Source organism: Deinococcus aerius (assembly GCF_002897375.1).
Classification (GTDB): Bacteria; Deinococcota; Deinococci; order Deinococcales; family Deinococcaceae; genus Deinococcus; species Deinococcus aerius.
Genome location: NZ_BFAG01000001.1, coordinates 1 through 56,934 on the forward strand (window position 1 = coordinate 1; position 56,934 = coordinate 56,934).

Sequence of the window (56,934 nt, forward strand, 5' to 3'; positions counted from 1 at the left end):
CTCCCAGGGGGTGCCGTGTGGCTCGCCCCTTCACACCCTCCGGGACACCGCAAGCCCCTGAGCTCAGCCCCGCCGAGCCGGTCTCTGTTCGGCACGATCCACTCACCCCAAAAAAGCCCGCGCGGGAAGGGCTTCCTGTGATGGAGCCGAGGGGGACCGAACCCCTGACCTCGTCATTGCCAGGAGAGCTACCCCCTGCTCGACCCCGCTGGAATGCGTCTCGGCTGGGTGCCGGAGAGGTCCGGGGCGGAATCCGCTCTCGATCAGTTGGAAATTCGCGGCCTGATCGGGAACCACCCGGCGCCCGTTCCTGCATCAGGAGCGGTGGCAGCGGTGAGGGCCGTGTCCGGTCACGGCCATGCCCCAACCACCCTCCAACCATGTCGGTCCCCGTACGGTGGCCTCGCCAATACGGCAAGGAGGCACCACCGATGAACCGACCCCTGACCGCCAGCACCCTGCTGCTCACCGCCCTGCTCAGCGCCTGCACCACCGGCGGCTCCACCCCTGGACCCACGGTCAAGACCATCGACCTCAGCCCGGCGACCGCGTCCGTGGCCGTCGGCCAGAGCACCACCCTCACCGCCACCGCCAGGGACGAACAGGGCAAGCCCATTCAGGGCGTCGCCTTCACCTGGAAGTCCAGCCGCGAGACTGTCGCCTCCGTGACCGGAGGCGTGGTGAAGGGCCTTTCGACAGGCGACACGGGGATCACCGCCAGCACGAGCGGCGTGACGAGCAACCCGGCCACCGTCACCGTCACCCAGGCCCAGCCTCAGCCCGGCGGAGCGTTCGACCTCACGCTCTCGGGCGACAGGCTGCCCGTGGTCACCGGGACGAGCGCGAGCCTGACCGTGAACGTGGCGCGCAAGAACGGCTTTACCGGCGCGGTGAGCCTCACGCTCTCCGGGCTGCCCAGTGGGGCGTCCAGTTCCGCCGTGACGATTCCCGAGGGGCAGACGAGTGCGGCGGTGACCGTCAGTGCGGCGGCGAACGCCCCGCACTCCCTCCCGACCGCCGTGACGCTGACGGGCACGGGGACCGGGGCGGCGAACGTGACCCGGGCGATCACCGTGACGGTGCGCGGCCCGGCGGGGAGCCTCGACACCACCTTCGGCGCGGGGGGGCGGAGCGTCACCGACTTCGCGGGCCGGGACGACTACGCCCAGGCCATCGCCATGCAGGCGGACGGGCGGCTGGTCCTCGCGGGGTATGCGCCGGGAACGAGCGGGCAGGGGCAGACCTTTGCCCTGACCCGGCTGACCCGTGACGGCGCCCCCGACCCGACCTTCGGCGCGGGCGGCAAGGTGCAGGTGAACTTTGGCAGCGGCAACGACCAGGCCTACGCCACGCTCGTGCAACCGGACGGCAAGATCCTGGCGGCGGGCTTTGCGGACGTGTCAGGTAACCGCGACTTCGCGCTGCTGCGCCTCAACGCCGACGGCAGCCCTGACTCGACCTTCGGCGCGGGAGGCCGGGTCACGGTGGCGGTGGGCGCCGCAGAGGACCGGGCCTATGCGCTCGCGCTGCAACCGGACGGCAAGATCGTGGTGGGCGGCACCAGCCAGAGCGGGGCGGCCACCGGGCTCGACTTCGCCCTCGCGCGCCTGAACGCGAACGGCACCCTGGACCCGTCGTTCGGATCGGGCGGCAAGGTGGTCACGCCGGTCGCGGCGGGCGGCGTGCAGGATACGGTGTACGCCCTGCTGGCCCACGGGGACAGCCTCTACGCTGTGGGCGGCGAGACCGACTTCATGCTGGCGAAGTACACCTCGGCCGGCACCCTGGACCCGGCCTTCGGCGCGGGCGGCAAGGTGGCGGGCCTCTTCGGCAGCGTGGTGGGCCGGGCGCGCGGCGTGGCACTGAGCACCGTGGGCGGCCAGGAACGGCTCGTGGTGGCGGGGAACGCGGGCAACGACACGGCGGTCGCCCGCCTGACCCTGGGCGGGTCCCCCGACGCCACGTTCGGCAACGCGGGCAGGAAGGTGCTGGCGCTGAGCCCCGGCTGGGACGAGGCCAGCGGCGTGGCGGTGGAGCCGGGTGGCAAGCTGGCGCTGGGCGGCTGGGCCCACGACACGACGACCACCGGCAACTTCACCGCCGTGCGCCTGCTGGAGAACGGGGCCACGGACAACACCTTCGGCACGAACGGCGTGGTCGTCGCGCCGCTGGCTCCCGCGGGCAAGAACGACCTGGGCCGCGCGGTGCTGCTCCAGCCCGACGACCGCATCCCCGCCACCCGGATCGTCGTCGCGGGCGAGGCCGTGCCGAGTTTCAGCGACTTCGCCGCGATCCGCCTCTGGCCCTGAGCCCCCCGCTCCGACCACTCCAGGAGTCCGACCATGAACAAGCGTTCCCTGCTCGCCGCCGCCCTGTCTCTCCTCCTCGCCGGATGCACCACGGGTGCGGACGGGACGGGCCGTCCCCCCACGCCCGCCCCGAACCCGGCTCCCCGGCCCGCCCAGGCCCACACCATGTCGGGCACCGTGCGAAACAGCGCGGGCCAACCCGTCGCCGGGGCCACGGTGTTCGCCGGGCATACCGTCTACTTCAACACCAACGTCCTCGCCAAGACGGGTGCCGACGGCACCTACCGCCTCAGCGTCCGCGAGCCCGCTGGGTCGTGGTACGCGGGGGGCACGGTGGAGGCGAGCCTGGACGGGCAGCGCTACACCTTCGACCTGCTGCCCAGCAGCAGTGAGCCCTTCCCCGGCGCCCAGGGCGCGGTGCGCGACTTCACCTGGCGGCTGACCGGCGAGCGCCCGGACGGCCAGAAGATCGGGGCCACCGTGACCGTCTATGCCGACTTCTTCGACCCGGGATTGCTGGACTGGCTGCCGGACATCGAGCTGACCCTGACGCCCACCGGCCCGCGCATCGACGGCAGCCCCGGCGTGGAGGTGCGCGGCAGGATCGAGCAGACCCCCGACGGCCAGGAGGGGCTGGAGGACATCGCCCTGGGGCGTTACGCGATCTCGGCCCGCTACGCCCCCGCCGGGGGGCCAAGCCAGACGCTCCAGATCCGCCGCCGCAACCAGGGCGAGTTTGCGCCCACCGTGGCCTCGCGCTTCGTCCAGCGGGGCTCCGGGCAGATCATGGAGGTGGAAGTCTCGCGCCAGCCCTGACCCCCGTGCGCCGCCGCCGCTCAGCTCAGCCCGTGTTCCAGGGCGTAGCGGGTGGCGGCGGCGCGGTTGTTCACGCCCAGCTTGCCCAGCACCGCCTTGACCTGATCGGTCACCGTGTAGACGCCGGTGCCCAGCCGGGCGGCGATCTGCTTGTTCGATAAGCCTTGCGAGAGGAGCGAGAGCACCTCCCGCTCGCGCGGGGTCAGCGTGAAGGCCGCCGGGTCGCGCCCCGGAGTGGGCGCCGGGCGCTCCTCGGGCAGGCCCGCGGCGAGCAGCGTGGCCATCAGCGCCTCCGGGTCGGCGGCCTGTCCCTCCTGGAGGGCGCGCGCCAGCTCTGGCTCGTGTCCCCGGCTGAGAAGGGGCGCGAGCCAGGGGGCGAAGAGGGACTGCACCAGCGTGGGGTCGTAGTTGCGGGCGGCGGCCAGTGCTCCCGAGGCCGCCCAGTGCCGCAGGGCCTGGGCGGGCCGCCCCAGGCTCACCAGCAGGGCGGCCACACCGCCCAGCCCCCCGACCTGCAAGTCGGTGGTGTGCAGGGCGGCGCCCACCCGCACCACGTTCAGCAGCAGGGCCTGGGCGCCCTGCGAGTTGCCGTCCGTCAACTCCACCGACGCCAGGATCAGTTCGGCCCAGCCCCGCCCGATGTGGTTGCTCACCTCTTCCGTGAGGGCGATGGCCTCCCGCAACAGGCCGCGCGCCACGTCGCGCTTCCCGCCCGACAACGCGAGCATGGCCTGCATGGAGAGGCACATCGCCCCGACCAGGCTGTCCCCGTGGGGCCGCGCCCAGGCCAGGCTGCGCGCGAGGTCGGCCGCCGCGCCCGCGGGATCAGTCGGCAGCGTCGCGTAGGCCCGGATTTGCAGGCCGTACGCCAGCCCCTGTTCGTCCCCGAGGGCGCCGAATACCTCCACGCAGCGGGCCGCGCACGCCTGACCCTGGGCGAGGTGGCCGCCCCGGTAGGCGAGAAAGGCCAGGACGTACCACCACCACCCGGCGGCGGCGCTTGTGGCCGGGACAGCACTCAGCGCGCCGCGCAGCCGCGCCGCGGCGGTGGGGTCGAGGTGGGAGGAGGCCAGCGGGGCGAGGTGCAGGGCGAGATCGGCCAGCGCGGCCTCGTCCCGCGTCTCCTGGGCGTGGGCCAGCGCCGCGAGGAGGTTGGGCCACTCCGCCTCCAGTTCCGCCACGGACCCCGCCGTCGTCAGGAGGTCCGGCTGGTCGTGCCCCTCGATGTGGCGCCGGAGCGCGCGCAGCCGCTCCCGGAAAAACTTCAGGTGCGCCGCGTGAACCGCCTCCTCCTCGCCGCCCCGCCGCAACTGCTCCAGCGCGTATTCGCGCACCGTCTCCAGCAGGCGGTAACGCGTGTCCGGGCCGCGCGCCTCGCCCTGCACCAGGCTCTTGTCCACCAGCGAGGCCAGGCCGCCCAGCACGTCCTCCTCCTCCCCGCGGCACACCGCCCCCGCCGCCTCCAGGGTGAAGCCGCCGACAAACACGCCCAACCGGGCCAGGAGCCGCCGCTCGGCCTCGTCCAGCAGCGCGAAACTCCAGTCGATGGCGGCGCGCAGGGTCTGCTGCCGCTGGGGCAGGTCGCGCGCCCCGCCCGTGAGCAGCGAGAGGCGGTCGCGCAGCCGGTCGCGCAGTGCCCCCAGCCCCAGCACCCGGACGCGCGCGGCGGCGAGTTCGAGGGCGAGGGGCAGACCGTCAAGGCCCCGGCAGATGTCCTCGATGAGCTGCCCCTCGCCCTCATCCAGGGTCAGGCCGGGCCGCGCGGCGCGGGCGCGGTCCAGAAAGAGCCGCACAGCATCCCCCACCGGGTCGTCGGGCCGGGGCAGGCCGAGGGGCGGCACGGGGAACTCGTGCTCGCCGTAGAGCCGCAGCCGTTCGCGGCTGGTCACGAGCAGGGTGCTGCCCTGAGCGAGGGCGAGCAGCCGTCCCAGATCGGGCGCGGCGTCCTGCACGTGCTCGAAATTGTCCAGCACGAGCAGGAGCTGCCGCTCGGCGAGCGCCTCGCCCACCACCTCCACCACGTCGCGCGCCGAGGGCTGGAGCCCCAGGGCGCGGGCCACGGCGGGCATGACCTGCTCCGCCCGCTCCAGGGGGGCGAGCGGCACGAAGAGGACGCCCCCGGGAAAACGCGGCGCGAGCACGCGCGCGGCCTCGAGTGCCAGGCGCGTCTTGCCCACCCCGCCGGGGCCGGTGAGCGTGAGCAGCGACACGGCGGGCCAGTTGAGAATCTGCTCGACCAGCGCGACCTCCCGCTCCCGGCCAATCAGGGAGGTCGGCGGCGTGGGGAGCGCCGGGGACGTGGACGCGGACATCGGTGAGGGCAGTGTACCCCACCGGGTTTCCCCCCACTGGGGGGATGCGGCCCCTCCCCCAAACCAGGGATGAGCGGCGAGGGCCCCCTCCCTAAGCTGCGGGTCAGAAGGCACGAACAGCCCACGACTCCCGAGGTGAACCATGAACCCGCCCATTCCTGCTCCCCTGCGCCGCGTCACGCCCGAGAACACCTATGCCCTGCGCGCCGACCGCTTCAGCGTGCTCCTCGGCGGCGAGGACACCGGGGGACGCCTCGCGGTGATCGACCTGTGTGCCCGGCGCGACTTTGAGCCCCCGGTCCACGTCCACCGCCACGAGGACGAGCTGATCGCCGTGCTGGAGGGCCGCCTGACCGTGGAGGTGGGCGCTGAACACGTCGAGGCCGCCCCCGGCCAGGTGCTGCTGCTGCCGCGCGGCGTGCCCCACGCCCTGCATCTGCTCAGCGAGACGGCCCGGTTGCTGGTGATCTACAGTCCCGCCGGATTCGAACACTTCCTGCGCGAGGTCGGCCAGACGCTCCCCGTGCCCTCAGCCCCCGGCCCGCCCGACGTGCCGCGCCTGGTGATCTCCGGAGAGCGCTACGGCCTGACGTTCTTTCCCGACATCCCCGAGGAGGAGTGAGATGACGCAGGACACGGTGACGGGCGCGGCCTCCTGGACGGTGCAGGTGCTGGGCCAGGCGGGCCTGCGCGGCCCGGACGGCGCCCTGCGGCCCCTGGAACGAAAAGCCGCCGCCCTCCTAGCCTACCTCGCGGTCGAGGGCCACGCCTCCCGGGGCCGCCTGATCGCCCTGCTCTGGCCCGAGACCCGTGAGGACGCGGCCCGCAACAACCTCGTGCATCTCCTGCGCAAGCTGGGGCACCTGACCGGGACTTCCCTGATCGAGGGGCGCGAGATGCTGGCCCTGCACCCCGCGGTACGGGTGGACCTGCGCGGACTCGCTGGCGATGACCTCCCGCAGGTCACCGCGCCCCTGCTGGGCACCCACGAGTTCGACGACTGCCCGGAACTCGACGAGTGGGTGCGCGCCGAGCGCGTGCGGCTGGAGGAGTGGTGGCTGCTGGGCCTGCGCGAGCGTGCCCAGGCGCTCGAGGACCAGGGAGCCTACGGCGCGGCGCTGGCGGTCGTCCTGCGGCTGCTCGACCTCGATCCCCTCTCCGAGGACGCCCACCACCGCCTGATGCGTCTGCACGCCCGCACCGGCAACCGCCACCGCGCCCTGCGGACCTACGAGCGCCTGTGTGCCCTGCTGCGCCGCGAGTTCGGGGTCGAGCCGCTGCCTGAAACTGCCCTCCTCGCCCAGTCGTTGCGGCGGGCTCTCCCGCTTCCCAGCCTGCCCGCGCCGTTCGTCACAGCCTGAGCTCCCCCTGCCGCGCCCCTGGAGGTTCCTATGAAATACCTCGTTCTTATCCACGTCCTGAGCGCCCTCGTCGGGCTGGGTCCGAGCTACTTCTCGGCGGTCCTGCTGCGCCGCGGGCAGTCGCCGGGCGCCCTGCGCCACAACCTCGCCCTGTTCTCGGCCCTGAGCACCTTCCCCAAGGTCGGCGGAACACTGGCGGTGCTGAGCGGGCTGGCGCTAATTTGGCGGGGCCAGTACGGCCCGGTGACGCAGCTCTGGCTGCTCGGCTCGCTGCTGGTGTACGTGCTTATTCAGGCCGTGGTCCTGGGGTACGTGCTGCCGCGCATAGGCCGCCTGTCCACGTGGGCGGGCAGTCCGGCCGGTCTGGAAGCCGCCGCCGTGCCCAGTGAGCAGGCCGCCGTGCTGAGGGGGCTTCACCGGGCGCACCTGCTGGTGGGGGCGCTGGGTCTGGTCCTCTTCACCCTGATGATCCTCAAACCGCACTGAGTGCGACCAGGGGGAAGGGTTCCGCTGGGCGCTGACCCCATCCGCAGCGCGCCCGGCCCTCTTCCCTCAGCTAGGGCCGCGCATCGGGTCCGGGGTTCGGACAGGAGTGAGGTCGGAGCGACAGCAGACCCACATGCTCAGGGCATTCCTTAAAACGCGGCACCAGATCGCACCTGGAAAAGAGCCTCAAAAAACGCAAGGCCCGTCCAAGACGGGCCTTTTGTGTGGTGGAGTCGAGGGGGTCGAGTCGCGGACCTCGATAGTGCGAGTACAGCAGTCGGCGTTTGCCGCCCGTTTGTGGCTCTCGATGGACCCGGCTTCCAACGCGTGCTGGTGTGGTGTCAAGGGGAGCTGGCAAGATGGGAAGGAGAATCTTCCGTCATCGTCTTGCCCCCGCTACTGCACTATTACTGCACCAGAGGGAGCAATGCCTCCTCGAAGGCCGATGCGATGAGGAACTTTTCCCTAAGTTCAGCTCTTCCGCGCCCGCCCCCTACCTCCTGCTGAACTCCCAGGGCCGCATTCAGGAGGTCAATGCCGCCGCCTGCGGGTTGCTGGGCCGCACCCGTGAAGTCCTGTTGGGCAAACGGCTCTCGGGGTTTTTCACCCCCGAGTCGCAGAGCTCTTTCGACCTGCTGCTCCGGCAGGTCTCGGACGGGGGCCTGACGCAACGAGGCGAAGGGCGCGTGCTGAGCGTGGACGACGCCCCCTTTGACGTGCTGTTGGATGTCGATGCTTCCATCGTGGACGGGGAGTTTCAACACTTCCGGCTGATCATTACGGACATCACGGCCCACGGGCAGGTCCAGCAGAACCTGCTGGATTCGTTGGAACGCCTGATGGCCGTGGCGCTGGGTCGCCACTGACGGCTGGTTCGATGGACGTGAGGCACCGCCGAGTAGCCCCAACTTCGTGACTGTCCCAAAAGGTCTGACATTCGGTCTGACCCTTTCCGGAGAGGCAAACACATCGAGAAAAAGAAAAGAGCCCGTGAAGGACGGGCTTCCCTTGGTGGAGTCGAGGGGGATCGAACCCCTGACCTCGTCATTGCGAACGACGCGCTCTCCCAGCTGAGCTACGACCCCACGGTGCTGAGGTGCCCCTCTCCGGGCGAGGGAGAATCTAGCATGCGTTTTCGGGGCCGCGCAAGGGGGCCGCGTGGCCGGGTCGGAGAGACAGGCCGCAGTACGCCCGCTGCCGCGCGGGTAGACTCCGGTGCATGAGTGCGCCCGTCACGCCTGCCCGCCCGTCCCCGTCGGGGCAAGAGGACCGCTTCACCTACAAGTTCGGCCAGGAGGGCATCACCTTCGACGACGTGCTGCTGCTGCCCCGCCACTCCACGGTGCTGCCGCACGAGGTCAGTGTCGAGACGCAGCTCACCCGGCGGGTGCGGCTGAATATCCCCTTCGTCTCGGCGGCGATGGACACGGTCACGGAAACCGGGATGGCCGTGGCGATGGCCCGTGAGGGCGGCATCGGCGTCATCCACAAGAACATGGCCGTGGACGCGCAGGCCGAGATGGTCCGCAAGGTCAAGCGCAGCGAGAGCGGCATGATCGTGGACCCCATCACCCTGCCGCCGACCGCCACGGTGGGCGAGGCCGACCGCCTGATGGCCGAGTACCGGATCAGCGGCGTGCCGATCACCGACCCCTCCGGCAGGCTGCTGGGGATCATCACCAACCGCGACATGCGCTTTATCGACGACCTCGCCACGCCCGTCGCGGACGTGATGACCCGCGAGGACCTCGTGACCGTCCCGGTGGGCACCACGCTGGAGGAGGCGCAGGCGATCTTCAAGCGCACCCGCATCGAGAAGCTGCTCGTGACCGACGAGGCGGGCTTCCTGAAGGGACTCATCACCATCAAGGACCTCGCCAAGCGGGTGAAGTATCCCCGGGCCGCGAAGGACGACCTGGGCCGCCTGCGGGTCGCCGCCGCCATCGGCGTGGGGGCCGACCTGATGGACCGGGCGGGGGCGCTCGTCGCGGCGGGGGCGGACGTGCTGGTCCTCGACAGCGCGCACGGCCACAGCCAGGGCATCCTGAACGCGCTGACGCGGGTGAAGGAAAGTTTCGATGTGGACGTGATCGCGGGGAACGTCGCCACGAGGGGCGGGGCGCGGGACCTGATCGCGGCGGGGGCGGATGCGGTGAAGGTCGGCATCGGGCCGGGCTGCTTCGCCGCCGGAACCCGGGTGCTGATGGCGGGCGGCTACTACAAGAACATCGAGGACGTGAGGGTGGGCGACCGGGTGCTGAACATGCACGGGCAGCCGGTGACCGTGGTGAACTCGTGGTGTACCGGCATTCGGGAGGTCATCGCGGTGCGTCACGTCCACGCCCCGCGTGAAACGCTGGTGACGCCCGATCACCGTTACTGGGTAGGCGACCTCAGCACGGTGAGTGCGGCGTCCGTGAGTTCGAGGGGGTACGCCCGCTCGCTGGCCCAGCCGACCCGCCTGGGCGAGAGCAAGCTCAGGTGGAAGGCGGTGGGCGAGGCGGGGGGCGACGTGTTCCTGATGCCCCGCCAGCTTGACTTCGAGTGGCCCGGGACGCTGGAGATCAATCTGGGGGACTTCGCCGTCCGTCAGGGGCAGCTTGAGCGTCGGTATCAGACGCAGATCCGGGAGAGTTACGACCTCGGCTACCTGTTCGGCACTTTCCTGGGTGACGGGCACGCCTTTATCAACCACAACGGCAGCGAGACCCGCACCGGGTCGGAGGTCGGTCGGGTGGACTGGTACTTCTCGCATGAGGAGGGGGAGATCGCCGACAAGCTGAGCGCTGTGGTGGAGAGGGTGACGGGCGTGCGCCCCGCGCGCAAGGACGATGGCAATCTCATCCGCCTTTACCTGTACTCGCTGCCCTGGGCTCGCCTCCTCGCGGGGTTCGGGAAGAAGCAGCACAAGCAGCTTCCCCACGCGTATCTGGTCAATCATCCCGAATACCTGAAGGGCCTCAAAGACGGCCTGATCGACAGTGACGGTTACGTCGCCGCCGACGGCCGCCAGTGCTTTGTGAACACGTCCCGTGAACTGCTGGAACTCTTCGGGTTGCTGTGTCACCTCATTGACGGCAGCCTGCCGAACATGCACGTCGAGCCCGGCAACCTTGGTGGCCTACAAGGTGTCAGAGGTGAGCTGCTCGACTCCTACCGCGCCCGCCTGAATGTCTCGCACGCCGCCCGGCAACTGCCCAACTACAGCGTGGTCAAGCCCCTCTCGCGCCGGGAGTTGAACCTCAGCGTGCCCGTCTACGATATCGAGGTGGACTGCCCGACTCACAGCTTCATCGCCGACAACGCGGTGGTTCACAACAGCATCTGCACCACCCGCGTCGTCACTGGCGTCGGCGTTCCCCAGATCACCGCCATCTTCGAAGCCTCGGAGGTCGCCCTCGAAGCCGGAATCCCCGTCATCGCCGACGGCGGCATCAAGCAGACGGGCGACGTGCCCAAGGCGATTGCCGCCGGGGCGAGCGCCGTGATGATGGGCTCCATGTTGGCGGGCACCGATGAGGCCCCCGGCGAGGTCGTGCTGCGCGACGGGCGCCGCTACAAGAGCTACCGGGGCATGGGCTCCCTGGGCGCGATGGACCAGGGCTCCAGCGACCGCTACTTCCAGACGGGCAGCCGCAAGTTCGTCCCCGAGGGGATCGAGGGCATCATCGCCTACCGGGGCACGGCGGGCGAGGTGCTGTACCAGTTCGTCGGCGGGCTGAGGAGCAGCATGGGCTACTGCGGGGCGCCCGACCTCCAGACCCTGCGCGACACCGCCCAGTTCGTCCGCATCACGGGCGCGAGCCTGATCGAGAGCCACCCGCACGGGGTCACGATCACGAAGGAGGCGCCGAACTACGGGGGGAAGTAGGCCGTAGGCAGAGCGTGCCCCCGTACTGCGTCCCAGTTCCCACACCTCTCCTCGCCAGAGCCCCTACCCTGTTCGCGTGAAGCGTCTCCTCACTGCCCCGCGTGAGCCCATCAATGCCCTGACCCACTGGGGCGGGGCGCTCGCGGCCCTGATCGTGCTGGGGCCGCTGCTGGACTGGGCGCACGCGCGGGGCCTGGTCCTGTGGCCCTTCCTGGTGTTCGGCCTGAGCATGGTGGGGCTGTACGCCGCCTCGGCGAGCTACCACTCGTTCCGGCCCGGCGAGCGGGGGCTGCTGTGGCTGCGAAAACTCGACCACGCGGGCATCTTCCTGCTGATCGCGGGGAGTTACACGCCGGTTGTGTACTACGGGCTGGAGGGCGCGTGGCGGGACGGCGTGCTGTGGGTGATCTGGGGCATCGCGCTGACGGGGATCGTCCTCAAGCTGGTGACCATGCGGCTGCCGCGCTGGGTCAGCACCCTGCTGTACCTGGGGATGGGCTGGGTGGCCGTGGTCCTCCTGCCGCAACTGGCGCGCAACCTGCCCCCCGCCGCGCTCTTCTGGATGGCGGCGGGCGGCGTGCTGTATTCCATCGGGGCCGTCATCTATGGCACGCGGCGGTGGAATCCGCGCCCCGGCAGTCGTTGGGAACACTGGGGCTTTCACGAGATCTGGCACCTGTTCGTGCTGGGCGGCACGGGGGCGCACGTGGCGATGATGTTCTGCCTGCGCTGAGGAGCCGCGAGCAAAACGCAAAGGCCCCCGGATCAGTCCCGGGGGCCTTTTTCTGGGCCGACTCGCCTAGATGCCCACGGCGCCCAGCACCCAGCGCTGCACGCTGCCGATGATGTTGCCGATGGGCCGCTGCGCGATGAGGATGAACAGCATCACGATCACGAAGCTGAAGGGCTGGGCCTCGAACTGCGCGAGGCTGCGCCCCAGCGAGGGCACGAGGGCACCCAGGATGCGGCTGCCGTCGAGCAGCGGGATGGGAATCAGGTTGAAGACGGCCAGCACGATGTTGGTGCTGAGGATGGTCAGCAGCACGGCGGCCGTGAAGTCACTGTAGGGCAGGAAGCGCAGCAGCAACCCCGCCAGCAGGGCGATGAGCAGGTTGCTGATCGGCCCCGCCGCCGAGACCCACAGCGTGCCCCAACGCCCCAGGTTGTTCGGGTTGATGGGCACCGGGCGCGCGAAGCCGAAGCCCGCGATGAGCAGCAGCAGGGTGCCGAAGGGGTCGAGGTGCCGGACTGGATTGAGGGTCACGCGCCCGAAGCGCCGGGGCGTGGGGTCCCCCAGCCGATCCGCCGTCCAGGCGTGGGCGAACTCGTGGACGGTGAGGGACAGCACGAGCGCCGCCGCGACAATCACGAACGCGACGGGGCTCGTACTCAGGAGGCTAAGCAGCATATGGGGAGCAGTTTACGGGGTCGAGGTGGGGACACACCGGATGACCCCTCACTGAGGGGGGGGAGGGGAGTTCCGCAGATAGGCCTCCAGCGCTGCCCGTTCCTCCTCCCGCGAGCGCACCTGCCCGCCCCGCCGCAAGGTTGCCAGATGGGCCAGGGCTGCCCCCACCGCCGGGCCGGGCGGCACTCCCAGCGCCACCACGTCCCGGCCAGTCAGCGGGGGGTAGGCGTCCGGGCGCAGCAGGGCACGCAGGATGGCCTCGGGGCTGCCGGGGGAGGCGGGAGCATCGGACAGGGCGCGGGCGAGCAGGGCGCCGGGCTTCTCGCCCAACCCCAACCGGGCGGCCAGGGCCGGGGGGTCGGGGGCGACGGAGAGCAGGGCGGCGGCATAGGCCTGTTCGGGGACCGATTCGCCCGCGTCCTGTCTCCCGTCCAGGGCCTCCAACCGCTCCACGGCCCCGCCCGGCAGGAGCGACCCCGCCCCCCACTCCTCCAGCACCCGGGCGGCCCGCCCCGGCCTGCGCTCGCCCAGCAGCAGGCGCAGTTCGGCATGCAGGCGGGGGGTGCGTCCGGCCATCTCCAGCGCGTCCGGCACCTGCCGCCGCAATTCGGGATGCGCGCCCAGGTCCAGCCGCCCGGCCAATCTCGCCCCGCGCACCAGGCGGCTCGCGTCCTCGTGAAAGGAGCGGGGGTGCAGGGGCCGCAGCGTCCGGGCCCGCAAGTCCTCCAGCCCGCCCACCTCGTCGAGGAGGGTCACCTCACCGTCCGGCCCCACCACCAGCGCCAGCGCGTTGAGCCCGAAGTCGCGCCGCCGCAGGTCGTCCGTGAGGCTTCCGGGGGCGGGAACGGGATTGGCCCCGGGCACCGGGTAGCTCTCCCGCCGCGCCCGCACGAGGTCGGCGTGCCGCCCGTCCGGCAGGGTCACCGTGGCGTTGCCGAAGGCGGGGTGGACGAGGAAGGGGAGCCCCGTGGCGGCGGCGAGGGCGCCCGCGTCCGTCCCCTCCACCACCACGTCGAGGTCGAGGGGCGCCCCGCCCAACAGCGCGTCGCGCACGGCGCCGCCGACGAGGGCCACCCGTGCCCCCGGTCCCGCCCCCCGGGCGAGCCTCACCAGCCAGTCCCGGTCCGCGGGTTGAAGCTGACCCCAAGCCCGCCGTGAGAGCGGTTCCGCCGATACGTTCACCCTATTGGAAGGAGCTGGCGTCCAGCGTCACTGTCACGTTGCGCGCCCTGCCGCCGCGCACCACGCGGAGATTCACGGTGTCGCCCTGCTTCTTGTCGATCAGGACGGCCTGGAGGTCCTCGAGGGCGTCCACCGGCTCGCCGTCCGCCGCCACGATCACGTCGCCGCCCACCGCGACGCGGCCTCCCTGGAAGGCCCGCATCGTCCCGCCGCGCAGCCCGGCCTCGGCGGCCGGTGACCCCGCCTGCACGCTGCCGACCACGAGGCCCGTCTCGGGAAGGCCCAGTTGCTGCTTGCCCTGGCTGGACAGGGCGCTCAGGCCCACCGGAACGGGGCGGTCAGGTCCCTGCACGACCAGCCCCGCCGTGATGCCCAGCCGGGGCGGGCCGACCACCCCGCCGTTCGCCTGTTGCAGCCGGGGCAGCAGGCTCTTGGCCGAGTTGATGGGGATGGCAAAGCCCACGCCCGCGCTCTGGCCGACCCCCGTGGCCGCTCCCGATGGGGAGAGGATCTGCGTGTTGATCCCGATGACCCGCCCGCCCGAGTCGAGCAGCGGCCCGCCCGAGTTGCCGGGGTTGATCGCCGCGTCGGTCTGGATCGCCTTCTGGGTGATGCCCTCGCCGCCCGCCGAGAAGCCGATGGGGATCTGCCGGGCGGTGCTGCTCACGATCCCCTCGGTCACGCTGAAGTCCAGCCCGAAGGGGGCGCCCATCGCCACGGCCTTCTGCCCCACCCTGAGCGTGTCACTGTCCCCCAGCGGGATGGGCCTGATCAAGCTCTTGTCCAGCCCCTGCGGGCGAATGAGCGCGAGGTCGTACTGCGGCGCGAGACCGATCACGCGCGCGGGCACGCTCTGCTCGCGGTTCATCACCCGGATGCTGATGCGGGTGGCGGAGCCCTGGCCGCCCTCGCCCGCGACGACGTGGTAGTTCGTCAGGATGTCGCCCTGCTCGTTCACGAAAAAGCCGCTGCCCACGCCCTGCTGCACCTGGGTCTGGTCCCCCTGGCCGAACAGATACCCCAGCGGGTTCTGGCTGACCACCTCCTGCTCGGTGCTGATGTACACCAGCCCCGGCTCGTAGCGCCGCACGATGTCGATGGTGTTCTGCTCGTTTTGCAGCCGCGCCCCCGCCTCGGTCGGCGCGGGGGTGGTCGTCTGGGCCGTCTGCCCCGTCTGCGCCCCGGAAAACGGCACCTGGTCCCGCAGCAGGGTCGCCCCCAGCCCCAGACCCACCAGCACCAGCATCACGGCGAGAAGCGGTCGTCTCATGGGGCCATTATCGGCGCGGGGGTGAGACCGCGGGCAGGGGGGCGAAAAGCCCCACCTACCGAATTCGTTCATTCGGGCGGTGGGGGCACGCGCAGGCCACCCGGCGGATGACGCCGGGCCGGGAGGTGTGCTGTGCTGGGTCCCCATGCCCGACCTGTCTGCCGCCGCCCGGAACCTGGCCCTCACCCTCGGCTCGTACCTGGAGCGTGGCCGCACGGACGGCGTATTCCACCTCGCGGTGGGCGGCCCCGGCAGCGTTCCCGCCCTCGCCGACCTCGACGTGCCGGAGCTGCACCTCGACCTGCTGCCCGAGTCGCCGACCGAGGGGCAGCGGGCGGCCCTGACGGGGCTGGGGTACATGCCGGGCGGGGAGGGGCGCTGGACCCACACTGGTGGCTGGCGGCTCGTCCTGCCCGACCACGGCAGCGGGTGGCGGGCCGAGCAGGTGGTCCTGCGGACGCTGCTGCTGGAGGACCTGGGGGCGGCTGAGCGCTACCGGCGGGTTTTGCTGGAGGCGGGCCGGGAGGCGGCGGACCGGGCCCTCTGGGAGGCCGCGCTCGCGCACCACACCCGCACCGTCGGCTTTGCCCCCGCCCACTTCGTCGCCGAAACCTTGAACCGCATGGACCTGCCTTGGATGTTCGCGGGCGGCCTGGCCCTCGACCTGCACCTGGGCCGGGTCACGCGCCCCCACGACGACCTCGACGTGGTGCTGCCCCGCGCGGGCCAGTTGCAGGTGCGGAACGCGCTCGCGGGGCAGGGCTGGCGGCTGGACGCCTGTTTGGAAGGAACCTACCAGGCCTGGACCGCGCCTATCGAGCCCCCCTCCTTCCAGGTCCACGCCCGCCACCGCGATCTGCCGGGCGTGCTGATGCTCGACCTGATGTTCACCGATCTGCGAGGGGACCTGTGGCACTACCGCCGCGATCCCCGGGTCACGCTCCCCTTGGAGCAGGCCCGGCGGGTCGGCCTGGGCGGGCTGCCCTTCCTCGCGCCGGGGGCGGTGCTGCTGTTCAAGAGCAAGGTGGGGGGACGGGACCCCCGGGGAAAGGATCAGGGGGACTTCGGGCGCGCCTTGCCCACCTTGGCGGCAGACGCGCGGGCGTGGCTGGCGGGAGCCCTGCGGCTCACCCAGCCCGGGCATCCCTGGCTGGCGGCGCTGGAGTGAAACAGAACGGGGGGATGCCCGTACTCTGGGCATCCCCCTGTATGTTCCGCGCTCAGGCCTGGGCGCGCTCTCTCTGGGCGTCCAGCCCCGCGATCTCGGCGGGCGTGATCTGGTAGTGCTCGCCGCACCAGTGGCAGATGATCTCCTGGCCGCCCTCGTCCATCATCTCCTGGCGCTCGGCCCCGGTAAAAAAGCGCAGGCTGTCCATCGCCTTTTGCCGCGAGCAGCGGCACTGGAAGCGGGCGGGCTGCGCCTCGGGCGCGAGGACGAGGTCGAGTCCGGCGGCAGCGGCCTGCATCGTCTCCAGCAGGCTTCCGCGGCGCAGGTGGTCGGTAATCTGGCCCAGCACGCGGATGTTCGCCTCCAGCCGCGCGAGGGTCGCGTCCGTCACGCCGGGCATCGCCTGCACGATCAGGCCCCCGGCGCGGTGGACCCGGCCGCCCTCCTCGTACACGCCCAGCAGCACCGCGTTGGGAATCTGCTCGGACACGCCCAGGTATGTGCTCACGTCCTCGGCGATCTCGCCGCTCACGAGCTGAACGCTGCCGGTGTACGGCTCGCCGTTGTCGAGCAGCCGGGTCACGGCCAGCTCGCCGTCCAGGCCCACGATGCCGCGCACGTCGAGCTTGCCGTCCGTCTCGCGCAGGGGCAGGTCGGCGTCCGGCTGACGCACGTAGCCGCGCACCAGGCCGTCAGCACTTCCCTCGGCGATGATCCAGCCCACCGGTCCCCCGCCCTCGATGCGGAGGTTCACGCGGCTGTCCACCTTCTTGCCCAGGACCACGGCGAGCAGGGCGGAGGCGGCGAGCGCCCGGCCCAGCGCGGCGGTCGCGGTCTTGCTCAGGCCGTGGCGCAGCCGGGCCTCCTCAACGATGCGCGTGGCATCGATACCGACAAAACGCAGGGTCCCGCCCGCCGCCGTGCCGCGCAGCAGGAAGGACTCCGGGTGGGCGTGTAAAGTCATTAGGAAACCTTACAGGACTGCACTCAAGGCCGCTGTGGGGGGCCTCTCATTCCCGCCGATGTGAAGTTGGCCTCTTGCGCGCCCGCAGCGGGGTGATATAAGGGACCGCTTGGAGGGGGGCGGCTGACGGATTTCTGCTCCCGCGCCTCATCCTTCTTGACTGGACCCGCAGGTGTCCCTCATGGGGGTGCCCTACCCTGACCCCGTTTCCCCAATCGGGGAGGAGGGAGGCTGGCCGCCAGTCTCCGTGAGCCAGAGCCCGCCTGACCACCTGGATGTCGGCCCCCCCGGCATCTCCTGCCTGCATCCCGGACGCCCCCCGTGAGCCGGGCGTCTCCACAAGGAGCCCTTCATGACCATCCACACGTCCCGCACCCGCCCGCTGGGCCTACTCGCCCTGACCACCCTGGCCCTCACCCTCGCCGCCTGTGACAAGCCGAACGCGCAGAACAACTCCGGGGGCACGGCCGCCAGCACCGAGACCGGCAGCGCGAGCAGCGCCAATACCTCCAGCACCGGCAGCAACGGCAACTCCGTCCTCGTCGTGCAGGAGAGTGCCGACATCCCCACGCTCGACCCCGGCACGACCTACGACACCGGCAGCGGCCAGGTCGTCGAGAACCTGTACGAGACGTTGGTGACGTACCAGGGGAACAGCCTGACCGAGCTGCGGCCCCTCCTCGCCACCGAGTGGAACGTCTCGGACGACGGCAAGACCTACCGCTTCACCCTGCGCGACGGCGTCAAGTTCCACACCGGCAACGACTTCAAATGTGCGGACGCCGAGTACACCTTCCGCCGCAACCTGGTCACGAACACGAGTGACAGCGGCAACTGGTTCCTGTCCGAAAGCCTGCTGGGCACGCCCAGCAACGCGAACGACGACAAGTCCATCACCTGGGCCAAGATCAGCAGCGCCGTGCGGTGCGACGGCGAGACGCTGGTGTTCAGCCTGCCCAAAGCTGACCCCGCCTTCCTCGCCAAGCTCGCGTACACCGGCCAGAGCATCGTGGACTCCAAGCACGCCAAGGAGATCGGCGAGTGGGACGGCACCGAGGCGACCTGGAGGGAAGCCGTGGGCAAGGACCTGACCGGCAGCCCGCTCGCGCAGGACCCCAGCGGCACCGGCGCCTACCGCTTCGTGAGCAAGGACGCGACGGCCCTGCGCGCCGAGGCCTTCGACGGGTACTGGGGCGACAAAGCGGGGATCAAGAACGTGGTGATCCAGATCGTGCCCGAAGCCGCCGCCCGCATCCAGGCCTTCCTGAAGGGCGACGCCGACCTGATCGAGGCCGGGACGCGCCCGGTGGTCGAGGAGCAGCTCAAGGGCCAGCCCGGCGTGGCGATCCTGGACAACCTGCCCGACACCGGCGCCTGGGGCATCTTCATGAACGAGGCCATCAAGGGTACCGACCGCCTGGGCAGCGGCAAGCTCGACGGGCAGGGCATCCCCGCCAACTTCTTCAGCGACCTCAACGTCCGCAAGGGCTTCGTGGCGGCCTTCGACGTGCCGACCTACATCAAGGAGGTGCAGAGCGGCAAGGGTGAGCCCCGCAACTTCCTGCTGCCCGAGACCTTCCCCGGCTACGACTCGGACCTGGAGGCGCCCAAGTTCGACCTGGAGGCGGCCAAGGCGGCCTTCGAGCAGGCGTGGGGCGGGCAGGTCTGGCAAAACGGCTTCACGATCAACGCCACGTACCGCGCGGGCAGCACCGCGATGCAGACTGCGATGGAGCTGCTGAAGAAGAACATCGAGTCGATCAACCCCAAGTTCAAGATCAACCTGGTGAGCAAGCAGTGGAGTGACATCCTCAAGGACGGCGACGCGGGCAAGGAAATCCTGATCATGACCGGCTGGGCGCCCGACTACGCCGACCCGGACAACTTCGTCCACACCTTCTACTCCAGCGAGGGGTACTACCACCCCCGCGCGGGCTTCACCGACCCGCAGCTTGACGCTTGGGTGCAGGAGGCGCGCTCCACGAACGACGCTGAGAAGCGCAACGAGCTGTACACGAACATTGCCAAGCGCGCTATGGATCAGGCCTACTACATCCTGCTGCCCAGCAACCCCGGCATCCTCGCCTACCGCGACAACCTGAAGGGCATCAGCGAGGACACCTTCAACCCGATGCTCTCCTTCCGCACCGGCACGCTCTGGAAGGACCTGAGCAAGTCCTGAGCCGCTCTTTTCCGGGGCCGCCCTCCACGTGGGGGCGGTCTTTTTGCGTTCCGCCGGGTATCCTGCCCCCATGCACCATCCCGCTGACACGTCTTCCGAGGGTGCCCGGCCCATCACGCTGCTCCTGGTGGACGACCATCCCGTCGTCCGCAAGGGCACCCGCGAGCTGCTGGAGAACGAGCCCGACCTGCACGTCATCGGCGAGGCCGAGAGCGGCGAGGAGGCCATTCGCCAGGCCCGGGCCCTGAATCCCGACGTGATCCTGATGGACGTGTCCATGCCCGGCATGAACGGCATCGAGGCCACGCGGGCGATCAAGGGCTTCATGCCGGGTGTAGGTGTCCTCGTCCTCACGAGCTACGACGACGACGCCTACGTGTTCGCCTTGCTGGAGGCGGGGGCGGCGGGCTACCTGCTGAAGAACACCTCGGAGGACGACCTGCTGGGGGCGGTGCGGGCGGTCGCGGCGGGGGAGAGTGCGCTGCACCCGTCCGTCGCGCGCAAGGTGCTGGAGCGGTTCAGCACCCAGCAGACGCCCACGCCGCCGGAGGACGCCCTCAGTCCGCGGGAGTTGGAGGTGCTGCGGGTGGCGGCCACCGGGCGCACGAACAAGGAGATCGCGCGGGACCTGGATATCAGCCCGCGCACCGTGCAGGTTCACCTTGCCAACATCTTTTCCAAGCTGGGGGTGGGGAGCCGGACGGAGGCGGTGCTGTACGGGATCAAGCGGGGGTGGATCGATCCCAAGACGCTGTGAGGGGGGAGGTTGGGGCAGGGCAACTTGCTGCGGTTTGCCCCCACCCCCCAGCCCCCTACCCCCAGAGGGGGCAGGGGGAGCGGCGCTGCGCTGGGCAAAGGGCCCGCCCATCTCGCCAGTAGGCCGTGTCTTCTTACGCGGAATGTTTGATCTTGTTGCATCCTGAGCTACTGGCCCACCGTCTCGCTGCGCGAGCCGACGTGGTGAAGGCGGTGCGAGCGCGAGTCACTGGCGGGAATAGGCCGTCCACAGGAGACGGTTTTAGAAAGCTGAAGCTTGGGCGCACTTACCCCTCCCCCTTGAGGGGGGAGGCTGGGTGGGGGTGAGCGGGCCCGGCGCCCCAAGGCCAGCCGGAAGAACTCTGCCACTCCATCAGCGAACCCGGCTTCCTGAACCCACCAAACCCTTTAGCATCTGCTTACCCCCGTCATGACCCCTGAAGTTGCCTCCATGACCCTCCCCCCCTTCCCCCCCGACCTCAGCGCCGCGCCCACTGTCCGGGCGTTCGGCGCGGCGTTGGCCTCGTTTGCCTGCCGGACGGTGCGGGCGCACGGGGTCCAGGTGTGGGCCGTGATCGGCGGCTCGCTTTCCGTGGTGGGCGAGGAGGGGCGGGGGCTGGGCCTGAGCGACGGGACGCTGGCGGCGCGGGCGCTGGCGGAGGGGCGGCCCGTCTCGGAGGGGATGCTCGCCTGCCTGCCCTTCGGCGGGGGGGTGCTGGAGTTCGTGGGGGCGGACCCGGAGGGGGTGGAGGCGCTCTCTGGGCTCGCGCCGCTGCTCACGCTGGCGCTGGAGGGCGTGCAGGCGCGCGAGGTGCGGCGGGGGCGGGGCCGGGTGGCCGAGACGGTCGAGCAGCTCGTCCGGCGGCTGGGGGGGAGCCTGAACCTGCCGGAGGTGCTGACCGCGACCGCCGAGAGCGCGGCCATCGCGCTGGGCTTCGGGCGGGCCTTCGTGGGCCTCTTCAGCGAGGTGGGCGAGGACGGGGCGCAGACGGGCGAGGTGTTCACCTACGGCTTCGACTCGGCCTTCACGGGCGGGATCGCGGTGGGGCCGGTGTCGTTCAGCCGCCTGGTGGGGCGGGGCGAGGTGATCCTGTACGAGCGGTCGCGGGACTCGGCTTCGCCGCTGGGGGCGGGGCTCTTGGAACTCGACCCGGAGGTGGCCCTCATCGCGCCGCTGAGCGCGCGGGGCAAGCCGCTGGGCGTGCTGTACGTGGACAGCCGCTCGCCGGGGGCGCGGGCGAGCGAGGACGACACCTGGCTGGTGCTCGCGCTCGCCGAGCAGGCGTCCCTCGCCATCGACAACGCGCGGCTGTACGGGGCCGAGACCCGCAAGCGCCAGGCCGCCGAGGCGCTGCGCGAGGCGGGGGCGGCGCTGGCGGGCAGCCTGCACCTCAGCGACACGCTCTCCCGGGTGCTGGAGCGGGCCACCGCGCTCTTCGGGGCCGACGCGGCGGGCGTGTACGAGCTGCAACCCGACGGGCGGACGCTGACCATCCGCAACGCGGTCGGGCTGCCCAGCGAGTATGTGCTGCGGGTGCGGGCCAAGGTGGGGGCGGGCGTGACCGGGCGGGCGGTCGAGCGCCGGGAGCTGGTGGCCGCGCGCGACCTCACGACCGCGCACCTGGGCGGGGGGAGCCGCTACACCCGGCAACTCCTGGCCCAGGGGCGGTACCCCTACCGGGGCGTGATCGGCCTCCCGCTGGGCACCCGCGCCTCGGTGTTCGGGGCGCTGACCCTGTACTGGAAAGAACCCCTGCCCCTGGACGCCGACGACCTTGCCCTGACCGAGGTGTTCGCCGCCCAGGCCAGCCTCGCCATCGAGAACGCCCGGCTGTACGAGGAGGAATTGAGACGTGAGCGCGAGGCCGCCGTGCTCCTCAACGTCGGAAGGCTGCTCGGGGAGGACCAGGGCGACCGGACTCTCGCGGAGGTGGCCCGGCTCGCCACCCTGGCGCTCAACGCCGGGCGCGGCCTGATCGCCCTGACGGGGGAGGGCGGGGAGGTGACGCGCTGCGCGACCTTCAACCTGCACTCGCCCCCCGCGGCGGAACTCGCCTCGCTGCTGGGGCAACTCGGGCGGGGGCCGCGGCCCCTCACCCGGCGCCACGCCCTGCCGGTGGCGGGGAGTGCCCTGATCGTGCCCCTGCGCGGCAACGCGGGTGGGGACGGCCCCGATCACCTCCTGGGCTTTCTGTACGCCGACGACCCCGGCACCGAGCCGCCGAGCGACCGGGTGCTGGGCCTGGCCCGCAGCGTGGCGGACCAACTGGCCCTGACGCTGACCCGCGAGCGGCTGCTCTCGGCCCTGGCGCGCGAGGAGGCCCGCTACCGCCAGCTTGCCGAGGGGGCGCACGACCTGATCCTGAGCGCCGACCCCGCCGGGACGATCACCTACGCCAATCCCGCCGCCAAGCGGCTGCTGGCCCCGCTGGTCGGGCCGCTCGTGGGGGCGAATCTGCTCACCCTGCCCACGCCCGCCACCCGGGACATGCTGCACGCCGCCTGGGACGCCGCCCGCACCCGCCCCGCCGGGGGCCGCGCGGAGATCGAGGTGGGGCCGCACCGGCTGGAGGTGCGGCTGAGCGCGGTGCGGCAGGCCGGGGCGTCCCCCTCCGGCACGGTGCAGAGCGTGCTGACCGTCGCCCGCGACCTCTCCGAACTCCAGACGCTCGCCGCCGAGATTCAGCGGCGGGGCCAGGCGCTGGAGGCCGCGACCAGCCGCCAGACCGAGCTGCGGACGTACCTCACCCTCTTTACCCAGGCGCAGGAGGAGGAGCGGCGGCGCATCAGCCGCGAGCTGCACGACGACACGGCGCAGGTCCTGATCGCCACGTCGCGCCGGGTGGCCCGCCTGGCCCGCGACCTGGACGGGCCGCAGCGCGAGCGGGCCGACGATATCCTGGCGGACCTGAACGCCGCCATCGAGAGCGTGCGCCGCTTCGCCCGCAACCTGCGGCCCAGCGTGCTGGACGATCTGGGCCTGCTGCCCGCGCTCGAATGGCTCGCCGGGCAGGCACAGACCGACACCCGGCTGGAGGTCAGCGGGGCCGAGCGGCGGCTGGCGCCCGCGCTGGAACTCACGGTGTTCCGGCTGGCGCAGGAAGCCCTGACAAATGTGGACAAGCACGCCCACGCCCGCTCCGCCGCCATCCGGGTGGCCTTTGAGGAGGGGGGCGTGCGGGTGGCGGTCACCGACGACGGCCAGGGCTTCACCCCGGGGCAGGCGCAGGCCCGCGCGCAGGAGGGGCACCTGGGCCTGATCGGCCTGCGCGAGCGGGTGGCGCTGGCGGGCGGCGAGCTGGAGGTCGAGAGCGACCCGGGCCGGGGCACCACGCTGACCTTCAGCCTGCCGGGGTGAGGGGTCCCGGGGTCAGCCGCCCGAGGTCTTGGTCCAGGCCCCGTCCGTGCTGGGGTCCGGTGACCACCCGGGCATGAGCCGAGCTGGAAGGTTGGGTCAAAGTCTCCCCTCCAAAAGGAGGGGAAGATGTGGGCGCCCGTCAGCCGGGCGTCATCCTGGCCCGGTACATCACGGTGACACGGCGGTCAGGAAGAGGCACGCCCCCCTGACCCGCCCCCAAAGGAGCCCCATGACTGCACTGTCCCTGACCCGCCCGGCCCTCGCGCTGCTCGCGCTGGGCACCCTGACCCCGCTCTCCGCCCCCGCCGCCGCGCAGGTGAAGGCCCAGAGCCTGATCGTGAATCCCGCCGGCCCCAGCGTCAGCAGCGTCACGCTGATCAACGCGGACACCGACCAGCCCGTGCCCGGCTTCGACCCGATCCCGCCCGCCGCCACGCTCGACCTCTCGCGGCTGCCGCGCAACCTCAGCCTGCGGGCGAACACGGTCGGCACGGTGGGGAGCGTGCGCTTCGGGCTGGACCGCAACGCGAACTACCACCAGGAGAACAACGCCCCCTTCGCCCTGTGCGGCGACCGCGGCACCGGCAACGACTACACGGCCTGCCCGGCCAATGTGTTCACCCCCGGCACCCACCAGATCACCGTGACGCCCTACACGGCGGCGGACGGCAAGGGGACGGCGGGCACGGGCCTGCTGCTCAACCTCACGGTGGTGCGCCCGGCGGCCCAGACGCCCGCTCCGGCGCCCGCCAAGGGGCCGGTCGTCACCAGCCTGACCCTGATCGACGCCGACACCGACAAGCCCGTGCCCGGCTACGACCCGATCCCGGCGGGCGCCCGGCTGCGGCTCTCGGCCCTGCCCCGGCACCTGAATGTGCGCGCCAACGTCGCCCCCGGGGTGGGCAGCGTGCGCTTCAACCTGGGGAATGGCAAGACCGTGCTGGAGAACGAGGCCCCCTTTGCCATGTGCGTGGACGGCCGCTTCAGCAACGGCAAGAAGGGGAACTACTACACCTGCGACGCCAGCGTGTTCTCGCCCGGCGACCACCGCGTGACCGCCACGCCCTTCTCCCAGATGTTCGGCAAGGGCCAGTCGGGCGCCGCGCTGGTCTGGAACTACACCGTCGAGCGCTGAGCGGGGAGGACCCCCAGCCGGGAGCCGTGCGAACGGTCATCCGGCTGGGGGTTCCCGTCTGTCTCCCCCAGGTCTCCGGCCCCGGCGAGTGTTCCCCTCACCCGTGCCGCCTCAGGAACGCCTCCCGCTCCATCCAGGCGAGCCGGGGCTCGGTCTCGGAGGGGGCGACGTTCGTGCCGTAGGCCAGGCGCATCAGGCGGAAGCCCAGGCCGTACACCCGCGCGGTGAGGGGCGGCAGGGCCACCAGGGTGAAGCCGTTCTTCTCCAGCGGGCCGTGAAGGAGGGTGACGGCGAAGACGACCCGGGCGTCCGCAAACTCGGGCCGCCCCCGCAGGGCACCCGCCACGTCGCGCAGGGAGCGCTGGTAGGCGCGGTAGGCGGCCAGGGCGCTGCGGGCGGTCAGGCCGACCAGGCGCGGGCTGTGGATGTGCAGCTCGGCGGCGGGCGTGCCCGGGGGGAAAGGCAGCCTCTCCGGCACGGGCTGCCGGGCCACCCGCATGACCCCGTCCGCCCGCTCGGTGAGGGGCACGACCCCGTGGGCGCGGGCGAAGCGGTCGTCCACCACTCGGCGGTACAGGTGGATGAGCAGGTCGCGCGGCGTGGCGACCCGCAGGCCGGGCAGGTCGCGGACGGGCACTGGGCGGTAGCCGAGCGCCCCCAGCCGGGGCAGTTCATGGGTCAGGTCGTCCGGTGCCACCCGCAGGGTCAGCCCGGGTTCCGGCGTGGGGGAGGGCAGGGGGAGGAGCCGCACTCCCCGCGCCCCCAGGAAGGCGAGGGGCGCCCGCGCGAGGTCCGCCTCCTCCAGCGCCCAGGCGGTGACGGGCTGACCCGCCGCGACCTCCAGCCCGGACACGTCCAGGGGCGTTCCCCACCCGGCAACCTCGTGCCCGGCGCCGGTGGCGGCTCGCAGGGCTTCCAGTCCCTCCCCGGCGAGGGGGGGCGGCACGAGCAGGGTGGCCCGCACCCCCGCTTGGGCGAGGGCGCCCAGGGCCTCCCGCACCCCGGCGGGCGTGCGGACGGGCACGGTCAGGCCCAGGTGCGGGTCGCCGGGGTGGCCGCCGTGCAGGGTGCCGAAAGCCCCCGCGCGGGTCAGGGCGGGCCAGGGGGAGGGGAGGCGGGCGGGCATGAGCGGACTGTACCGCCCGGGGATGAAGGAGGCGAGAGCAAAGTCCCGCGGGCACAGCCTTTTCCCCCCTCCCCCCCGGCGACCCGGCGCACGTCTCATGTCCGGCGTCGTATGCTCCTGTCTAGTGATGCTGCCACCCTCCTTTCCAGACGCGCCGCACGGACGGGCCCGATGAAGCCCCTGAGAATCGGGCTCTTCACCGACACGTTCCTGCCGGACCAGAACGGGATCGTGACGAGCGTGGGCCTCCTGAGTGACGAGTTGCGGGCGCGGGGGCATCACGTGGACGTGGTCGCCCCCTTCTTCCCCGAGCAGCAGGACACCCGCCCCGACGTGCGGCGCGCCCCCAGCGTGCGGTACGTCTTCCTGCCGACCTACCGCCTGGCCTGGCCCACCCGCAAGGACTTCGAGCAGAAGTACGACTTGGTCCACACCCACACGCCGCTCACGCTGGGGCTGGCCGGGGCGCGGCTGGCGCGCAAGTGGGGGGTGCCGCACGTCGCCACGTACCACACCCACATCGAGGCGTACACCCATTACGTCCCCGGCCTGACGGCGGTGCAGCGCCGCACCCGCGTCGTGACCCGGCTGATGGGCCTGTACTACCGCCGGGCGGACGCGGTCATCAGCCCCACCGCCGCCATGCTCGACGTGACGCGCGAGATGGGGGTGCGGAGCACGGTGGTCATCCCCACGGCCGTCGAGCCGGGGGTGCTGCGCTCGGCGCCGCCCATAGAGAACCCCTGGCCCGCCGGGACGCGCCGCCTGCTCACGGTGGGGCGGCTGGCGCGCGAGAAGCGCTTTGACCTCGTGCTCGACACGCTGGCGAATCTGCCGGAGGCGCACCTCGTCGTGCTGGGGGAGGGGCCGGAGCGCGAGCACCTGATCAATCACGCCGAGCGCCTCGGGGTTGCGGGGCGGGTGAGCTTCCTGGGAGTGAAGCCCTGGACGGAGATCGGCGCGTACTACCGCCTGGCGGAACTCTTCCTGTTCGCCAGCGACACCGAGACGCAGGGGCTGGTCCTCCAGGAGGCGCAACTGATGGGCGTGCCCGTCGTGGCGGTCGGGGCGCGCGGCACCCTGAGCGGGGTGGCGCAGGGCGAGAGCGGCTACCTCGTCGCGCCGGGCGACGTGGCGGCCCTGACCCGGCACGCGCGGGACATCCTGGCGGACGGGGAGCTGTGGACCCGGCTCTCACGGGGCGCCCGCCGCTTCGGCACCGCCTGGACGCCGGGCGGGGTGGCCGAGCGGGTGCTCGACGTGTACGCCTCGGTGCTCGGCCTGCCGCGCGAGGTGGCCTTTCCCGCCGAGGGCGGGACGGCTAGTCCCCGAAATACCCTCGCGTATGACCGCTGAGGTTCAGCGCATGCCGCCACAAGAAGGGCAGCCAGCCCCCCGAAAGCCGCCGCGCGCTCGTCTCGACCAGCGCGCCGGGCACGTACGCCACCTCGCCCAGCCGCGCGAGGGCCTGGCCGAGCAGCACGTCCTCGTAGGCCTCGACCTCGGGGTAGCCCCCCACGAGGGTTGCCGCGTGGCGGGAAAAGGCCATGTTCGCCCCGGCGAGGTTGGGCTTGCCGACCACCCGGCAGGCGTGCAGGAAGGTGCTGTAGCCCAGCTCCGAGAGCTTCACCAGGGGCCGCGAGACGCCGCAAAAGCGCATCGGGCCGTACAGAGCGACGCGGCCCGGCTGCCCGCAGGCCGCCTGGGCGAAGCGTTCCAGCCACTCGGGCGCGGGGAGCGAGTCGGCGTCGGTCGAGGCGACCCACTCGGTGCGGGCGGCGTCCAGGCCCGCCTGCCGCGCGTGGGCGATGCCGCGCACCCGGCACTCCACCACCTGGGCGCCCCAGGCCCGCGCCAGGTCGCCCGTCCCGTCGTGGCTGGCATTGTCCACCACGATGACTGCCGCGGGAGGCTGAGTCTGGCGTTCGAGGGCGCGCAGGGTGAGGGGCAGGTACTCCGCCTCGTTGCGCGCGGGGATCACGACCGTGAAGTCCGGCACCGCGCCAGGGTAGCAGGCGAAGTGGGGGGGCGCACGTGAGGGTCCGCCTCCCCCCCCTGCCGCTGCGCCCCGGCACCGGGCCGGGGGTGGCCGCCGCCGCCCTGGCGCTGGCCTGCGCCGAGTTCGTCCGCAGCGGCCTGTACGGGGCCTACCTGACCCAGGCCAGTCCCGAGCTGCTGGGCCTGCCGGAGCGGGAGGCCGTGGCGGTGGCGGCCACGGCCTTCTCGGCCCACTTCCTGACGGACACGCTGTGCCGCGGCCCGGCGGGGGCCCTGATCGCTCGCTACGGGGCGCGGCGGGTGCTGCTGGCGGGCTCGGCGCTCAGCCTGGCCGCGCTGGCGCTGCTGCCGGGCGTTCACATCGGCTGGGAGCTGATCCTGATGGCCGCCGTGCATGCCCTGGGCTTCGCGGCCCTGTGGCCGGCGGCCATGAACCTCACCGCCGGGGCGGCCCGCCCGGGGTATCAGGGCCGCGCGCTCACCCTGGTTTCCATGTGCGTCATGCCGATGATCGGGGCGGGGTTCCTGCTGCTGGGCGCGCTGGCACCGGGTGGGACCACGCTCGTGCCGCTGCTCGTGCTGGGGGTGCAGGCGCTGGGCCTGATCGCGGTGCTGGGCGTGCCCGGCCGTGGCCCCCGGCTGGCCGCCGCGGCGCCCACCCCCCGCCGCCGCCGGATGCGGGTCGCCGCCCGGGCGCTCGCGCCGCTGCTGCCCGCCGCCCTGATGCAGACGCTCACCCTCACGCTGCTGGGACCGCTGCTGTTCACCCTGGCGCGCGAACTGGGCCTGGACTTCTGGGGCATGGTCGTGATGCTGGTAGTGGGAGGCGCCGCCGCGTTCGGCTCCATGCCGCTCACCGGGCGGGTGGCCGACCGCGGCCGCGCCCGGCTGGCCCTGGTGGTGGGGTACAGCCTGATCGGGCTGGCCCTGGGGACGATTGCCGGCACGCCGCCCGTTTGGGCGCTGTATGGGCTCGCCGCCGTGGCGGGGCTGGGCTACGCCTTCGTCGCGCCGGGCTGGGCCGCCCTGGTCGCGGGCACGCTCCCCGAGGCCGAGCGGCCCGCCGCCTGGGGCGCCGTGATGACGGTCGAGAACGCCGGGACGGCCCTGGGGCCGCTCGTGGGCGCCTTCGCCTACCGGCACCTGGGCACGCCCGGCCCCTTCCTCGTCGGCGCGGTCCTGGCGCTGCTCACCGCCGGGGGCTACACCCTCTTCCGCCACGCCTTCCGCCAGGACGCCCAGCCCGTCTGACCATGCGGCGGGGGTGGCTCCTGATTCCCGGCGCGGCCCTGCTCGCCGCCGGGCTCGCCGACCTGCTGGGCCGCGCGGCGGGGTGGGGTGCCCTGGGACCGGGGGACCGCACCTCGCCCCGCGTCGCCCTCACCTTCGACGACGGGCCGGGCGAGCGGACGGGGGAACTGCTCGCCGTCCTCGCCCGGCACGGGGCGGCGGCCACCTTCTTCGTGACGGCCCCCGCCTGCGCGGCGCACCCGGACCTCCTGCGGGCCATGGGCGAGGCGGGCCACGAGATTGAGGCGCACGGGCGATGGCACACCCACGCCCTGCACCTGCCCCCGTGGCGGGAGTGGGCGCAGGTGCAGTGGCATCCCCGCGCCACCGAACCCGGCCCGCACCTGTACCGCCCCCCCTACGGCGGGCACGGCCCCCTCACCCGCCTCCTGGCCCGCCTCGCCCGCCGTCAGGTGGCCCTGTGGGACGTGGAGGGCCGCGACTGGACCGCCGCCCCCGCCGCCGACCTCGCCGCCCAGACACTCGCCCGGACCCGCCCCGGCAGCGTGATCCTGCTCCACGACGGCCCATCGGTCACGCCCGAACTGCTTGGCCGGCTCCTGGTGGGGCTGCGGGAGCGCGGGCTGGCCCCGGTCCTCCTGCGCGACCTGCCCCCGCGCCGCATCGGGTGGCGCGAGGGGCTGCGGCGGGTGCGGGCGAGCTACGGGCGCTGAGGGGAGGGTTCCGTCAGCAGGGCGCGAAGCCCCGCGGCAATGACCGGGAGCGCCCCCGCCGGGCCGACCCGGGAGAGCCCGGCCAGGGACGCCCGGGTCCGCCGCGCGCCGTTCGTCAACAGGGCCGTGACCTCCCCCGCCACCGCCCCCGGGTCAGCCGACACCACGCTCAGCGCCTCGCCCAGCAGCCGCCCCTGACGGCGGGCGAACCCGGGCGTGTACTGCGGCCCGCGGGTGGGAAAGGCGACGACCGGCACGCCCAGCCCAGCGAGCTGCTCGTTCGCGGTGCCCGCCGTGCCGACCGCCACGTCCGCCGCCCGGGCCACCGCCCCGAACGCACCGCGCAGCAGGGCGACCCGGGTGCCCTCACCGTGGGCAACGGCCATGCCTTCCCCCGCCTCCAGCGTCCAGCCCTGGGGAAGAGTCACCTCGTCCCACCCATGCGGCCAGGCGGCGAGGGCGGCCACCTCCGGCACCCGCGCCGCCGCCCGCAGCATCAGGGGCAGGCTCTCCCGGTGGTCCCCCCGCGAGCCGGGGAGCAGGGCCAGCACGGGCCGCCCATTCGTCAGGGGGGAGAGGTCCCGCTCGGGCGGGGGCAGCACGTCCATAGCGAAACTCCCCGCCCAGCGCGCCCGCACGCCCCGCTCCCGGTAGTACCGGGCCGTCGCCGCGTCCCGCACGAAGACGGCCTGCGCTCCCCGCGCCAGCCGCAGCTCGTAGGGCATGGGCAGGTTCGCGCCCAGGGCATTGGCCTCGCGCAGCGCCCCGCGCAGGTCCAGCCCCTCCAGGTAGTGCGCGCTCAGCAGGGGCTGCACGTGGACGAGGGGCAGCCCCGCCCCCCGCGCCGCCCACGTCCCCACCATCAGGGCGTAGGCGTCCCCCACCACGACGACCGCCCCCGCGTCCCGCGCCGCCCGCCGCGCCGCCCGCCACTGCCCCAGAGAGGCGCCCACCAGCCCCGCCCGCAGGTCGGCCCGCAGGTTCCCCGGGCTGCCGAAGGGAAAGCCGCCGCTGGGCAGGTCGAGGGCGGGACCGATTCGGGTCACCCCTGGCAGGCCCCCGTACGCCCGCCCGGCCCCGACGAGCGGCAGCACCCGCGCCTCCCCGTGCAGATGGGCGAGCAGCCGCGCCCCGATGAGGTCCTCCGCCGTGCCGTTCGACAGGAGCAACGCGGGCCGGGTGGGGAGAAGGGTCACGCGAAGGAGGATACCGGGCGGGCCGCGGCGTGGTAGGAATGAGGGCGGTGAACGATTTCGACGCCCTGCAAGCTGTGATCCGCCGTCTAGCAGCCGAGCGGCAGGCCGAACAGCGGGCCTGCGAGGCTTTTCTGAACGCCCTGTACCACGCCCTGCGAACGGCCAGCGGCCCCGGCCTGCCGCTGAACAACGTGACGTTTGACTTCACGCCCGATCCCGCCGAGCGGCTGCGCCCCCCACCCCCCGGCGGTTGGCACGCCGCCTGGCTGAGATTGGGCCTGTGCGAGGTCCTCGTGCGGGTGCGGCGCGACGAGGGGGCCTTCGTGGGCGAGTACGGGGAGGGGGGCACCTTCCACCTCACCGGGGTGACCGAGGACGACCTGATCCTGCTCGCCCGGCGCCTCCTGCGCGACGTGGCCGCAGCCTACGGGGGCGGGGGGCTCGTGGGCCGCTCGGGTATGCCGCTGAATTGAGGGACGTTCGATGGGCGGAGGTGGGCTGGAACCGCACCGAAGCAGGGGGATGGTGGGCAGGAGGCGCCGGGGGGCAAACGTGTTCCCGCTGACATCTCGTCCTCCCGGCAGGGTGAACGATCCCCTCATGAAGAGTACCCGGGCCGCCCGACTGTTCGTCCTCGTCCTGCTGGCCGTCGGGGGGGTGGCGCTGGCGCAGGCCGTCACCTCCACCCCGCTGCCCAGTCTGCGGCCCGCCCTGAGCGGCGAGCGGCGCTTCCTCACCCTGCCGGGTTTCGGGCGGGTGGCCTATTACGCGGACCCCCGGGGTGGGGGGCGCCCGCTCGTGCTGACCCATTCGGTGAACGCCGCCGCGAGCGCCTACGAGATGAAGCCGCTGTGGGACGCCTACGCCGGAACCCGGCCCGTGTACGCCCTGGAGTGGCCCGGCTTCGGCAGCAGCGACCGCCCCGACGTGCGCTACACCCCGGAGCTGATGACCTCGGCCCTGACCGCCCTCGTGAACGAGCTGGGCACCGACGTGGACGTGGTCGCCCTGAGCCTGGGGAGCGAGTTCGCCGCGCGGGCCGCGCTGGGGGAGCCCCGCATCCGCACCCTCGCCCTGATCAGCCCCAGCGGCCTGGGGCAGCCGCGCGGCGGCACCCAGGAGGCGAGCGCCGAGGACGGCGGCGAGCGGCTCTACCGCACGCTGAACGCGGTGGGCACCCCGCTCTACGCCCTGCTGCGGACCCGGCCCAGCATCGAATACTTCCTGAGCCGCTCCTTCCGCGGGCCGGTGGACCGGGGCCTCGTCGAGTACAGCCTGGAGACGAGCCGCCAGCCCGGCGCGAAATACGCCCCGCTGTACTTCATCTCCGGGGGGCTCTTCACCCCGGACGCCTACCGCGACCTCTACGGCAAGCTGCGCGTGCCCGTCACCGTGCTGTACGACCGCGACGCCTTCGTGAGCTTCGACCGCCTGCCGCTGTTCACGGCGCAGCCGGGCGTGAGCGCCGAGCGGATCGAGGGCACCGACGGCCTGCCCCAGTTCGAGCGGCTGCCGCAGGTGCGGGCCGTCCTCGACGCCTTCTGGGCCGCGAACCGCTGAGGGGATGCGGCAAATGAGGCAGCGCCCCGCCCCCGCCCGTGTCACCATGCCCCTCATGACCGAGGACGCCCATGCTCAGGCCAATGCCGAACAGGTTCGTGTGCTCAGGGAGGCGCTGGCGGGAACGGAGCAGGTGGGGGAGGAAGTGGCGGAGACGGCGGAAGGCGCCCCGGACCTCTCCGCGGCTCCCCCGGCCCCGCAGCCCTGACCGGCGCGGGGGCACCCCCCCGGGACCCTCCAGGTTTCCCCAAGCTCCCTTCCACCTTTCGTAAAGCGCGGATCACCACCCCCGGCGGGACTTCCCACACACTGGGGCATGGAAATCGTCCTCGTGATGGCCGCCTCCACCATCCTGCTGATGGTCCTCGCGTTCCTCTCGCTGACCCGGGAGGACCGCGAACTGGCGAAGGAAGACCCGCAACGGGTCCCGGACCACCGCCGCACCGCCTGAGCGGGAGGGGCCGCGCTCAGGAGCCCTGGCCGCCGAGAGGGGGCGCCCTGACCCGCCGCTGGTGATCTGTCGTTCGTTCCACGGTGGTGGAGGAATTTATAACAGCAGATGAAGGATCGAAGTCCTACCCTTCATCCAGGCCATGACCGTCCTTTCCACTATCCCTCCGCTCACTTCCTTCTGGACCCAGGGTGGTCGGCTCCATGTCTGCCCCATGCCGGATGGCGTTTACCTTTCCGTCGAGCGGCACGGCATCAGCTCGCAGGAGCTGACCCTGTCCCGCGAACAGGCGCTGGACCTGCTGCGGCTGCTTCAGGAGAACTTCGCCGGGGAGGACGGCTGATGTTCGGCCCACCCGGGGGCGAGCCGGACCCAGGCTGACCTCCTCCCCCGGCTGCGGCTGGAGTACCCGGGAGTACCCGGGCTTAAGATGGCCGTGTTCCGGGGGGCCGCTCAAGGGACCCTTGAGGGAACTCCGCTGCCGGGATCTTAGGTTTGACTGCGACGGGGTCGTTCGGGCAAACGGCGAGGAGGGCGTGCTGCAACGCGCGGCCGAACACGCGCGCGACGTGCACCACGTTGAGCAGTTCCCGCCCGAACAGGTACACGAGATCCGCGCGCAGGTCCGCGACGGAGCTGACGGGAACCCCGCCGCCCGCGGCGCGTAGGACCGTCGGCGCCCCGGGCCGCCCATTTGGCGGGCCGGGGCGCTGCCCTCTTCAGGTTAGGGCTTCACGACGATATTGATGATCCTTCCGGGCACGTAGATCTCCTTCACCGTCGTCTTGCCCTCGACGAAGCGGGCCACGTCGGGGTTCGCGCGGGCGGCGGCCAGGGCCTCCTCCTGGGTCGCCGCCCTGCTGATCTCCACCTGGCCGCGCACCTTGCCGCTCACCTGCACGCCGATGGTTATGGTGTCGCGGGTGGCGGCGGCCTCGTCCACCTCGGGCCAGGGCTGGACGTGGACGCTCTGGGCTCCGCCGCGTTCCATCCAGATTTCCTCGGCGATGTGGGGCACGACCGGGGCCAGCATCCGGTTAAAGATGTCCAGCGCCTCCTCCCAGGCGGGGGTGGCGTGACTCGGGCTGCGCTTGGCCTTCACCAGCGTGTTCGTCAGCTCCATCAGCGAGGCGATGATCGTGTTGAAGCTCAGACGGTCGAAGTCGCCCGAGACCTTTTTCAGGGTGGAGTGGACGGCGTAACGCAGCTCGGCCTCGGTGACCTTTTCCTCCGGCCCGACCGCCTTCTCGTCGAAGTACAGCGCCCAGATGCGCGACAGCCACTTGGAGGGGCCGTTGATGCCGCTGGGGTCCCAGGGGCCGCCCAGTTCCCAGGGGGCGATGAACATCAGGTAGGCGCGCACCGTGTCCACGCCGTACTCTCGCACCAGATCGTCGGGGTCCACCACGTTGCCGCGGCTCTTGCTCATCTTCTCGCCGTCTGGCCCCAGGATGATGCCCTGGTTGCGCAGTGCCCGGAAGGGCTCGCTCAGCGTGGTCAGGCCCATGTCGCGCATCACCTTGGTCCAGAAGCGCGAGTACAGCAGGTGCAGGATCGCGTGTTCGATGCCGCCCGTGTACAGGTCCACCGGCATCAGGTCCGCCTTCGCAGGATCGAAGGGATGCCCGTCGTCGTGCGGGGACAGGAAGCGGTACATGTACCAGCTCGAATCCACAAAGGTGTCCATCGTGTCGGTGTCGCGCTCGGCGGGGCCGCCGCAGACGGGGCAGGTCGTGGCGATCCACTCGCGGTCCAGCTTCAGGGGGCTCTGACCCGTGGGCGTGAACTCCACGTTCTCGGGCAGGCGGACGGGCAGTTGGTCGTCGGGAACGGGCTGCGCGCCGTGTTCGGGGCAGTACACGATGGGGATGGGCGTGCCCCAGTACCGCTGGCGCGCGAACAGCCAGTCGCGCAGGCGGTAGGTGGTCTTGGGCTGCGCCACGTTCAGCTCGGCCAGCCGGTCAATCACGGCGGTGATGTGTGCCTTGCCGCCCTTCATCCCGTGCAGCGGCCCCTCATTCACGATGATGCCGTCGCCACTGTAGGCCTCCGAGACGGTCGCCACGTCCATCGGCTCGGCGCCCTCGGGCCGTACCGTCTCGATAATCTCCAGCCCGAACTTGCGGGCAAAGTCCAGGTCGCGCTGGTCGCCGCTCGGCACAGCCATAATCGAGCCCGTGCCGTAGGTCACCAGGACGTAGTCGGCGACCCAGATGGGGATTTGATGGCCGCTGACCGGATGCGTGGCGTAGCTCCCGGTGAACACGCCCGTCTTTTCGCCCTCCTGCTGGCGCTCCACGTCGGTCTTGCGGCCCGCCGCCTCGACGTAGGCGCGCACCTCCTCGGCTTGCTCCCTGGTCGTCAGCGCCGCCACCTTGGGATGCTCGGGGGCCAGCACCAGGAAGGTCGCGCCCATCAGCGTGTCGGGGCGGGTGGTGAACACCGTCTCGGGCCCGGCGGGGGTGTCGAAGGTGATCTCGGCGCCCACCGACTTGCCGATCCAGTTCGTCTGCATCAGGCGCACGCGCTCGGGCATGTCGGTGCCGGAGAAGTCCAGCAGCTCATCCGCGTAGTCGGTGATCTTCATGTACCACTGGCTCAGGTTGCGCCGCTGGACGGGGGTGCCGCAGCGTTCGCAGGCGCCGTCCACGACCTGCTCGTTCGCCAGCACGGTCTGGTCCTTCGGGCACCAGTTCACCAGGCCATCTTTCTTGTAGACCAGGCCCCGCCGGAAGAACTCGGTGAAGAACCACTGGTTCCAGCGGTAATACTCGGGGTCGCAGGTGGCGAACTTGCGGCTCCAGTCGATCATGGTGCCCATCCGCTTGAACTGCCCCGTCATGTACTCGATGTTCGAGTACGTCCACACCGCCGGGTCCAGGTTATTGCGGATCGCCGCGTTCTCGGCGGGCAGCCCGAAGGCGTCGAAGCCCATCGGGAACAGCACGTTGTAGCCCCGCATCCGCAGCCAGCGCGCCCGCGCATCCGGCGCCACGTTCGCGTACCAGTGGCCGATGTGCAGGTTGCCGCTGGGGTACGGAAACATCGTCAGCGCGTAGAACTTGGTCTTGGAGGGGTCCTCGTGGAAGGTGTACAGCCCTTCTTGCTCCCACCGCTCCTGCCATTTGGGCTCGATGGCGTGCGGGTTGTAACGCTCGGCGCGCGGCTCCTGAATCTCGATCTTGGTCATGTCGAACACTCCTTGGAACAAAGAAAGCGCCCCGGCCACACGCAGCCGGGGACGCACGAACAAGCTCTTGGGCTAGTCGTGTCGTCCCCGGCTGGTAAGCGCAGAGCGGATCATGGAAGACAGTGTAAAGGAGTTGCCGGAAAGGGGGAAGAGCCAGTGGGCGGAGGGTGGGCGCATCATGCGCTCATGAATTCTCCCGGCTGGATTGCCCTCGGCCTGCTCGCGGCCCTCGGCGGGGCGGGCGTCACCGTCTTTGGCAAGCTGGGGCTGGAGGGCGTGAACCCGACCCTGGCCACAGCCCTGCGCGCGGTCATCATGGCGCTGGTGATGGTGGCAGTGGCCCTCGGGACGGGCCAGCTCGGGGCGCTGATGGGGGGCAAGACGCACCTCAGCGGGCGCGCGTGGCTCTTTATCGTCCTGGCGGGAATGAGTGGGGCGGGCTCGTGGCTGGCGTACTTCGCCGCGCTCCGGGTGGGGCCGACCGCCGGAGTCGCGGCCCTCGACCGCCTGAGCCTGGCCTTCATCTTCCTCTTCAGCGCCCTGGCCTTTCGGGAGCCCCACGGCTGGCGGGGGTGGGTGGGCGTGCTCGTGCTCCTCGCCGGGGTGTACCTGATGGCGAGCGACCATTAGCCGCGGGGGCCATTCATGGCCTTCAGGGCGACGACTCGATCCTTTGTCATGCTGAGCGAACCGGGGTGTCTCCTGGGGCTCTGAACGCGGCTTCACCCCAGCAGGCTCGCCACCGCGCTCACCGTCAGCGCAATCACGACCGTCCCGAACATGTAGGAGAGGACGGCGTGCTGAAGGAGCAGCCCACGCATCGCCCGCGAGTTGATGTTCGTGTCGCTGACCTGGTACGTCATGCCGATGGTCAGACCCAGGTACAGGAAGTCGCGGTAGTCGGGGTCTTTCAGGGTCCCGCCCCCGTCGAGGAACAGCACCCCGCCGCCGTCGCGGTAATAGCGGTGGGCGTAGTGCAGGGTGTACTCGGTGTGCAGCAGCAGCCACGAGAGCACGGTCGTGAGGGCCGCGAGGGTGGTCAGGCCCACCGTCTGCCCCGGGTCTCGGTGCGCGAGGTCGAGGGCGAAGCCCACCCCCAGCAGGCTGACGAGCGCCGCCGAGACGGTCAGCAGCAGGGCCACCGCCCGGGTGTCGTCCTCGCGCAGGGCGAGTTCCTGGGTCCGCTCGGGGCCGGAGTGCAGCAGTCTCGGCCACACGCGGCCCAGCACGGAGGCGCACAGGGCGCACCAGCCCAACAGCAGATGCGCGACCAGGGGCCATTCCCGGGGCGTCAGCAGGCCGACGATCAGGCCCAACCCCGCCCCCACCAGGAGCCTCACCGCGGCGGGCGGCGGGAGGGGACGGGAAGGGGTCACCGGCCCAGGATAGAGCGCGCCCCGTACTGCCTCTACGACCTGACGCCCCGCAGAAAGGCGACCCGCTTGGACACCCGCCACCCCCCGGCGCAGAAGTGGGGAGCCAGGGCCCGCTCCAGGGCAGCCCGGACCCGCCTCCGGTCCTCCCCGGTGAGGTGTTGAAGTGCGGTCATCGACTCCAGGTAGGTCAGCACAGGCTCGGGCGAAGGGAACACGAGCGCGCTGTCCAGAAAGTCCACCCGCACGTCGCCGAATGCCGCGCGCACCAGCCCTTCGCCGTTCTGCTCCGAGAAGACCGCCGATCCCGCCCGGCTGTCGAGCAGTCCGGCAAGGAGAGGTTCATCTGGCACCACCTCCGCCACCACGTCCCACAGTTCGGCCATGTACCCGGCGGCATTCGTCACAGCCAGAAACCGCCCGCCCGGACGCAGGACTCTTGCAAACTCCACCAACGCTGCTGGAACGTCCGGGACGTGGTAGAGCATGTGCCGGGCGGTCAGGACATCGAAGGAAGCGTCCGGGAAGGGGAGGGCGTCGGCGCCCGCCCGCACGAACTCGACCCCCGGGTACGTCTCGCGGGCACGTTCGACCATCCCCGGCGAGAGGTCCACGCCGACGAGTCGGCCCCGGTGCCCCTGGGCGTGCAGCCGTCCGGGAAAGTCACCGGGGCCGGTCCCCACGTCCAGCAGCGCCTCGTCCCCCCGCAGCGCGAGCAACTCGTCCACCCTCGGTTCCAGCCCCGGCCCGACCCCGTACCGCTCGTGCGTCTCGATGCGGACGCGCAAGTTGCGGTCGGTGGCGTACTGGGCGGCGACCTCGGCGGGGGAGTTGGCGGTCATGGGGTCAATCTACCCGCCCTGCCCCCTCCTGGGCTCCCGGAATGAGCGGCGGCAGGAGGGCCGCCTGGTAGAGTGGACGGCCCTCTTTTGTCCCTGACGGCTGAAAGCTGACGGTTGACCGCTCCCTCAGTACTGCCGCGCGAAGATCACCCGCTTGCCGTAGGCGGCGGGCCGCCCGGTATGGACGCAAACCCCGCCCTCCTCGCGCTCGGCGAAGAACTCGGCGTCGTCGAGGGGGATGTTGCGGATGGTCGCCTTGGTCTCGTCCTTGATCGCCTTCTCGCTCTCGGGGTCGCCGCAGTGGAAGGCGAGCACCCACTTCCCGGCCTCGATGGCGGCCCTGAACTCCGCGTAGGTGTCCACCTTGACGGTGTTCTCCAGCATGAAGTCGGTCGCGCGCCTGAGCAGCCAGGCCTGGATGCCGTCGAGACGGGCACGCATTCCTGCAATGGCCTCGGCGCGGGGCAGCGTCTCCTTCTCCTCGGCGTTGCGGTTCTTGACGACCACGACGCCCTGTTCCAGGTCGCGGGGGCCGAGTTCGATTCGCACGGGCACGCCCTTGAGTTCCCAGTCGTTGTACTTGAAGCCGTTCGTCACGCCGTCACGCCTGTCCACCTTGACCCGGAGGCCCAGGGCGCGCAGCTCGGCGGCCAGCCGCTCGCCTTCCCCCACCATCTGATCGAAGTTGTCCTTGCGGCCCACGGGAATCACGACGACCTGGATGGGCGCGATGCCCGGCGGCATGATCAGCCCGAAGTCGTCCCCGTGCGTCATGATGATCGCCCCGATGATGCGGCTGGAGATCGCCCAACTGGTGGTGTAGGCGTACTCCTCGCGCTGCTCCCGAGTCTGGAACTTCACGTCGAAGGCCCGGCTGAAGTTCTGCCCCAGGTAGTGCGAGGTGCCCGATTGCAGCGCCTTGCCGTCGCGCATCATGCCCTCGATGGAGTAGGTGGCGACCGCCCCGGCAAAGCGCTCGGAGGCCGTCTTCTCGCCGCGCACGACGGGCAGGGCGAGTACGTCCTGGCAGAACTCGTGGTAAAGGTCGAGCTGCTGGCGGACCTCGGCGCGGGCCTCCTCCTCCGAGGCGTGGGCGGTGTGACCCTCGTGCCAGTAGAACTCGCTCGTCCGCAGGAAGGCCTTGGTCCGCAGCTCCGCGCGAAACACGCTGCCCCACTGGTAGTGCAGGAAGGGGAGGTCGCGGTAGGAGTTCAGCCACCCGCTCCACATGTGCCCGATGATCGTCTCGGAGGTCGGGCGCATCACGTAGGGCTCGGCGAGCTTCTCGGTGCCGATCTTGTCCACGGTGAAGAGTTCGGGCGCGAAGCCCTCGACGTGGTCGGCCTCCTTCATGATGAAGCCCATGGGGATCAGGGTGGGAAAGATCAGCGACTCGTGCCCGGTCGCCTTGAAGCGGTCGTCGAGCCACCGCTGGATGTTTTCCCACAGCGCCGCGCCGTAGGGCCGCACGACCATCGCGCCCGCCACCGGGCTGTTGTCGGCCAAATCGGCCTTTTTGACGACCTCGTTGTACCAGTCGTTGAAATCCACGCTCTGGGGCGTCACCCCGTACTGCTGCGCCCTCTTATCCTGCTTGTCTCCACTGGCCGCCTTCGTCATAAAGGCCATCATAGCGGGCCATAGGAGGGGGGCCGAATCCGCCGCCTGGCCCACCGGGCAGGCCGAAGGGCGGGACTGGTAGGCTGCCCCCATGCTCAGAATCGGCTCCATCGTCTGGGGCGTGCGCGAGGTCCCCAGGGCCATCGACTTCTGGACTCGGGCGCTGGACTATCAGGTGAGGAAAAACCCGGACGAGACGTGGGCCATCCTGGTCCCGCGGGAGGGGCCGGGCGTACAACTGGCCCTGAACCTTGTAAGTTCCGACAAGCCCAAGCGTCACCACCTCGACCTCTACGCCAGTGACCAGGCGGCGGAGGTCGAGCGGCTGCTGGCGCTGGGCGCGAGCCGCGTGGACTGGCGCTACCCGGAGGGCGCCGACTACGTGGTTCTGGCCGACCCGGACGGCAACACCTTCTGCGTGGTGCAGACGTGACGGTCCCCACCCTCGCCCGGAGCATCGCCGCCCGCGCCGCTGGGGTTCCCGGTGTGGTCGCCGTCGCCCTCGGCGGCTCGCACGCCCGCGGCACGGCCCGCCCCGACTCCGACCTCGACCTCTGCCTTGCCTATGAGGCCGAGTATCCCTTCGACCTCACTGTGCTGAACATCCTGTGCCGCGACCTCGACGACTCGGGGACGGCGGAAGCGACTCCGCCCGGCGGCTGGGGCCCCTGGGTGGACGGCGGCGCGTGGCTGACGGTGGGCGGGCAGCGGGTGGACCTCATCTACCGGGAACTGGGGAGGGTGGAGCAGAGTGTGGAGGACGCGCTGGCGGGGCGAGTGACCCTGCACGCCCAGCCGGGGCATCCCCACGGTATTCACGGGCACCACTACGCAGCGGAACTGGCGTCGTGCGTCGTCCTCCACGACCCGCAGGGGAGGTTGGAAGGGCTGCGGGCGCGGCTGGGGGACTACCCGGCGGCATTGGCTCAGTCCCTCGAACGGCACTACGGCTGGTCGCCCGGCTTCTGGCTGGACGCGGCGGCCAAGGGCCTCAAACGCGGCGACGTGCATTACGCGCAGGGGTGCATGTACCAGGCGGTCATGGCGCTGGTGCAGGTCCTCTGCGCGCGGGGCTGTGCCTGGCTGCTGAACGAGAAGGGGGCGGTTGCCCTCGCGGGGGCATTGCCGGGCGCCCCCCGGGACTTCGAGGCGCGGGTGAGCGCTGCCCTCGCCGCCCTGGACCTGTCGGCCCTGCGGGAACTGGCCGCGGAGGTGGGGTGAAGTCGGGGCGAGCCCCAGGCCGACCCAAGCAGAAAGCGCCCCGGAGGGCGCCCGTTTGAGTTCGCTCAAGTGTAGGGTTACTTCTGATTTTCCCACGGCGTCCTGTCTGGGACGCAGTTTTCTTGCTGTGGGAAAAGTGCATAAACGCCTTTCAACGACATTCACTTTTCCCAATTGCAGGAGTGCGTCCAGCACGCGTTTCCAGCACGCGAGGCCAGCGATCAGGAGGAGGAAGACCCCGGCGATGAAGAACGTCCCTCATCATGGTGCCGACGCGCACGCGGCGACACGTCCTGATGTCGTCTACGGTGCGGGTGTTCTTCAGAGTTGCCGCTCCTTCATTTCCGGAGGAGGACGACGCTCTCCCGTGCTGGATCGCGCCCGTACACGGACATTTGCTGGGCGCTGTTCCCGCGGTAACGCGCCACCCAGGTTTGCTCCCACTCGAAGCCCGCGCGGGCGGCAACTTCGACCAGAAGTTCATCCACCGGAAACATGACGCCGCCATGGCGAACATTGCTGACCACCAGCGCCACCCGCCCGTGTGCAGCGAGGCGCTCGTGCATTCGCAGCAGGGCCACGTACATGTCCTCCAGGTATCCTCGCAGCATCCGCTCAACCCTCACGTCGGCACCACCTGCCGCAATCTTTTCCAACAGCCGGGTGGCGGCTTCCGGCTCAACGTAGTTGTCCGCATCCACGTCAGGTTTCTTCGCTTCCACATGGGAGCGGAGGCTGGTGTGGCGCAAGCTTAAAACGTCGTCGTTCTTCAACCCCGCACCCAGGAGAAGTTCCAGATGGAACACTCGCGTGTAGTCGTGCCGGTTCGGGTAGGGAGGGGATGTCAGCACGGCGTCAAAGGGTCCCTGCACCTCGTTGAGAGTGCGTGCGTCCGAAAGCATGACCTCTTGGCGCGCTGTGCCCAGGTGCTGAAGGTGGCGTGCCTCCTGAACGAAGCGTAAGGCTGTACGGCGGAATTCCTTAAAGACACTCCTCCAGGCGTCAGGTTTTTCCACCCACCTGAACCAACCGCCGTCCGCGTACGCGCGGCTCGTCTCGCGCAGCACATTCAAAAAGGCGAGGAGCAACAGGCCGTTGTCCCCGTGCGCGTGGATGGCCCTTCTAAGCCGCTGAAGGTTGGCATGCTCCGCCGGGGTGAACGCCCGTGTCAGGCGCTCGTCGTTCGTCTTGTAACGCCTCGAATCCGCGCGCGCAGTCATGACGACGCGTTCCACGTCATCATTCACCCGCTGCTCGTCGTACTTGCCCAGCTTCGCCTCACTCACCCGAACTGCGAGTGGCGAGAGGTCTGTTCCCACAGCGGTCAACCCCAGGCTTCGTGCGGCGAGCAACGTCGTGCCCGCCCCCACGAACGGATCCAACAGGGATTGCACCGGTCCGCGCCCGTCGTCGCGCCAATGTTGGACGAGTCGGTCGACCAGGGTGGGTGAGAAGCTGTGCGGGAAGTAGAACCAGTCGTAAACCGGACGCGTCTTCAATTCTGCGGCAGTGACCAGCTTGGCGAGGTCCGGCTTGTGCACGAACCCCGATGGGAGGATGAGCTCACGGGGTGGAGCTACGGTCACGTCAGGCCTTCGTAAACAGCAGGCATGACTCCCTGCGGAACGGTGACGTTAACGAGCTGGTGGCTCATCGGATTCAAACTCCGCAGGGCCGTCATGACAGCATCCCTCACGGTGACCCACTCCGCTTCTCCCGAGGGATTGTGGATGCGGTTCACCGTCTCCCTGAAGTCACCGTCGAACGTCACCAGCGTGTCGGACAGGCTGACGAGCGCAGCAGCAGCAATCCACGCGTCCTGGACGTCCAGCCGGGTATGGCTGATGAGCGGTTCTAGCACCACCGGCAGGACCGCCATCTGATCACGCTGGGTCCACTCAAACACCTGGATCTCGAAGCCGACGTGCTGCTTCACGCGGTCAATCGTCGCGGAAGCGACGTCAGTGATCCTCCGGTGGTCCTCCGGGGTAAGGAAGTGCTTCACGAGGTCAGAGCGATCATTCAGGCGTTGGCGTCCGCGAGGGCCCAACCCGATTGTCGCGAGCTGGGCGTTCAAATGGGATTCCACCGCGCTGTTCATCGCCTCGAACACGGACATGACCGAAACGAGGATGGACGCTTCCGCTTCCGCCTTCTTTTTCAGGTAGCTGAGTGCTCTTGCGCCCTTCGTGAGGTATTTTGCCTGGCCCTTGGGCATCCTGGCGCGCAGTGCTGCATCCAAGGCCGCCTCGTCGCACTCAGGCCCGAAGGGTGGAAGGTTCAACGTCTGCGCTACGGACAGGTAAGTGCCTGCCAGGGTAAAGGCGTTGGTGTCAACGAAGATGGTTTCCGCCAGGGTAAGAGGTCCGGTCACTCCGGCACAACCTCACTCGCCTGGAGGTCGAACGCCAACGCTTTTACGAAAGGCTCGGTGTAAGGCGGCGTTACGCCACCCAGGATGCCCTGCGAAATCAAACTGCTACACAGTTTTACGAGCGAGCGGGGCGAGGACTTCACGTCTTCGCGGACGAAGGCCAGGAACTCCTCCGGGAAGGGGTAAAGCGGGTTCGGCGCCTCAAACCCCGCTACTCTTGCCTTCACCAACCGGTTGTGAATCAACCGGTACCCCTGCTCATCGGTAAGGGGTTCAATGCGAAACATGTTCGTGCCGCCGTGAATGAAGCGACTCCAGAAGGCCGGTTCGAGTTGCCGGGTGATCTCCTCCGCCTGGGGCGTCATGCTGACCACGATCCAGAGGTGGTTTTCCTGACCGGTGACGTTCATCAGCCGCTTCAAAGTGCTGAGATACTCGTACGCCTGCTTGCGCGTGAGCGTGTTTTGAAGTGAGATTTCCTCGAATTCGTCAATCAGAAAGGCGACGCCCTCGGCGTTCTGCGTGCGCATCACACAACGGATCAGCGCCGCCATGTACGGTGCTTCCTCGTTCTCCGCCACGAGGGAGTTCTTGCCCGCGACGAAATCACGGTATTCGAAGTACGGCTTGTCCACCGTCTGCACGATCATCATGCCGAGACGGTGCGCGATCTCCTCGCGGTCGGTGATGCCGTCGGCGCGGATCGCCTCGGCGAGCTTGTGGACTTCCTCGTCCTGCTTCTTCTGCTTCTTTGTGTGCTGTAACCACGAGCGGAAGGGATTCGAGGAGATGCCCAGGTCAGGCTGGTACCCGCGGCTCACCGTCCGCAAGTACTCCCAGAGGGCCTTCGAGAACTCCTCACGGCCGATCTTGTTCAGCAGATCGTTCGCGAGCTTGTAGAACTCCACGCCGGGGTTGTCAAACACGAAGGGTTTGATTCGGCGCTGTGTGAACGCCACGTCCGCAAGCCACTGGAGAACGTAGCTCTTCCCGCTGCCGTACTCGCCGATCAACGCGTACGCCTTCGGTCCGCTCATCAGCCCGGCGAGATTCACGACGTGCGTCAGTCGTTCTTCCCAGGCTTCAAAAAGGAACTCGGCCCCTGACAGGGGTGGTCCGCTCCCAGCAGCTTCAAACGGGTTGTACTTCAACCCAAGGGGTTCAAACGGCTGTGTCATCAAGGTCTCCGATCTTCTCGTGCACTCGTGCGTGGGAAATGATGCGTCCTTGATCGTCCCTGAGGTAACCGCGCAGCTGAAATTCCTCCGCGGTTGCTGAACTCGCGGTGATTGTCGCGAAGGAGCGGGCGGTGGCGATCAAGTAGACGTACTGAGGATAACGTCGGGCCAGCCGTCGGAACGCCGCATGTGTGGCCTCCAACGTGGCATGCTGGTCGCGCGCGACGTTCAGCATCAGCGGACGGAGGTGCAGGGGCGTCCACGGGACGCCGGGCACGAGTTCACGTTTCAGGTACGGGAGGATGTCGACCTGTGAGTTCCGCGGGTCCGTGGCGAACATGATGGTGTGCCCGCCCTCACCCTCGAAGAACATCTCGTCCAGGACGTCCAGCTGCATCAACCAGTACCGGACGCCGTAGAAGACGGCTTGGACCTCGTCCTCGGTTTCAAGGGTCATCGCGCCCGCGGGCGACGTCATCACCACTCGCCAACGCCGCTGCCCCTTGCGCGCCGCCCCGGGAGTGGCGCCCTCCCGGGACGCGAGGGGAGTGTCCGCCAAGCCGGGAATGTCCTCGCTGCGCCACCGAACGGTTCCGGCACGCTCGACGAACGCTTCCAGTTCGGTTGCCTCCGTTCCGAACAACCACAGAAATACGTCGCGACAGTCGGCGTTCTCGACGACATGCCGGGCGAACTCCACCTTCTCCTTCGTCGTCAGTTGCTTCGAGTACCCTTCGGCCTGCGCGAGGTGTTCCACCAGCACGGCATCGGACGTCGGAACGTACAAGCGGCCACGCAGTTCAAGGAGGCCAAGGTGGTACAGCGCGTTGCGAACGTGGAACGTCGTCGTGCGTGAGATGCCCTTGCCTCGCTGAGTTGTGAGGACGCCCTCGCGTTTGACGAGGGCGTCCATCTCCTTGGCGGTGATGCCGTCCGGATGTTGTCTGAGGAGCAGGTAGAGGAGGTTGCGGGCGTTCACGAACGACACGTAGCGCATCCACAGCTTCGTGCTGCTCCGGCGCTCCCGGTTCGTCGTGTTCATGAGGCTGAGTTTAGCGAAAGACGCTGGGGGGGGGAAATCTCGGCGGGAGGCGCAGATGGTTTGATGCTGTTGGGGGACGCCCTGCGTACAGTTCCGCGTCGGTTTGGTGGTACACGACGACTCCGTGTCCGCTCCATTTCGCCGGATGCACTACGCCTCGCCAGGTACAGTCCCGAGTGCTCTTCCAGACGCTCGCCGGGGTCATCTGCGGCCCTCCTACACGCTGGCGTTCAACTCCCGCACAGCAGCAGCAAGAGCCTGCGCAGCGTTGCTTGCAATTGCATGACTGATCGTTGGCGATGTGACGAACAGGTTGGGGTGGAGGGCGTTGCGGCTGTTGCGAACTGCGTCCGGCGTAATGGCTCCAGTGCCAGCGCTGATGTACCCGTTGGTAGTACACCAGGTAATGAGGTCTGCGAGAGACTTCTTCTTGTGCTTCCCAGCAGGATCTTTCGCTACTGCGGTTTCACGAAGCATCCCTTCCAGCATCCCACCAATCAACACACATTGGGTCAGCGGCACTTGTGCACAAACGGTCTGATGCTCGTTGGCATAAAACTCAATGGCAGGGAGGTACGTATTCCCCGTACGGGTGGCGCCCCCACTTCGCCAATCCTGGACCGCCCGCGTGACCGCTTGGCACGTGGCAAGTCTCTTGCTGAACAACTGGCGGAGGGGCCCCAGCAATTGAAGAATCTCTCCTGGGGGTGGGAAGGATTGCAGGCGACCACGCACGACCCCTGGAATGTCACGCAGTTGAAAAACTGCGCCATTTCTCCAAAGGAGCGCCAGGGGTGCACCCAAAAGCTCAGCCAACCGGTTCAATTGTCGTGAAGTTGCTTGATCGTCTCCCCGGGATCGGGTGGCCTTCACTTCAACCACAGCCAGAATGACGCCTTCGAACAGAAGGACAGCATCCGCGCGCAGCGTACGAGTTCCCGATTCAACGGCGTATTCCCTGACAACTTCCCAACCCGACCGTTCAAGGGAGTCTACGACTTGCGTCAATTCGCGGGCTTCCCATCCTCGTTCCATTCAGCACCCTCAACGATCTTTTGAGAACACTCTTAAAAGCTTCACCGCCCAGGAACCCTTGCGCTCCACGTGATCTTTCAGGCTTCGGCGTTTTCGCTTCCCAGCCGGTACTTGATGTCGTAGTTTACGATGAAGTCCAGTTCCTCCGCCGTGAATCCGTACTCCTCGGCGAGGACCGCGTCCACTTGATCGTACAGGTCCTTCCCGACGCGGGGTTTGAAGCGTTCCACCTGAATGGCGCCCGTCTGGCTGTGCGTGACCCCGCCGAGGGAACTCGACCCGTCGAGGGCGTCCTGAATGGCCCGCGCCTGCGTGGTGAAGTCCCGCTCGAAGACGCCGTCCGGCACGGGGAACGTCGTGTAATCCGAGGGGTTGAAGTCACGGCAGTTCGTACGCACCTGGTAGAACCAGTAGAACAGGCTGCTGTTCAGCAAGCTGAAGGTCGTCGACAACGCCGCCTCGTCCCCCAGGGCCATGGTGCTTTCCCGGGTGGAAGCGCCCGCGGTTCCACCCCGCAGGAAGCGGGGCGGGCGGAGGGTGAACGTGAACCAATGCCCGACCCCGGTGATCTTGTAGTACACGTTGAAGCCCGTCCCCCTGGGGGACAGGCGCTGACCCAGCCGCGTGCGGACCCGGGCGAGCTTCGCGAGGATCGCCTCCTCGGTGGCTGAACTCAGCTTCGGCCAGACGTCCAGCGCCGCGTGCTGGGAACTCTTCACGTACGCCAACGTCTCGAACAGCACGGGCCGCTCCTCGGCGTACCACTTGTGGTACCTGCTCACGAACAGTGCCGGGGTCGCCCCGCCCGCGTTCTTGCGGGTCAGGAAGATGGCGACCCGGGCGTGGTTGATGCCGTCGAACAGTTTGCTGGGCCGGTCATCGAACGTGGAGGCGGCGATGAAGTCACTGCGGTCCTCCATGAACTTCCGCAGGACCTTCATCCGCTGGGTGGAGACGACCGGCTGCTGCACGATGAACCCGACGTACCCGCCCTCCCTGAGGATGTTGTAGCTGCGTTCCGTGCACAGGGCGTACAGGTTGCCGCTCTTCATCGTCTGGAAGTTCACCAGGGTGTACTTGCCCCGCACCGCGCTGACTTCCAGGTACGGTGGGTTGCCGACGATCACGTCGAACCCGCCCTCCTTGAGCACCCGGTAGAACTCCACGAACCAGTGGAACGGCCGGTGGGCGGCGCGCCACGCGGCGACGGCCTTCTTGTCCTTGACGTTCACCCCGTATTCCCCGGCGAGGTACGTGTTCAAGTTGTCCCCCAGCGCCGCGAGCCGGGCTTGGAGGTCGTGCTTCATCTCGTGCGTGCCGGGCAGGTCGGGGTGCAGCTGCCGGGCCTTGAACTGCTCGTACCTCCCGGCGAGGTCGGCCGCCTGCGCGGCGAGATTCTCCCAGGACACGCCGGAGGTGGTGAGGAGGCGTTCGCGCACGATTCGTTCCGCTTCCGCCTCGGACGCGAAGCCCACCAGGGTGTTGCCCGCGCGGAGGTTGAAGTCGATGTCCGGCAGGGGCTCCAGGCCGAAGTTGTCCCCCGCGTCCTCGGTTTTCTCGCTGGACGCGATGAGCTTCAGGAACAGGCGCAGCTTGGCGATCTCCACCGCTTCCGGCATCACGTCCACGCCGTGCAGGTTGCGCAGGATGATCTGCTTCAGGATGAAGTAATCCAGGGCGTGCCGCTTCCCCTCGGCGAGCACCGCCTGGAAGTCCGTGAGGCGCGTCGCGGCGTCCGCTGGCGGGAGGGCCGCGACGAACTCCTGCATGCGCTTCAGGCACGCGCGGTACAGCGGCAGCAGGATGTTCGCGGCGGCGAACAGGAAAGCCCCCGAGCCGCACGTCGGGTCGAGCACCGTAATCCCGTTGACCGCCCGCCACACGGCGCGCACCAGGTCAGGGCCGTCCGCGAACTCCACGACGTCTTGCAGGAACTGCCGTACGTCCAAGTTGCTGGTGACGAGCGTGCGCACGTCCGTCACCTCCCCCCGGCGCAGGCGGGCGGCGAGCGTCTCGTACCGCGCGCGGCGCGCCACATGTTCGCGCCACGTCTCCGTGGGCAGGGCGAACTGGGGGAGCGCCGCCCGGTTCCACGCCCGGCGCTTTTCCAACAGGTCCGGCTGCGCGGGGTCCAGACCGGCGGCGATGTCCTCCGGCAGCTCATGGGTGATGCCGTGCCGTGCCCAGCGGAAGATGTACCGGTCCGGGTCGGCTTGCAGCAGGCGCCAGACGCTGCCCTCCCCCTCGAACGCCACCCGGCAGTCCTCGATGGCGCGGTCGAGGATGAACGGCACGATCGCGTTGCGGGAGATGTACTCGGTGACGTCCTCCTTCGTGTAGTACGCGCCCATGTCCTTCTGGTTGATGTACTTCTCGAAGATGTGCCCCAGCACGTCCGGGTTGATCTCGTTCTCGTTGCGGCCGGGGCGGTCGTCCAGCACCCACTGGTAACTGTCGAAAAAGGCGAACACCCGCTCGAACGCGCTGTCCGGCACATCCAGCGCGGCGTTCGTCCGCTCGATGGGGTGCTCCTCGAAGAGCCCGCCGTTCAGGTACGGGACGCGGCCGATCAACCGTTCCAGGTTCGGGTCGCGGCCGGGGGAGCCGAGCCCGTCGTGGAACAGCCGCCGCAGGAACTGGCGGTAGAAGGTCTGGAACTGGTCGTCCCCCTGGCTTTCCTTCACGCTCGCCAGGCGGTTGCGCAGGTAATGCTGGTCGCCGTCCAGGTACCCCTTCTTCTGAATGAAGTACACGAACATCAAGCGGTTGAGCATCAGCCCGGCGTACCACTTGCGTTCGTCATCCAGGATGCCTTCCAGCGCGTCAGCGAACGCGTCGTGCTCGCTTTTGAAACGCCCGTAGAACTTGTTGGTGACCTTGTCGACGTCAAACGCCCGCCGCGCCTGCCCGGCGAGGGTGGTGGTGTCGAATTCACCGCGTTCGTCCAGGTGCAGGTCAACGTGCAGGTCCAGCAGGCGCCGCGCGAGGTCCAGGTTCGCCGCGCCCGCATGCCACTCGTGAAAGCGGGGCTGGAGGGGACGGCCCGGCTCGCGCTTCGCCCAGACCCACTCCGCGTGCTCACCCCGCAGGTCCTGGTAGATCACCAGCCGCTCCGCGGCGAGGGCGTTCAGGCGCTTTTCCAACTTGCGGATCGTGGCCCTGCCGGGCAGGTTCGGGGTGCTGGGTTGCGCCGTGAAAATCTGGAACTGTGCCTTCCGCGCGAGGGGCGTGAAGCGCACCTCCACGTCATCCTCGGCCAGCACGATGGGCCGCCCCCGCGCGACGTTCCACCCGAGGTGAATGAACAGGTCTTGCAGGTCGTTGCGGTTGAGGAGGGCCTGGAGTTCATCGGCGGTCGGGGGTTGGAAGGTGGTGGTCACGGTGGGGTACGCCTCGCGGGTGGGGACGCTCGGTCAGGCCTTCAGGCCCATCGAGCAGAGAATGCTGGGGTCTTTCCGGCTTCCCCTCGCCAGGGCGACGGTCAACCGGCCTTCGTTGCGGAGGTTGACCACCAGCTCGGCCAGCGTGGCGTCGCTGACGTTGAGCTTGAGTTGCGTGCGCAACGTGAGGCTGGTGGCTTCTTGCAGGGGCGCGGCGAGAAGATCGTCGAGGACCCTCCCGAGTTCCGGGCGGTCGAACAGCGGGCTGCCGCGGTTCACGTCGCGGATGTGACTGAGGCGCTCGTAGAGTTTGCGCCGCAGGGAACTGGGACCGCCGAGCGCTCCCACCCCCCCGTCGCCTTCCTCCTCGACCACCTGCCGCGCCGCCCTGCGGACGAGGTCGTGATGCTGTTCCAGCCGGGGCAGGGCGGGCGTGCCCGGCGCGCACGCGGCCGCCTTGAGGATCGTCAGTTGGCTTTCCGTGACGCTGTTCCCGTGTTCGTCCAGCCACATCAACGTGTCGTTGCCCTGGGGGGAGCGCAGGTACACGAGCGCTCCCCCGGGCGCGTCCGGGGTGGGGCAGTGCCCGCGCGTGCCGAAGGTGACGGGTTGCAGGGCGGGGATGAGTTCCTCCAGCCGCGGGTCGCGTTCGACGGCGTTCTTCCAGATCTGGTAGGCGTACGACGCCAGGTCCACCTCACCGTCGTCCTGGTCGTCGAGGATGCCGGACTTCTCGTTGTAGAGGTCGCGGAGAGCGGCCGCCTCCTCACTGCCCTCCCCGAAGAAGTCCTCGTCACTCCCGACGACGTCCCGCGCCGCCTGAAGGCGGGTGGCGACGCGCGCGCGCAGGTTGATCAGTTGTTCCACGCCGTCCGCGGGCAGGAAGGAGTACGCGTGGATGGTCGGTGCCTGCTGCCCGATGCGGTCCACGCGTCCGGCGCGCTGCACCAGACGGATGATCGCCCAGGGCAGGTCGTAGTTCACGACGACGTGGGCGTCCTGAAGGTTCTGCCCTTCGGAGAGCACGTCCGTGGCGAGCAGGACCCGCAACTCGCCGTCCACCTTCTGACCACGGGGGGCGAAGCGCCGGGCGAGGGCCGTCGGGTCCTTCGTGTCGCCCGTGACCGCGCCGAGGTTCGTCACCCCCCGCGCCCGCAATTGCGCTTCCAGGTAGCGGATGGTGTCCGCGAACTGCGAGAACACCAGGACCTTGTCCCCCGCATGGACCCGCGCGATCAGGTCGTGCAGCATGCTGAGCTTGCCGTCCTCGCCGGGGCGCCAGGCGCCCACCTCGTCCAGGATGGCCTGGAGGGCGTGGTTGTCGGCAAGCAGGTCCGCGCGGAGCGTCGCTTTGAAGAGGTGGGCGGGCAACCATTTGAACCGGCGGCTGTACGGCCCGGCGTACGCCTCGTACGCGGCCTTCGCGGACCGCACGTCGTACTCGGCGTCCTCGAAGCTGGGGTCGTCCTGCTCAAGCTGCCCGATGATCAGGTTCTCGTCCGTGTCGCGGGCGCTGAGCAGCCCGGCGTCCTGCGTGCCCACGGGAAGGTCAAGGTCATGCTCTAGGGCGTACAGGAGGACTGCGTTGCGCTGGATGTGGCGTTCGATGGACTGCACGAACGCGAACCCACTGCTTTCCAAGCGCTTGAAGAAATTCGTGCGCACAAACCCCATCAACCGGACGCCCGCGCGGGAGAGATCCCGCAGGACGCCGATCTGCGCGGGCGTGAGTGCCCGGGTTTTCATCTCGTGGATGTAGTTGCCCAGGCCGTACCGGGGCAGGCAGAGGTGCTCGAGGACGCTGACGACGCGCTCCTCGTACAGCCGCGCGTACTGCCCGCCGACGGGGAAGCTCATCGTCTTGGGGAGGCGCTTGGGGAAGTAGTAACGCTGACCGTCCGGGTACGCGAGGAACGACCGATCCGTCTCAGAGTCATGCTGGGCGTAGTTCTGCTGAATGAACGACCGGGTACGGCGCACGAGGTACAGCCGCATCAGGTCACGCCAGTCATCCGCGTCGCCGCTCTTCTCGAACGCCTGAATGGACCGGACGCCGCACTGGTGCAGCTGCATGAACGTCCGTTCGCCGTTCGGGAGGGACCGCAGGTACGCTTCCGGGCGGATGCCGAGGTCCCCGTCCTCGTTCAGGAACAGCCTCAGTTGGTTGGAGAGGTCGAGGTACGTCTTGTTGTAGGGCGTGGCGGTGAGGAGGACGACGTGGCTGTCGTTGCGTTCCACGTAGTCCTTCACGGCGAGGTACGTCTTGCCGTCGCGGTTGCGGAGGTTGTGGCTCTCGTCAACGACGACCAGGCGGTACCGCCGCTCCCGGGGCAGTTCCCGCACGGCGCGGGAGAGTGGGAGCACCTTGGCGCGCAGGCCGTACTCGTGAACGTAGGTTTCCCACATCGGCACGAGGTTCGGTGGGCAGAGGATCAGCGCGTCGAAGTACGTTTTCTCCACCATGCGCAGCAGGGCGCTGGTCATCACCGTCTTGCCCAAGCCGACGACGTCGCCGATCATCACCCCCCGCGTTTGGCGAGGTGGTGCGCGGCGATTTTCACGGCCGCCGCCTGGTAGTCGAATAGGGGCGTGGGGAAGTGCTCGGGCAGCACGAACTCCTCCACGCCGAGGCGTGCCTCCTGCGCGAGGTGGTAGGCCATCTTGAGGTAGATGTGGTACGGCGGCACGAGGTGCTCGCCCGCCCAGCTCTGCTCCAGCAGGTGCAGCAGGTCCTCGGTGAGTTCGAAGGTGAAGCGTTCGTTCCAGCGGTCCTCGAACCACCGGGCGAGCTTGTCCGTGGCGTCCTGATCGAGGGCGTCAATGTTCAGTTCGCCCTGGCCCCGCAGGCCTGAGAAGGTGAGGTTGCTGCTCCCCAGGTACGCAACCTTTTTCAGGTGGAAGTCGTGCCGGTGGACCAGGTAAAGCTTGGCGTGCAGGGGGTGCTTGAGGAACAGGCGGACACGGAGTTTCCCCTCGCGGATGTGCCGCGCGAGGGTGCGCAGGGCGCGCTCGTCCTCCCGGGTGGGCAGGCCGACCACGAGTTGCTGCCGGAAAGCTTCCACGATGCTGCGTTTCGCTTCCAGGGCGCGCCCCTGGTCCATCGGCTCTTCCTCGCGAACACCGAAAAGAGCCTGCACGTCCTCTTCCGGTGCGCGCTGCATGCCGATGAGCAGGCGGCAGCAGCCGTCGTCGCCTCCTGCGAAGTTTTCAATGCACCCGGCGAGGTGACGGTAGCCGCGCAGGTTGAAGTACCCGACGCTGAAGTCCGCCCGGTGGGCGAGGGCCAGGCTTTCCGTCAACGCGGGGAGGAGCGGCTGCTTGATGTTGTCGTAGATGGTGGGCACGTTGACCTTGATCAGCACGACCGCAGGGACGAGACGCGCTGCGGCGGTCCCTGCGGCGGGGTATGAGCGGAGGTGGCCTTGGAAACAGGTTCGAAGGCGATGGGGAGATGTGAAGGTGTTCTCATCACTTAGAGAGACGCAACTCATCTCTCGTAGCGATGACACCACTCTAAGTGCTGGTGGCTGATCCTCCGTGCGTTTTTTTGGTACCCCCGTCGGGGGTATTGCAGGGTCAAGGGGAGATGCTCCCCGGAGGTTCTGCAAATGCCTCCCGAGGAATGCGGTAGGTCAGAAAATGACCCGCCAGCGGCTGAAGCACCCCTGTCCCGTCATCACGTCCTGCACGACGGGTACGGAAGCGGGGAGTTCCCGGAGGCCCTGCGAACGACCTTGTTTTACGCGAACGTCGCCCTGTTCCTCGATCAGCGGTTGGCCCCGTTACACGACAGGTACCCCTCAGGAACGTGAAAAGAAGGCGCCTGCGAACCATGTGCGGTTCGCAGGCGGGGTGAGGCATGTGATGGGACCAGTGGGATTACAGGATGCTGCGCTTCCCTTCCAGGTCGTCCAACCACTCCAGCGTGGCAGGCAGGTCACTGGCACGGCCAATCACCGTGCACGTGACCCCGTCGATGATCACCCGGGCGAGCACCCGGGTTTCCAGCGCGGGCGCTTCCACCGGCAGCAGGCGCACAGGCACGGGCACGGTCACCAGGGGCAGTAGTTCACCGCGCTTCACCCTCGGAAATTGAACCACCATGGTGCCTCCTCTTCCTTGAAGGAACGGTCCTCAAGCTGAATTGAGTCAGCCGCCGATGCTACCCGCGCTCTGCGCGCGCGTGCCCGTTCCAGACGACGAACCACCCCAGCATCCAGGGGCTTCGGCTCAACGCCCGCCTCTGCGGCGGGACGTGCCACGTCAATCAACACCTGCCGCACCACCTTCTCGTCAAGGTTCAGCCCCCACTTCATCATCGCCCGCTGAACGCGCCGCGCGAGCGTCGCCAGGTCACACTTATCGCGGGTGCTGCCATTCCACCGTCCGCACAGCACCTGCCAACTTTCGTAGCCGTACGCGACCGCGACGAGGTCCAACGCCTGATACTGTCGCAGCGGCAAGCCGAACGCCCGCACCATCGTCTTCAACCGGCCCGCCAGTCGCTTGAGCTCCTTGAACTGCGCGTCCAGCTGTTCCACCCGGTCCCATTCGTTCATCCTCAACCTCCCGCCCGGTGGGAAGAGCGGGGTACAGGAACCCCGCCCCCAGAATCCCTTCAAGCCCGGGGGTCCGTCCCCGGCGTAGTGCCCTCAGCGACTCTCCCACGCCAGCCCTCACCCCGCAGACTGCCTGTGCCGGGCCGCAGCTTCCTCATCCGTCCCCTCTCTCGTCTGCGCTCAGCAGCGCGTCGAGCGTCATCCACCCGTTGCAGTTCGGGCAGTGCCGTTCCGCCCACTCCCAGATCGCCTCATCCCGGCTCAAAAGGCTCCCGTCCGGCGCCACGTACCACAGGGAACCCCCTGCCGTGCGGAACGCGCGAAAGTACATCCTCAACTCCCCACACCGCACCCAGTCGTCCTCCCGCTTGTCGTAGGTCATGCTTGGCTTGAGCGGCGCGGCCCACGTCCAGGAGACGGAACGCGAACGGGCCGGTGGGACGTGCCGTTCAGAAGGCACCATTGGTACGAGACTGGCGGGCGGCACGAACCCCGGCGTCTGCCCCGACAGCAGCTTTCCCAGAAGGCGGGAGAAGGCCTCCACCTGCCCGGGTTTCCGAGTCCGCGTGATGTACAGGACGTCAAGTCGGCTGTCGTCCCACAGGACGACGTTTTTCGAGGGCCGAGGGGTGACCAGGGAGTACGGCGGCACGGTCGGGTCCCTTCGGGTGGGCGTCCACCACAGGGGAGCTGTTGGGAAGAGACGCAAGACCGCCTCAACGCCCTTCGACTCACCCAGGGTCGCGGCACCGATGATGACGAAGGAGGGGATGTTCCTACCCGGCCGGGCCGCAGTGGGGAGACGAGGCTGCCCGCGAAGGTTGATCAGGTCGTCCGGGCGCGCTGCACGGGACGCTTGGAGGCGGCTTTCGCGGTGTTCCCGCCGGTCGAGGTGCTCGAAGATGGTGTTCTCACGGCGAGGGTGCGGCCAGGAGCGGAGGGTTCGCTTCTGCTTCCGGGTCGGCCGGGGTTTTCTGTCCATGACGGGTCCTCCAGGATGGTGGGGGTGTGGCGGACAGGTGGGGGTTCCGGAGGTGAACGCGCGCGGGTCACGGCGTCCCTCAGGGGTCGCCGGCGGCGATCCGCAGCAGCGGGCGTTCGACGAGGTCCGGGCGGCCGGCTTTGATGGCGTCCAGCATGGAGACGAGCGGGTCACTGACCCGGACGGCGCGGGCGGGCGGCCAGGGGCGGCGCAGCACCGTCGTCGCCGATGACCCGAACAGTTCCGCGAGGGCGCACCCCAGGTCGTGCAACCGGGGCAGGGCCACCTCCGGCGGGGGGTACGCGTGCAGGGCGAGGGTGAGTTCCTCCACACGCCAGCCGAGGAGGCGGGCCACGCACGGCGCGTCCTGGGCTTCCTTGCACCGTTGTGACGCGGGCGGGTCGTTCAGGGCCAGCCAGGGGTACAGGGGCCGCCAGCGCCGCGCGGCGGGCGTGACCCGCACCAGGTCGAGGGGCACGGGGCCGTGCGGGGCTTCCCGGACGCTGGCCGCGTCGAGGCTCACCCCACCTGGCCAGAGGATGCGCGTCCCGTCCGTGGTCGGCGCCGCGCGGACGCGCTTGAGAGTCAGCGGCGCGAAGCGGTCCTCGCCGAGCAGCGCGGCGTACCGGACCTGGTAGGCCTGGTCGTCCTCGAAGGTGACGACGATCTCCGCCCGGCCGGGTTCGGGCAGGACTTCCACCGCCACCGCCCGCACGTCAGCGGTCATACGAGCCCTCCAGGGTGGCGAGGACGCAGAAGGCTTCCACGAGAACGCGATGAACTCTCGCCGGGGGGACCGGCCAGGTGCCGCGGACGAGGCAGGTGCAGCGGCGCCGGTCCCCCCGGCTGCGCAGGGCGTACACGCGGGCGTCCCCGGTGAGTTCCCGCATCGCTCGTCGCAGTCCCCGCAGGATGAACGGCCGAGGACCGGCCTCCCGCCGGGGCAGGATGAGCAGGATGGTCGGCGGGCGCGGGGTCACGACGCCCCCGTGGGGACGAGGGACTGCGCGTACGCTTCCAGGACCGGTTGAAGGCGGGGCAGGTCGTTCAGGCGGAAGCGGCGGTACAGCTCGCTGTACGTTCCGGCGGTCAGGGGTCCCTGCTGGAAGGCGGGTGAGAGCCGCCAGTCCCCCTCCGTGACGCGTGCCCACACCCACGCTGCGGCAACCCGGTGCTTCCCATGCAGGTGGCCGGGATCACGGCCGGTCCCGCGCAAGAGCTCGCACCAGGTGTCGTACGGCACCTCCTCGTAGTTTTCGAACGCG

Annotated in this window: 51 protein-coding genes and 1 tRNA gene (1 of these 52 only partly in view); 25 read left to right on the top strand and 27 right to left on the bottom strand. The window is 69.8% G+C overall.

Annotated elements, in window-relative coordinates; all coding sequences use genetic code 11:
- Positions 1-431 precede the first annotated feature (431 nt).
- Positions 432-2,309, top strand: a complete 1,878-nt coding sequence (locus DAERI_RS00005) for an Ig-like domain-containing protein (protein WP_165794009.1) — start codon at positions 432-434, stop codon at positions 2,307-2,309.
- A gap of 33 nt (positions 2,310-2,342) precedes the next feature.
- Positions 2,343-3,125, top strand: a complete 783-nt coding sequence (locus DAERI_RS00010; protein WP_103127446.1) for a carboxypeptidase-like regulatory domain-containing protein — start codon at positions 2,343-2,345, stop codon at positions 3,123-3,125.
- Between the two features lie 20 nt (positions 3,126-3,145).
- Here the strand turns inward: DAERI_RS00010 and DAERI_RS22630 are convergent, their stop codons facing one another.
- Positions 3,146-5,437 (bottom strand): winged helix-turn-helix domain-containing protein, encoded by a 2,292-nt coding sequence (locus DAERI_RS22630; RefSeq protein WP_103127447.1) that lies wholly within the window; start codon positions 5,435-5,437, stop codon positions 3,146-3,148.
- Between the two features lie 142 nt (positions 5,438-5,579).
- Here DAERI_RS22630 and DAERI_RS00020 point away from each other — a divergent pair, with 142 nt between their 5' ends.
- The 4 genes from DAERI_RS00020 (at position 5,580) to DAERI_RS00035 (ending at position 8,150) form a co-directional block, all read left to right on the top strand.
- A complete protein-coding gene (locus DAERI_RS00020) occupies positions 5,580-6,059 on the top strand; it encodes a cupin domain-containing protein (protein ID WP_103127448.1) in 480 nt (159 codons plus the stop codon).
- Position 6,060: 1 nt separating this feature from the next.
- A complete protein-coding gene (locus DAERI_RS00025; RefSeq protein ID WP_103127449.1) occupies positions 6,061-6,798 on the top strand; it encodes an AfsR/SARP family transcriptional regulator in 738 nt (245 codons plus the stop codon).
- 30 nt (positions 6,799-6,828) lie between these two features.
- The gene (locus tag DAERI_RS00030) at positions 6,829-7,284 is read left to right on the top strand and encodes a DUF2269 family protein (RefSeq protein ID WP_103127450.1); all 456 of its coding nucleotides are present in this window, start codon (positions 6,829-6,831) and stop codon (positions 7,282-7,284) included.
- Between the two features lie 359 nt (positions 7,285-7,643).
- Entirely contained in the window at positions 7,644-8,150 is a 507-nt protein-coding gene (locus tag DAERI_RS00035; protein WP_103127451.1) for a PAS domain-containing protein, read from the top strand.
- 143 nt (positions 8,151-8,293) lie between these two features.
- Here the strand turns inward: DAERI_RS00035 and DAERI_RS00040 are convergent.
- Positions 8,294-8,369, bottom strand: a tRNA-Ala gene (locus DAERI_RS00040).
- A 134-nt stretch (positions 8,370-8,503) separates the two neighbouring features.
- Between DAERI_RS00040 and DAERI_RS22635 the strand changes: the two genes are divergently transcribed.
- Together DAERI_RS22635 and trhA are read left to right on the top strand one after the other, a co-directional pair.
- Entirely contained in the window at positions 8,504-11,155 is a 2,652-nt protein-coding gene (locus DAERI_RS22635; RefSeq protein ID WP_235610140.1) for an IMP dehydrogenase, read from the top strand.
- 76 nt (positions 11,156-11,231) lie between these two features.
- On the top strand, positions 11,232-11,888 hold the full coding sequence (gene trhA, locus DAERI_RS00060) for a PAQR family membrane homeostasis protein TrhA (RefSeq protein WP_103127452.1): 657 nt from the start codon (positions 11,232-11,234) through the stop codon (positions 11,886-11,888).
- 66 nt (positions 11,889-11,954) lie between these two features.
- Here trhA and DAERI_RS00065 read toward each other — a convergent pair whose 3' ends face one another.
- From DAERI_RS00065 to DAERI_RS00075, 3 genes are all read right to left on the bottom strand, one after another.
- Positions 11,955-12,563: a site-2 protease family protein gene (locus DAERI_RS00065; protein ID WP_103127453.1), complete on the bottom strand. Its 609-nt coding sequence runs from the start codon at positions 12,561-12,563 to the stop codon at positions 11,955-11,957.
- A 48-nt stretch (positions 12,564-12,611) separates the two neighbouring features.
- Positions 12,612-13,673 carry a tRNA nucleotidyltransferase/poly(A) polymerase family protein gene (locus DAERI_RS00070; protein ID WP_235610142.1) on the bottom strand — a complete coding sequence of 354 codons (1,062 nt, stop codon included), beginning with the start codon at positions 13,671-13,673 and terminating at the stop codon, positions 12,612-12,614.
- 73 nt (positions 13,674-13,746) lie between these two features.
- On the bottom strand, positions 13,747-15,015 hold the full coding sequence (locus DAERI_RS00075; protein ID WP_103127455.1) for a S1C family serine protease: 1,269 nt from the start codon (positions 15,013-15,015) through the stop codon (positions 13,747-13,749).
- 145 nt (positions 15,016-15,160) lie between these two features.
- Here DAERI_RS00075 and DAERI_RS00080 point away from each other — a divergent pair, with 145 nt between their 5' ends.
- Positions 15,161-16,183 carry a nucleotidyltransferase domain-containing protein gene (locus DAERI_RS00080; RefSeq protein ID WP_103127456.1) on the top strand — a complete coding sequence of 341 codons (1,023 nt, stop codon included), beginning with the start codon at positions 15,161-15,163 and terminating at the stop codon, positions 16,181-16,183.
- Positions 16,184-16,235: 52 nt separating this feature from the next.
- Here DAERI_RS00080 and DAERI_RS00085 read toward each other — a convergent pair whose 3' ends face one another.
- Entirely contained in the window at positions 16,236-17,147 is a 912-nt protein-coding gene (locus DAERI_RS00085) for an Hsp33 family molecular chaperone HslO (RefSeq protein ID WP_103127457.1), read from the bottom strand.
- A gap of 352 nt (positions 17,148-17,499) precedes the next feature.
- On the opposite strand from DAERI_RS00085, the gene DAERI_RS00090 reads away from it, so the two are divergent.
- The 4 genes from DAERI_RS00090 (at position 17,500) to DAERI_RS00105 (ending at position 24,578) form a co-directional block, all read left to right on the top strand.
- Positions 17,500-19,329, top strand: a complete 1,830-nt coding sequence (locus DAERI_RS00090; protein ID WP_103127458.1) for an ABC transporter substrate-binding protein — start codon at positions 17,500-17,502, stop codon at positions 19,327-19,329.
- Positions 19,330-19,399: 70 nt separating this feature from the next.
- Entirely contained in the window at positions 19,400-20,086 is a 687-nt protein-coding gene (locus DAERI_RS00095) for a response regulator (protein WP_103127459.1), read from the top strand.
- 450 nt (positions 20,087-20,536) lie between these two features.
- Positions 20,537-23,443 carry a GAF domain-containing protein gene (locus DAERI_RS00100; protein WP_103127460.1) on the top strand — a complete coding sequence of 969 codons (2,907 nt, stop codon included), beginning with the start codon at positions 20,537-20,539 and terminating at the stop codon, positions 23,441-23,443.
- 229 nt (positions 23,444-23,672) lie between these two features.
- Positions 23,673-24,578 (top strand): hypothetical protein, encoded by a 906-nt coding sequence (locus DAERI_RS00105; RefSeq protein WP_103127461.1) that lies wholly within the window; start codon positions 23,673-23,675, stop codon positions 24,576-24,578.
- A 97-nt stretch (positions 24,579-24,675) separates the two neighbouring features.
- Here DAERI_RS00105 and DAERI_RS00110 read toward each other — a convergent pair whose 3' ends face one another.
- Entirely contained in the window at positions 24,676-25,704 is a 1,029-nt protein-coding gene (locus DAERI_RS00110) for a YkoP family protein (protein ID WP_235610144.1), read from the bottom strand.
- Positions 25,705-25,875: 171 nt separating this feature from the next.
- Between DAERI_RS00110 and DAERI_RS00115 the strand changes: the two genes are divergently transcribed.
- Entirely contained in the window at positions 25,876-27,060 is a 1,185-nt protein-coding gene (locus DAERI_RS00115; RefSeq protein ID WP_103127463.1) for a glycosyltransferase, read from the top strand.
- Here DAERI_RS00115 and DAERI_RS00120 read toward each other — a convergent pair.
- Positions 27,026-27,703, bottom strand: coding sequence for a glycosyltransferase family 2 protein (locus tag DAERI_RS00120; RefSeq protein ID WP_103127464.1), 678 nt, complete (start codon positions 27,701-27,703; stop codon positions 27,026-27,028). The two genes, DAERI_RS00115 and DAERI_RS00120, sit on opposite strands and share 35 nt — an antisense overlap.
- A 35-nt stretch (positions 27,704-27,738) precedes the next feature.
- Between DAERI_RS00120 and DAERI_RS00125 the strand changes: the two genes are divergently transcribed.
- Complete coding sequence (locus tag DAERI_RS00125; RefSeq protein WP_103127465.1) at positions 27,739-28,953, top strand: MFS transporter; 1,215 nt, start codon at positions 27,739-27,741, stop codon at positions 28,951-28,953.
- Between the two features lie 2 nt (positions 28,954-28,955).
- Positions 28,956-29,666 carry a polysaccharide deacetylase family protein gene (locus DAERI_RS00130; RefSeq protein ID WP_103127466.1) on the top strand — a complete coding sequence of 237 codons (711 nt, stop codon included), beginning with the start codon at positions 28,956-28,958 and terminating at the stop codon, positions 29,664-29,666.
- Here the strand turns inward: DAERI_RS00130 and DAERI_RS00135 are convergent.
- Entirely contained in the window at positions 29,654-30,862 is a 1,209-nt protein-coding gene (locus DAERI_RS00135; protein WP_103127467.1) for a lipid-A-disaccharide synthase-related protein, read from the bottom strand. The two genes, DAERI_RS00130 and DAERI_RS00135, sit on opposite strands and share 13 nt — an antisense overlap.
- Positions 30,863-30,900: 38 nt before the next feature.
- On the opposite strand from DAERI_RS00135, the gene DAERI_RS00140 reads away from it, so the two are divergent.
- From DAERI_RS00140 to DAERI_RS00160, 6 genes are all read left to right on the top strand, one after another.
- Positions 30,901-31,335, top strand: a complete 435-nt coding sequence (locus tag DAERI_RS00140) for a hypothetical protein (RefSeq protein ID WP_103127468.1) — start codon at positions 30,901-30,903, stop codon at positions 31,333-31,335.
- Positions 31,336-31,462: 127 nt separating this feature from the next.
- Positions 31,463-32,422, top strand: a complete 960-nt coding sequence (locus DAERI_RS00145) for an alpha/beta fold hydrolase (protein WP_103127469.1) — start codon at positions 31,463-31,465, stop codon at positions 32,420-32,422.
- A 55-nt stretch (positions 32,423-32,477) separates the two neighbouring features.
- Positions 32,478-32,630, top strand: coding sequence for a hypothetical protein (locus tag DAERI_RS22175; RefSeq protein ID WP_165794011.1), 153 nt, complete (start codon positions 32,478-32,480; stop codon positions 32,628-32,630).
- 108 nt (positions 32,631-32,738) lie between these two features.
- Entirely contained in the window at positions 32,739-32,873 is a 135-nt protein-coding gene (locus DAERI_RS22995) for a hypothetical protein (protein ID WP_268805731.1), read from the top strand.
- 214 nt (positions 32,874-33,087) lie between these two features.
- Positions 33,088-33,216 carry a hypothetical protein gene (locus tag DAERI_RS23000; protein WP_268805732.1) on the top strand — a complete coding sequence of 43 codons (129 nt, stop codon included), beginning with the start codon at positions 33,088-33,090 and terminating at the stop codon, positions 33,214-33,216.
- Between the two features lie 121 nt (positions 33,217-33,337).
- Entirely contained in the window at positions 33,338-33,541 is a 204-nt protein-coding gene (locus DAERI_RS00160) for a DUF1059 domain-containing protein (RefSeq protein ID WP_103127472.1), read from the top strand.
- A 56-nt stretch (positions 33,542-33,597) separates the two neighbouring features.
- Here DAERI_RS00160 and leuS read toward each other — a convergent pair whose 3' ends face one another.
- Positions 33,598-36,063 carry a leucine--tRNA ligase gene (gene leuS, locus DAERI_RS00165; protein ID WP_103127473.1) on the bottom strand — a complete coding sequence of 822 codons (2,466 nt, stop codon included), beginning with the start codon at positions 36,061-36,063 and terminating at the stop codon, positions 33,598-33,600.
- Positions 36,064-36,249: 186 nt separating this feature from the next.
- Between leuS and DAERI_RS00170 the strand changes: the two genes are divergently transcribed.
- Positions 36,250-36,693 (top strand): EamA family transporter, encoded by a 444-nt coding sequence (locus DAERI_RS00170; RefSeq protein WP_103127474.1) that lies wholly within the window; start codon positions 36,250-36,252, stop codon positions 36,691-36,693.
- Between the two features lie 92 nt (positions 36,694-36,785).
- Here DAERI_RS00170 and DAERI_RS00175 read toward each other — a convergent pair whose 3' ends face one another.
- The 3 genes from DAERI_RS00175 to proS all read right to left on the bottom strand — a co-directional run bounded on the left by DAERI_RS00175 (position 36,786) and on the right by proS (position 39,907).
- Positions 36,786-37,439 (bottom strand): DUF1345 domain-containing protein, encoded by a 654-nt coding sequence (locus DAERI_RS00175; protein WP_235610146.1) that lies wholly within the window; start codon positions 37,437-37,439, stop codon positions 36,786-36,788.
- Positions 37,440-37,471: 32 nt separating this feature from the next.
- Positions 37,472-38,278 (bottom strand): class I SAM-dependent methyltransferase, encoded by an 807-nt coding sequence (locus DAERI_RS00180; protein WP_103127475.1) that lies wholly within the window; start codon positions 38,276-38,278, stop codon positions 37,472-37,474.
- 126 nt (positions 38,279-38,404) lie between these two features.
- Entirely contained in the window at positions 38,405-39,907 is a 1,503-nt protein-coding gene (gene proS, locus DAERI_RS00185) for a proline--tRNA ligase (RefSeq protein WP_103127934.1), read from the bottom strand.
- An 82-nt stretch (positions 39,908-39,989) separates the two neighbouring features.
- Between proS and DAERI_RS00190 the strand changes: the two genes are divergently transcribed.
- Both DAERI_RS00190 and DAERI_RS00195 read left to right on the top strand, forming a co-directional pair.
- On the top strand, positions 39,990-40,331 hold the full coding sequence (locus DAERI_RS00190) for a VOC family protein (RefSeq protein ID WP_103127476.1): 342 nt from the start codon (positions 39,990-39,992) through the stop codon (positions 40,329-40,331).
- A complete protein-coding gene (locus tag DAERI_RS00195; RefSeq protein ID WP_103127477.1) occupies positions 40,328-41,119 on the top strand; it encodes a nucleotidyltransferase domain-containing protein in 792 nt (263 codons plus the stop codon). Before DAERI_RS00190 ends, DAERI_RS00195 begins: the two co-directional genes overlap by 4 nt.
- Before the next feature lie 338 nt (positions 41,120-41,457).
- Here the strand turns inward: DAERI_RS00195 and DAERI_RS00200 are convergent, their stop codons facing one another.
- The 14 genes from DAERI_RS00200 to DAERI_RS00260 all read right to left on the bottom strand — a co-directional run.
- Positions 41,458-42,660, bottom strand: a complete 1,203-nt coding sequence (locus tag DAERI_RS00200) for a DNA methyltransferase (RefSeq protein ID WP_165794013.1) — start codon at positions 42,658-42,660, stop codon at positions 41,458-41,460.
- Positions 42,661-42,701: 41 nt separating this feature from the next.
- Complete coding sequence (locus DAERI_RS00205) at positions 42,702-43,493, bottom strand: hypothetical protein (RefSeq protein ID WP_103127479.1); 792 nt, start codon at positions 43,491-43,493, stop codon at positions 42,702-42,704.
- Positions 43,490-44,671, bottom strand: a complete 1,182-nt coding sequence (locus DAERI_RS00210) for a hypothetical protein (protein ID WP_133161928.1) — start codon at positions 44,669-44,671, stop codon at positions 43,490-43,492. The genes DAERI_RS00205 and DAERI_RS00210 overlap by 4 nt, the downstream gene beginning before the upstream one ends.
- On the bottom strand, positions 44,655-45,713 hold the full coding sequence (locus DAERI_RS00215) for a hypothetical protein (protein WP_103127481.1): 1,059 nt from the start codon (positions 45,711-45,713) through the stop codon (positions 44,655-44,657). The genes DAERI_RS00210 and DAERI_RS00215 overlap by 17 nt, the downstream gene beginning before the upstream one ends.
- Before the next feature lie 216 nt (positions 45,714-45,929).
- Positions 45,930-46,721, bottom strand: a complete 792-nt coding sequence (locus tag DAERI_RS21835) for a type I restriction endonuclease (protein ID WP_133161929.1) — start codon at positions 46,719-46,721, stop codon at positions 45,930-45,932.
- Between the two features lie 104 nt (positions 46,722-46,825).
- Positions 46,826-50,128 carry an Eco57I restriction-modification methylase domain-containing protein gene (locus tag DAERI_RS00220; RefSeq protein ID WP_103127482.1) on the bottom strand — a complete coding sequence of 1,101 codons (3,303 nt, stop codon included), beginning with the start codon at positions 50,126-50,128 and terminating at the stop codon, positions 46,826-46,828.
- 33 nt (positions 50,129-50,161) lie between these two features.
- Positions 50,162-52,648 (bottom strand): DEAD/DEAH box helicase, encoded by a 2,487-nt coding sequence (locus tag DAERI_RS00225; RefSeq protein ID WP_201262690.1) that lies wholly within the window; start codon positions 52,646-52,648, stop codon positions 50,162-50,164.
- On the bottom strand, positions 52,648-53,490 hold the full coding sequence (locus DAERI_RS22540) for a phospholipase D-like domain-containing protein (protein ID WP_201262691.1): 843 nt from the start codon (positions 53,488-53,490) through the stop codon (positions 52,648-52,650). Before DAERI_RS22540 ends, DAERI_RS00225 begins: the two co-directional genes overlap by 1 nt.
- Before the next feature lie 517 nt (positions 53,491-54,007).
- Positions 54,008-54,232 carry a hypothetical protein gene (locus DAERI_RS00230; protein WP_133161930.1) on the bottom strand — a complete coding sequence of 75 codons (225 nt, stop codon included), beginning with the start codon at positions 54,230-54,232 and terminating at the stop codon, positions 54,008-54,010.
- On the bottom strand, positions 54,208-54,687 hold the full coding sequence (locus DAERI_RS00235) for a glyoxalase superfamily protein (protein WP_103127484.1): 480 nt from the start codon (positions 54,685-54,687) through the stop codon (positions 54,208-54,210). Before DAERI_RS00235 ends, DAERI_RS00230 begins: the two co-directional genes overlap by 25 nt.
- Before the next feature lie 154 nt (positions 54,688-54,841).
- Complete coding sequence (locus tag DAERI_RS00240) at positions 54,842-55,069, bottom strand: hypothetical protein (RefSeq protein WP_103127485.1); 228 nt, start codon at positions 55,067-55,069, stop codon at positions 54,842-54,844.
- Positions 55,070-55,748: 679 nt separating this feature from the next.
- Entirely contained in the window at positions 55,749-56,396 is a 648-nt protein-coding gene (locus DAERI_RS00250; protein WP_103127487.1) for a hypothetical protein, read from the bottom strand.
- Complete coding sequence (locus tag DAERI_RS00255) at positions 56,386-56,649, bottom strand: hypothetical protein (RefSeq protein WP_103127488.1); 264 nt, start codon at positions 56,647-56,649, stop codon at positions 56,386-56,388. Before DAERI_RS00255 ends, DAERI_RS00250 begins: the two co-directional genes overlap by 11 nt.
- Positions 56,646-56,934, bottom strand: partial view of a TniQ family protein gene (locus DAERI_RS00260; RefSeq protein WP_165794014.1) — the 3' end only. It continues 1,556 nt past the right edge of the window; 289 of the gene's 1,845 nt are visible here — the last part of the coding sequence; its start codon lies beyond the right edge, outside the window — the gene reads right to left on this strand; its stop codon occupies positions 56,646-56,648. The genes DAERI_RS00255 and DAERI_RS00260 overlap by 4 nt, the downstream gene beginning before the upstream one ends.

Excerpts from the sequence above, each read along its gene's own strand:
- DAERI_RS00005 (WP_165794009.1), top strand. The coding sequence starts at position 432 with ATGAACCGACCCCTGACCGCCAGCACCCTGCTGCTCACCGCCCTGCTC.
- DAERI_RS00010 (WP_103127446.1), top strand. The coding sequence starts at position 2,343 with ATGAACAAGCGTTCCCTGCTCGCCGCCGCCCTGTCTCTCCTCCTCGCC.
- DAERI_RS22630 (WP_103127447.1), bottom strand. The coding sequence starts at position 5,437 with ATGTCCGCGTCCACGTCCCCGGCGCTCCCCACGCCGCCGACCTCCCTG.
- DAERI_RS00020 (WP_103127448.1), top strand. The coding sequence starts at position 5,580 with ATGAACCCGCCCATTCCTGCTCCCCTGCGCCGCGTCACGCCCGAGAAC.
- DAERI_RS00025 (WP_103127449.1), top strand. The coding sequence starts at position 6,061 with ATGACGCAGGACACGGTGACGGGCGCGGCCTCCTGGACGGTGCAGGTG.
- DAERI_RS00030 (WP_103127450.1), top strand. The coding sequence starts at position 6,829 with ATGAAATACCTCGTTCTTATCCACGTCCTGAGCGCCCTCGTCGGGCTG.
- DAERI_RS00035 (WP_103127451.1), top strand. The coding sequence starts at position 7,644 with ATGGGAAGGAGAATCTTCCGTCATCGTCTTGCCCCCGCTACTGCACTA.
- DAERI_RS22635 (WP_235610140.1), top strand. The coding sequence starts at position 8,504 with ATGAGTGCGCCCGTCACGCCTGCCCGCCCGTCCCCGTCGGGGCAAGAG.
- DAERI_RS00065 (WP_103127453.1), bottom strand. The coding sequence starts at position 12,563 with ATGCTGCTTAGCCTCCTGAGTACGAGCCCCGTCGCGTTCGTGATTGTC.
- DAERI_RS00075 (WP_103127455.1), bottom strand. The coding sequence starts at position 15,015 with ATGAGACGACCGCTTCTCGCCGTGATGCTGGTGCTGGTGGGTCTGGGG.
- DAERI_RS00080 (WP_103127456.1), top strand. The coding sequence starts at position 15,161 with ATGCCCGACCTGTCTGCCGCCGCCCGGAACCTGGCCCTCACCCTCGGC.
- DAERI_RS00085 (WP_103127457.1), bottom strand. The coding sequence starts at position 17,147 with ATGACTTTACACGCCCACCCGGAGTCCTTCCTGCTGCGCGGCACGGCG.
- DAERI_RS00090 (WP_103127458.1), top strand. The coding sequence starts at position 17,500 with ATGACCATCCACACGTCCCGCACCCGCCCGCTGGGCCTACTCGCCCTG.
- DAERI_RS00095 (WP_103127459.1), top strand. The coding sequence starts at position 19,400 with ATGCACCATCCCGCTGACACGTCTTCCGAGGGTGCCCGGCCCATCACG.
- DAERI_RS00100 (WP_103127460.1), top strand. The coding sequence starts at position 20,537 with ATGACCCTCCCCCCCTTCCCCCCCGACCTCAGCGCCGCGCCCACTGTC.
- DAERI_RS00105 (WP_103127461.1), top strand. The coding sequence starts at position 23,673 with ATGACTGCACTGTCCCTGACCCGCCCGGCCCTCGCGCTGCTCGCGCTG.
- DAERI_RS00110 (WP_235610144.1), bottom strand. The coding sequence starts at position 25,704 with ATGCCCGCCCGCCTCCCCTCCCCCTGGCCCGCCCTGACCCGCGCGGGG.
- DAERI_RS00115 (WP_103127463.1), top strand. The coding sequence starts at position 25,876 with ATGAAGCCCCTGAGAATCGGGCTCTTCACCGACACGTTCCTGCCGGAC.
- DAERI_RS00130 (WP_103127466.1), top strand. The coding sequence starts at position 28,956 with ATGCGGCGGGGGTGGCTCCTGATTCCCGGCGCGGCCCTGCTCGCCGCC.
- DAERI_RS00140 (WP_103127468.1), top strand. The coding sequence starts at position 30,901 with ATGAGGGCGGTGAACGATTTCGACGCCCTGCAAGCTGTGATCCGCCGT.
- DAERI_RS00145 (WP_103127469.1), top strand. The coding sequence starts at position 31,463 with ATGAAGAGTACCCGGGCCGCCCGACTGTTCGTCCTCGTCCTGCTGGCC.
- DAERI_RS22175 (WP_165794011.1), top strand. The coding sequence starts at position 32,478 with ATGACCGAGGACGCCCATGCTCAGGCCAATGCCGAACAGGTTCGTGTG.
- DAERI_RS22995 (WP_268805731.1), top strand. The coding sequence starts at position 32,739 with ATGGAAATCGTCCTCGTGATGGCCGCCTCCACCATCCTGCTGATGGTC.
- DAERI_RS23000 (WP_268805732.1), top strand. The coding sequence starts at position 33,088 with ATGCCGGATGGCGTTTACCTTTCCGTCGAGCGGCACGGCATCAGCTCG.
- leuS (WP_103127473.1), bottom strand. The coding sequence starts at position 36,063 with ATGACCAAGATCGAGATTCAGGAGCCGCGCGCCGAGCGTTACAACCCG.
- DAERI_RS00170 (WP_103127474.1), top strand. The coding sequence starts at position 36,250 with ATGAATTCTCCCGGCTGGATTGCCCTCGGCCTGCTCGCGGCCCTCGGC.
- DAERI_RS00180 (WP_103127475.1), bottom strand. The coding sequence starts at position 38,278 with ATGACCGCCAACTCCCCCGCCGAGGTCGCCGCCCAGTACGCCACCGAC.
- proS (WP_103127934.1), bottom strand. The coding sequence starts at position 39,907 with ATGGCCTTTATGACGAAGGCGGCCAGTGGAGACAAGCAGGATAAGAGG.
- DAERI_RS00190 (WP_103127476.1), top strand. The coding sequence starts at position 39,990 with ATGCTCAGAATCGGCTCCATCGTCTGGGGCGTGCGCGAGGTCCCCAGG.
- DAERI_RS00210 (WP_133161928.1), bottom strand. The coding sequence starts at position 44,671 with ATGACACAGCCGTTTGAACCCCTTGGGTTGAAGTACAACCCGTTTGAA.
- DAERI_RS00215 (WP_103127481.1), bottom strand. The coding sequence starts at position 45,713 with ATGAACACGACGAACCGGGAGCGCCGGAGCAGCACGAAGCTGTGGATG.
- DAERI_RS00225 (WP_201262690.1), bottom strand. The coding sequence starts at position 52,648 with ATGATCGGCGACGTCGTCGGCTTGGGCAAGACGGTGATGACCAGCGCC.
- DAERI_RS00230 (WP_133161930.1), bottom strand. The coding sequence starts at position 54,232 with ATGGTGGTTCAATTTCCGAGGGTGAAGCGCGGTGAACTACTGCCCCTG.
- DAERI_RS00235 (WP_103127484.1), bottom strand. The coding sequence starts at position 54,687 with ATGAACGAATGGGACCGGGTGGAACAGCTGGACGCGCAGTTCAAGGAG.
- DAERI_RS00240 (WP_103127485.1), bottom strand. The coding sequence starts at position 55,069 with ATGACCTACGACAAGCGGGAGGACGACTGGGTGCGGTGTGGGGAGTTG.
- DAERI_RS00250 (WP_103127487.1), bottom strand. The coding sequence starts at position 56,396 with ATGACCGCTGACGTGCGGGCGGTGGCGGTGGAAGTCCTGCCCGAACCC.